Source organism: Pseudomonas sp. ZY71 (assembly GCF_036542145.1).
In the GTDB taxonomy this organism is placed as follows: domain Bacteria; phylum Pseudomonadota; class Gammaproteobacteria; order Pseudomonadales; family Pseudomonadaceae; genus Aquipseudomonas; species Aquipseudomonas koreensis_A.
The window spans coordinates 1,322,371-1,378,656 of sequence record NZ_CP144274.1 but is presented as its reverse complement, the minus strand read 5'-3'; the positions used below and the strand labels follow the sequence as shown (position 1 = coordinate 1,378,656).

General features: G+C 58.5%; 58 protein-coding genes (2 of these 58 cut by a window edge). 3 read left to right on the top strand and 55 right to left on the bottom strand.

Translation table 11 applies throughout. From position 1 onward, the window contains the following. The 31 genes from VY732_RS05955 to VY732_RS05805 all read right to left on the bottom strand — a co-directional run. Window positions 1–769: the 5' portion of a phage baseplate assembly protein gene (locus tag VY732_RS05955; protein ID WP_331694901.1), read on the bottom strand. 281 nt of this gene lie to the left of the window's left edge; 769 of the gene's 1,050 nt are visible here — the first part of the coding sequence; its start codon is at window positions 767–769; its stop codon lies beyond the left edge, outside the window. Between the two features lie 3 nt (window positions 770–772). After that, window positions 773–2,008 carry a DNA circularization protein gene (locus VY732_RS05950; RefSeq protein ID WP_331694900.1) on the bottom strand — a complete coding sequence of 412 codons (1,236 nt, stop codon included), beginning with the start codon at window positions 2,006–2,008 and terminating at the stop codon, window positions 773–775. Further along, window positions 1,995–3,764: a phage tail protein gene (locus tag VY732_RS05945; RefSeq protein WP_331694899.1), complete on the bottom strand. Its 1,770-nt coding sequence runs from the start codon at window positions 3,762–3,764 to the stop codon at window positions 1,995–1,997. Before VY732_RS05945 ends, VY732_RS05950 begins: the two co-directional genes overlap by 14 nt. A gap of 130 nt (window positions 3,765–3,894) precedes the next feature. Continuing rightward, a complete protein-coding gene (locus VY732_RS05940; protein ID WP_007908778.1) occupies window positions 3,895–4,191 on the bottom strand; it encodes a phage tail assembly protein in 297 nt (98 codons plus the stop codon). Then, window positions 4,188–4,535 (bottom strand): phage tail tube protein, encoded by a 348-nt coding sequence (locus VY732_RS05935; protein WP_007908779.1) that lies wholly within the window; start codon window positions 4,533–4,535, stop codon window positions 4,188–4,190. Before VY732_RS05935 ends, VY732_RS05940 begins: the two co-directional genes overlap by 4 nt. 67 nt (window positions 4,536–4,602) lie before the next feature. After that, window positions 4,603–6,099 (bottom strand): phage tail sheath subtilisin-like domain-containing protein, encoded by a 1,497-nt coding sequence (locus VY732_RS05930; protein WP_331694898.1) that lies wholly within the window; start codon window positions 6,097–6,099, stop codon window positions 4,603–4,605. Next, window positions 6,099–6,278 (bottom strand): DUF2635 domain-containing protein, encoded by a 180-nt coding sequence (locus VY732_RS05925; RefSeq protein ID WP_123594864.1) that lies wholly within the window; start codon window positions 6,276–6,278, stop codon window positions 6,099–6,101. The genes VY732_RS05930 and VY732_RS05925 overlap by 1 nt, the downstream gene beginning before the upstream one ends. Then, on the bottom strand, window positions 6,275–6,859 hold the full coding sequence (locus VY732_RS05920) for a phage tail terminator protein (protein WP_331694897.1): 585 nt from the start codon (window positions 6,857–6,859) through the stop codon (window positions 6,275–6,277). Before VY732_RS05920 ends, VY732_RS05925 begins: the two co-directional genes overlap by 4 nt. Before the next feature lie 150 nt (window positions 6,860–7,009). Next, entirely contained in the window at window positions 7,010–8,035 is a 1,026-nt protein-coding gene (locus VY732_RS05915) for a phage late control D family protein (RefSeq protein WP_331694896.1), read from the bottom strand. Window positions 8,036–8,044: 9 nt separating this feature from the next. Then, a complete protein-coding gene (locus VY732_RS05910) occupies window positions 8,045–8,257 on the bottom strand; it encodes a tail protein X (RefSeq protein ID WP_064393145.1) in 213 nt (70 codons plus the stop codon). Then, the gene (locus tag VY732_RS05905; RefSeq protein WP_331694895.1) at window positions 8,250–8,633 is read right to left on the bottom strand and encodes a phage tail protein; all 384 of its coding nucleotides are present in this window, start codon (window positions 8,631–8,633) and stop codon (window positions 8,250–8,252) included. Before VY732_RS05905 ends, VY732_RS05910 begins: the two co-directional genes overlap by 8 nt. Further along, window positions 8,633–10,813: a phage tail tape measure protein gene (locus VY732_RS05900; protein ID WP_331694894.1), complete on the bottom strand. Its 2,181-nt coding sequence runs from the start codon at window positions 10,811–10,813 to the stop codon at window positions 8,633–8,635. The genes VY732_RS05905 and VY732_RS05900 overlap by 1 nt, the downstream gene beginning before the upstream one ends. Window positions 10,814–10,942: 129 nt before the next feature. Beyond that, complete coding sequence (locus tag VY732_RS05895; protein ID WP_331694893.1) at window positions 10,943–11,524, bottom strand: phage tail assembly protein; 582 nt, start codon at window positions 11,522–11,524, stop codon at window positions 10,943–10,945. Between the two features lie 157 nt (window positions 11,525–11,681). Further along, complete coding sequence (locus tag VY732_RS05890) at window positions 11,682–12,188, bottom strand: phage major tail tube protein (RefSeq protein ID WP_016985055.1); 507 nt, start codon at window positions 12,186–12,188, stop codon at window positions 11,682–11,684. Continuing rightward, window positions 12,188–13,354 carry a tail protein gene (locus VY732_RS05885; protein ID WP_034154903.1) on the bottom strand — a complete coding sequence of 389 codons (1,167 nt, stop codon included), beginning with the start codon at window positions 13,352–13,354 and terminating at the stop codon, window positions 12,188–12,190. The genes VY732_RS05890 and VY732_RS05885 overlap by 1 nt, the downstream gene beginning before the upstream one ends. A gap of 2 nt (window positions 13,355–13,356) precedes the next feature. Continuing rightward, window positions 13,357–13,542, bottom strand: a complete 186-nt coding sequence (locus VY732_RS05880) for a hypothetical protein (RefSeq protein WP_007908808.1) — start codon at window positions 13,540–13,542, stop codon at window positions 13,357–13,359. An 84-nt stretch (window positions 13,543–13,626) separates the two neighbouring features. Continuing rightward, window positions 13,627–14,049, bottom strand: a complete 423-nt coding sequence (locus VY732_RS05875) for a phage tail protein (protein ID WP_077571342.1) — start codon at window positions 14,047–14,049, stop codon at window positions 13,627–13,629. A 118-nt stretch (window positions 14,050–14,167) separates the two neighbouring features. Continuing rightward, window positions 14,168–14,692, bottom strand: a complete 525-nt coding sequence (locus VY732_RS05870; RefSeq protein ID WP_240049773.1) for a DUF4376 domain-containing protein — start codon at window positions 14,690–14,692, stop codon at window positions 14,168–14,170. Window positions 14,693–14,707: 15 nt separating this feature from the next. After that, window positions 14,708–16,663, bottom strand: a complete 1,956-nt coding sequence (locus tag VY732_RS05865) for a phage tail protein (RefSeq protein WP_331694892.1) — start codon at window positions 16,661–16,663, stop codon at window positions 14,708–14,710. Then, window positions 16,664–17,299: a phage tail protein I gene (locus VY732_RS05860; protein ID WP_116028760.1), complete on the bottom strand. Its 636-nt coding sequence runs from the start codon at window positions 17,297–17,299 to the stop codon at window positions 16,664–16,666. Further along, window positions 17,296–18,291, bottom strand: coding sequence for a baseplate J/gp47 family protein (locus VY732_RS05855; protein WP_331694891.1), 996 nt, complete (start codon window positions 18,289–18,291; stop codon window positions 17,296–17,298). The genes VY732_RS05860 and VY732_RS05855 overlap by 4 nt, the downstream gene beginning before the upstream one ends. Continuing rightward, complete coding sequence (locus VY732_RS05850) at window positions 18,288–18,620, bottom strand: phage baseplate protein (RefSeq protein WP_007908814.1); 333 nt, start codon at window positions 18,618–18,620, stop codon at window positions 18,288–18,290. Before VY732_RS05850 ends, VY732_RS05855 begins: the two co-directional genes overlap by 4 nt. A gap of 14 nt (window positions 18,621–18,634) precedes the next feature. Next, entirely contained in the window at window positions 18,635–19,243 is a 609-nt protein-coding gene (locus tag VY732_RS05845; protein ID WP_077571339.1) for a phage baseplate assembly protein V, read from the bottom strand. 2 nt (window positions 19,244–19,245) lie between these two features. Beyond that, a complete protein-coding gene (locus VY732_RS05840; RefSeq protein WP_331694890.1) occupies window positions 19,246–19,767 on the bottom strand; it encodes a hypothetical protein in 522 nt (173 codons plus the stop codon). 70 nt (window positions 19,768–19,837) lie between these two features. Next, window positions 19,838–20,176 carry a phage holin family protein gene (locus VY732_RS05835; RefSeq protein ID WP_077571337.1) on the bottom strand — a complete coding sequence of 113 codons (339 nt, stop codon included), beginning with the start codon at window positions 20,174–20,176 and terminating at the stop codon, window positions 19,838–19,840. A 132-nt stretch (window positions 20,177–20,308) separates the two neighbouring features. Beyond that, window positions 20,309–20,737, bottom strand: coding sequence for a tail fiber assembly protein (locus VY732_RS05830; RefSeq protein WP_137217528.1), 429 nt, complete (start codon window positions 20,735–20,737; stop codon window positions 20,309–20,311). A 524-nt stretch (window positions 20,738–21,261) separates the two neighbouring features. Then, on the bottom strand, window positions 21,262–21,996 hold the full coding sequence (locus tag VY732_RS05825; protein ID WP_007908821.1) for an XRE family transcriptional regulator: 735 nt from the start codon (window positions 21,994–21,996) through the stop codon (window positions 21,262–21,264). A gap of 138 nt (window positions 21,997–22,134) precedes the next feature. Further along, window positions 22,135–22,317 (bottom strand): hypothetical protein, encoded by a 183-nt coding sequence (locus VY732_RS05820; RefSeq protein WP_077571335.1) that lies wholly within the window; start codon window positions 22,315–22,317, stop codon window positions 22,135–22,137. A 90-nt stretch (window positions 22,318–22,407) separates the two neighbouring features. Then, a complete protein-coding gene (locus VY732_RS05815; protein WP_137217526.1) occupies window positions 22,408–22,788 on the bottom strand; it encodes a DUF1090 family protein in 381 nt (126 codons plus the stop codon). A gap of 556 nt (window positions 22,789–23,344) precedes the next feature. Next, complete coding sequence (locus tag VY732_RS05810; RefSeq protein ID WP_331694889.1) at window positions 23,345–23,836, bottom strand: hypothetical protein; 492 nt, start codon at window positions 23,834–23,836, stop codon at window positions 23,345–23,347. Next, on the bottom strand, window positions 23,803–24,561 hold the full coding sequence (locus tag VY732_RS05805; RefSeq protein ID WP_123594880.1) for a winged helix-turn-helix domain-containing protein: 759 nt from the start codon (window positions 24,559–24,561) through the stop codon (window positions 23,803–23,805). The genes VY732_RS05810 and VY732_RS05805 overlap by 34 nt, the downstream gene beginning before the upstream one ends. Window positions 24,562–24,812: 251 nt before the next feature. Here VY732_RS05805 and mutS point away from each other — a divergent pair, with 251 nt between their 5' ends. Together mutS and fdxA are read left to right on the top strand one after the other, a co-directional pair. Continuing rightward, window positions 24,813–27,383 carry a DNA mismatch repair protein MutS gene (gene mutS / locus VY732_RS05800; protein WP_331695842.1) on the top strand — a complete coding sequence of 857 codons (2,571 nt, stop codon included), beginning with the start codon at window positions 24,813–24,815 and terminating at the stop codon, window positions 27,381–27,383. Window positions 27,384–27,546: 163 nt separating this feature from the next. Then, window positions 27,547–27,870, top strand: coding sequence for a ferredoxin FdxA (gene fdxA / locus VY732_RS05795; protein ID WP_008077096.1), 324 nt, complete (start codon window positions 27,547–27,549; stop codon window positions 27,868–27,870). A 527-nt stretch (window positions 27,871–28,397) separates the two neighbouring features. Here fdxA and rpoS read toward each other — a convergent pair. The 8 genes from rpoS to VY732_RS05755 all read right to left on the bottom strand — a co-directional run bounded on the left by rpoS (window position 28,398) and on the right by VY732_RS05755 (window position 35,650). Then, window positions 28,398–29,408 carry an RNA polymerase sigma factor RpoS gene (gene rpoS / locus VY732_RS05790; protein ID WP_038357938.1) on the bottom strand — a complete coding sequence of 337 codons (1,011 nt, stop codon included), beginning with the start codon at window positions 29,406–29,408 and terminating at the stop codon, window positions 28,398–28,400. A 106-nt stretch (window positions 29,409–29,514) separates the two neighbouring features. Continuing rightward, window positions 29,515–30,396, bottom strand: a complete 882-nt coding sequence (locus VY732_RS05785) for a peptidoglycan DD-metalloendopeptidase family protein (RefSeq protein WP_116028752.1) — start codon at window positions 30,394–30,396, stop codon at window positions 29,515–29,517. A 212-nt stretch (window positions 30,397–30,608) separates the two neighbouring features. Continuing rightward, window positions 30,609–31,244, bottom strand: a complete 636-nt coding sequence (locus VY732_RS05780; RefSeq protein WP_171057346.1) for a protein-L-isoaspartate(D-aspartate) O-methyltransferase — start codon at window positions 31,242–31,244, stop codon at window positions 30,609–30,611. A gap of 41 nt (window positions 31,245–31,285) precedes the next feature. Beyond that, window positions 31,286–32,035 carry a 5'/3'-nucleotidase SurE gene (gene surE / locus VY732_RS05775; protein ID WP_007908831.1) on the bottom strand — a complete coding sequence of 250 codons (750 nt, stop codon included), beginning with the start codon at window positions 32,033–32,035 and terminating at the stop codon, window positions 31,286–31,288. Continuing rightward, window positions 32,023–33,081 carry a tRNA pseudouridine(13) synthase TruD gene (gene truD / locus VY732_RS05770; protein ID WP_123594882.1) on the bottom strand — a complete coding sequence of 353 codons (1,059 nt, stop codon included), beginning with the start codon at window positions 33,079–33,081 and terminating at the stop codon, window positions 32,023–32,025. The genes surE and truD overlap by 13 nt, the downstream gene beginning before the upstream one ends. Continuing rightward, entirely contained in the window at window positions 33,078–33,551 is a 474-nt protein-coding gene (gene ispF, locus VY732_RS05765; protein WP_034149878.1) for a 2-C-methyl-D-erythritol 2,4-cyclodiphosphate synthase, read from the bottom strand. Before ispF ends, truD begins: the two co-directional genes overlap by 4 nt. A gap of 44 nt (window positions 33,552–33,595) precedes the next feature. Further along, a complete protein-coding gene (gene fghA, locus VY732_RS05760) occupies window positions 33,596–34,447 on the bottom strand; it encodes an S-formylglutathione hydrolase (protein WP_176091695.1) in 852 nt (283 codons plus the stop codon). Window positions 34,448–34,537: 90 nt separating this feature from the next. Next, window positions 34,538–35,650, bottom strand: coding sequence for an S-(hydroxymethyl)glutathione dehydrogenase/class III alcohol dehydrogenase (locus VY732_RS05755; protein ID WP_008081726.1), 1,113 nt, complete (start codon window positions 35,648–35,650; stop codon window positions 34,538–34,540). 116 nt (window positions 35,651–35,766) lie between these two features. Between VY732_RS05755 and VY732_RS05750 the strand changes: the two genes are divergently transcribed. Then, window positions 35,767–36,666, top strand: coding sequence for a LysR substrate-binding domain-containing protein (locus VY732_RS05750; protein WP_331694888.1), 900 nt, complete (start codon window positions 35,767–35,769; stop codon window positions 36,664–36,666). Window positions 36,667–36,805: 139 nt separating this feature from the next. On the opposite strand, the gene ispD is transcribed toward VY732_RS05750, so the two are convergent. The 16 genes from ispD to rseP all read right to left on the bottom strand — a co-directional run. Next, a complete protein-coding gene (gene ispD, locus VY732_RS05745) occupies window positions 36,806–37,513 on the bottom strand; it encodes a 2-C-methyl-D-erythritol 4-phosphate cytidylyltransferase (RefSeq protein WP_116028749.1) in 708 nt (235 codons plus the stop codon). Further along, window positions 37,510–37,788, bottom strand: coding sequence for a cell division protein FtsB (gene ftsB / locus VY732_RS05740; protein WP_007908838.1), 279 nt, complete (start codon window positions 37,786–37,788; stop codon window positions 37,510–37,512). The genes ispD and ftsB overlap by 4 nt, the downstream gene beginning before the upstream one ends. A gap of 171 nt (window positions 37,789–37,959) precedes the next feature. Continuing rightward, a complete protein-coding gene (gene eno, locus VY732_RS05735; protein ID WP_007908839.1) occupies window positions 37,960–39,249 on the bottom strand; it encodes a phosphopyruvate hydratase in 1,290 nt (429 codons plus the stop codon). A gap of 157 nt (window positions 39,250–39,406) precedes the next feature. Continuing rightward, a complete protein-coding gene (kdsA, locus tag VY732_RS05730) occupies window positions 39,407–40,252 on the bottom strand; it encodes a 3-deoxy-8-phosphooctulonate synthase (protein WP_331694887.1) in 846 nt (281 codons plus the stop codon). Window positions 40,253–40,257: 5 nt separating this feature from the next. Then, window positions 40,258–41,889: a CTP synthase gene (locus VY732_RS05725; protein WP_007908841.1), complete on the bottom strand. Its 1,632-nt coding sequence runs from the start codon at window positions 41,887–41,889 to the stop codon at window positions 40,258–40,260. A 274-nt stretch (window positions 41,890–42,163) separates the two neighbouring features. Next, window positions 42,164–43,492, bottom strand: a complete 1,329-nt coding sequence (gene tilS / locus VY732_RS05720) for a tRNA lysidine(34) synthetase TilS (RefSeq protein ID WP_331694886.1) — start codon at window positions 43,490–43,492, stop codon at window positions 42,164–42,166. A gap of 132 nt (window positions 43,493–43,624) precedes the next feature. After that, window positions 43,625–44,572: an acetyl-CoA carboxylase carboxyltransferase subunit alpha gene (locus tag VY732_RS05715; RefSeq protein ID WP_038357918.1), complete on the bottom strand. Its 948-nt coding sequence runs from the start codon at window positions 44,570–44,572 to the stop codon at window positions 43,625–43,627. Window positions 44,573–44,711: 139 nt separating this feature from the next. Beyond that, complete coding sequence (gene dnaE, locus VY732_RS05710; RefSeq protein ID WP_077571324.1) at window positions 44,712–48,233, bottom strand: DNA polymerase III subunit alpha; 3,522 nt, start codon at window positions 48,231–48,233, stop codon at window positions 44,712–44,714. A 76-nt stretch (window positions 48,234–48,309) separates the two neighbouring features. Then, window positions 48,310–48,936 carry a ribonuclease HII gene (rnhB, locus tag VY732_RS05705; RefSeq protein WP_007908845.1) on the bottom strand — a complete coding sequence of 209 codons (627 nt, stop codon included), beginning with the start codon at window positions 48,934–48,936 and terminating at the stop codon, window positions 48,310–48,312. An 11-nt stretch (window positions 48,937–48,947) separates the two neighbouring features. Continuing rightward, window positions 48,948–50,078, bottom strand: coding sequence for a lipid-A-disaccharide synthase (gene lpxB / locus VY732_RS05700; RefSeq protein ID WP_077571323.1), 1,131 nt, complete (start codon window positions 50,076–50,078; stop codon window positions 48,948–48,950). A gap of 2 nt (window positions 50,079–50,080) precedes the next feature. After that, complete coding sequence (gene lpxA, locus VY732_RS05695) at window positions 50,081–50,857, bottom strand: acyl-ACP--UDP-N-acetylglucosamine O-acyltransferase (protein WP_007908847.1); 777 nt, start codon at window positions 50,855–50,857, stop codon at window positions 50,081–50,083. Then, window positions 50,854–51,294: a 3-hydroxyacyl-ACP dehydratase FabZ gene (gene fabZ / locus VY732_RS05690; protein ID WP_003222142.1), complete on the bottom strand. Its 441-nt coding sequence runs from the start codon at window positions 51,292–51,294 to the stop codon at window positions 50,854–50,856. Before fabZ ends, lpxA begins: the two co-directional genes overlap by 4 nt. A gap of 106 nt (window positions 51,295–51,400) precedes the next feature. Beyond that, complete coding sequence (lpxD, locus tag VY732_RS05685; protein WP_331694885.1) at window positions 51,401–52,456, bottom strand: UDP-3-O-(3-hydroxymyristoyl)glucosamine N-acyltransferase; 1,056 nt, start codon at window positions 52,454–52,456, stop codon at window positions 51,401–51,403. A gap of 3 nt (window positions 52,457–52,459) precedes the next feature. Continuing rightward, the gene (locus VY732_RS05680; protein WP_007908849.1) at window positions 52,460–52,963 is read right to left on the bottom strand and encodes an OmpH family outer membrane protein; all 504 of its coding nucleotides are present in this window, start codon (window positions 52,961–52,963) and stop codon (window positions 52,460–52,462) included. 45 nt (window positions 52,964–53,008) lie between these two features. Then, window positions 53,009–55,384 (bottom strand): outer membrane protein assembly factor BamA, encoded by a 2,376-nt coding sequence (bamA, locus tag VY732_RS05675; RefSeq protein WP_077571321.1) that lies wholly within the window; start codon window positions 55,382–55,384, stop codon window positions 53,009–53,011. 74 nt (window positions 55,385–55,458) lie between these two features. Continuing rightward, a protein-coding gene (rseP, locus tag VY732_RS05670) for a sigma E protease regulator RseP (RefSeq protein ID WP_116028746.1) crosses the window boundary here: on the bottom strand, window positions 55,459–56,286 show its 3' portion. Its footprint extends 525 nt past the window's final position; 828 of the gene's 1,353 nt are visible here — the last part of the coding sequence; its start codon lies beyond the right edge, outside the window; the stop codon is at window positions 55,459–55,461.

Sequence of the window (56,286 nt, the reverse complement as noted above, 5' to 3'; positions counted from 1 at the left end):
CGAACGTCAGCGCGGTGCCCTCGTTGATGATGGTGGTGCGTCGACGTTTGAAACTCAGATCGGTCGCGCTGGATTCAACCTCGCTGACTGCCGCCCCGCTTTTCTTGTCCGAACCTTTCTGCTGGCCGATCACCCGGTATTCGGAGAACACCTGGCTCTGATCCATGGGGGCGTTGGCCGACAGGATATTCTTGCCCAGCTCGAGCGCATCACTGGCCCGCCCACCGCTGCCGGGTTTGGCCAGCACCAGCCGGCCCTGCTCGTCATCGGTGGAAAACACCCGCAGCAACGAGAGCAAACGGTCGATCGACTGGAACACGGTTTCACCCGGCACAATCGTGTGCTTGGTCAGCCGTGCAGTCTCGGGAATTTCATTGACCACCATCAGCCCGTACTCCATCGCCAGCGCCTGCACGATGCTCAGCAACGGTTGCTCCTGCCACTGGTTCGGCTGGTTTCTGGCGGCGCAATCGACCAGATCCTGAGTCTTGGAACTGCCCTCGATGCTCAGGCTGATCTGGCGTCCGTCATAGCTGATCGGGGCCTTGAACACGTAGCCGGTGAGCACCAGGTCCTGGCCGATTTTCACTTCGCAGGGGTCACCCGGCTTGATCCGCTGGTCCACCGTCTGCCCCGGCCACTGCCAGGTGATGTCGAGTTTGAAGGTGCGGAACTGGCGCTCCAGATCAGCGGTGATTTCCACGCTTTTCCAGCCGCCGTATTCCATGTTGTTGACGGTCAACGTGACGCGGTTATCCATCTCGTTCATGGCTCACTCCCTGGACACTTTCACGTCGTTGGGTGAAAAACCCGGATGGTTCATCGCATTGCTCTGAGTCACTTGGGTCACCCGTGTGGCATCGGCAAATTGCTTGTAGGCCACAACCAGCGCCGGCAAGCTTTCCTGGAACGATTTGGTGACCTGGCGCACACCGGATGACGCCACTGCCTTGAGATGCGCCAGCAGCGCTTCCTTGACATCGTTGATTGCCTGGTGGTGCTTGGGATCGGCCTTGTCCAGCATCGGATCAATGGCCACCCCGACCGCCTTCTGCAGTGCTTTCATTTCGTCGGTCACCGGTACTTCCGGACGGGTCACGGGTTGATCCGCCTGCTGCGCCACCGAAGGTGTCGACGACAGTTTCACTGCGGGGGTCGCCACTGGCATCGACGCCACCCACTGCGCCACTTTGACCAGCATCGTGTCCTGCACCAGATCGGCCATGGCTTGCGCTGCGGCGTTGGTGTCCTTGCCGGTGGTGATCTTTGGCGCATCCGCCTTGCGGATCGCTTCGAGTTGTTGCGACACGTCGGCAATCACGCCACGGTAGCCCTCCTTCGCAAACTCCTTGAGTTCCTTGATATCGCCGAGCAGGCCTTTGAACTCCGCCGCCACTTCCTTGGGCAACTCCTTGACCGCTTTGACCAGTTCGGTGATCTGCCGGTACTGCTCGATCAGCGGCTTGAGCTGTTCTTTGATCACCTCATAAACGCCGGTCAGGCTGTTACGCAGATTGGCAATGCCGATCCGCGCGGCCTTGATCAGCGTCATCGCCTGCTCGAAGCGCGCCACCGCAGACCCCAACAGCGTGTCGGCCTTGGCCAGCAGCACTTTCTGTGTGCTGACGGTAGCGGTCGGAAACGGCAACGGCTGATCGGGATAAAACTTCAGGGTAAAGGTCACCAACCCGCCGTCCTGGCGGGTGTGGGTCATGTCGCATTCACCGACCTTGACTTGCAGGCGCCCGAGCCACGGGTGCACCAGCTCACCATTGCCCGCCTCCAATGCCTTGAGCAGTTTGTCGCGCTGCTCCAGGCAATCGGCGCCGATGATGAATGCCGTGATGTCGTGAGTCTTGGCCTGCTGGCCCAGATCCTCGAAATACGGGAGGTCGCGTTGCGGGTATTCGTGCAACTGACCTTTGCGACCGACCGGGGTTTTCGCCTGATCGATCCAGAAGCCGACACCACGAAAGGATGCCGGCAACAAACGGTCACGCCAGTTCATTGGAACCTCCTGCCGACAACGAGCGATAGCCGATGCGCGAAGACAGCGCCAGGCCCGGTTGATTGCTTTGCGGTTGATCGGTGCGCAGCCCGGCCGGCGCATTTTCGAAGCGCACGGTCAGGCCGCCTTCGAGTTGCGTGCGGTTGTTGATTGCGCTTTGTTGAATCAGTGCGCCAGAACTCTGTGGCAACGAACCACTTTGCAGTGCACCGTTGGCTGCTTGCGGCGTTGCCCCAAAGAACGCGGGTGCCAGTTCGCCTTTGCCTTCGGCATTGGTCTGGCGTTGCGCTTCGGTGAACGTTTCAACCTTGCCGGTGACCTTGGCGATCAGTCCGGCAAAGCCGCCGTCGAACAGCTCCTTGATCGGCGCAATCACGGTTTGCAGTTTTTGCCACAACTCCCCGAACCACTCGGTGATCGGCCCCCAGTTTTTGATGATCTGCCCCAACGGCGTCCATTCGAACATGTTGTGCAAAAACTCCAGTACCGGTGCGGCCAACGCCTGCACCACGCCCCACAGCGTCGAAAACACTTCGCTGATCGGTTGCCAGTACATCGCGATCTGTTCCAGCGGCGACCATTCGAACAGGCTCTGGAAGAAGCTTTTGATCTGCTGCGCCGAGGTTTGCAATGCGGCCCAGATCGGTTCGAAGAAGGCCACGATACTGCCCCAGTTGTTGACGATCATGCCCAGAGGGGAATAGTCGAACAACGTGCCGAAGAAGTCCTTGATGGCTTGCGCCGCCGGTTGCAGCGCCGTCCAGATCGAGGCGAAGAACCCGGTGATCGCGCCCCAGTTGTTGATGATCATCCCCAGCGGTGTCCAGTCGAACAGTCCTTTGAGGAACGCCATCACCGGCACACTCAAGGCCTTGAGCAAGTCCCAGATCGCCGAAAACAGACCGGTCAGCGGCGCCCAGTTTTCCAGGATCATGCCGGCGGGCGTCCACGAGAACACCGATTTGAAAAAGTCGATCACTGGCGCGGTGACCGCTTTGACCTTGTCCCAGATCCCGGAGAAGAATCCCGCGATCGGTGACCACAGCGCCGCCAGTGCATCCAGCGGTCGCCAATCGAGAATCGAGCGCAACGTCGCCATCGCACTCACACCGATGTTTTTCACGCCCTCCCACATGTCCTTGAAGAAAGCGCTGATCGGCGTCCAGTTGGCATAAATCAAACCGGCCGCCACCGCGATGCCCATCGCGATCAACATGATCGGATTGGTCTTGAGCACCATGCTCATCACGTCCATGACCTGGGTCATACCGGTGACGGCGGTTTGCATGGCAGAGAAGGCAATCGCCCCCGCCGCCAGGCCTTCGACCAGTTTCGGGTTGTCGGCGAGCAGGCTGCCGACCTGAGTCAGCATCGGTTCCAGCCCGACCACCAGTGCCCCCACCGCCGGCACCAGTGCGGCGTCCACGGCTGCGGAAACCTTTTCCATCGACGCACTGAACACGTTCATGTTTTGCGCAGCGACTTTCGGCGTGGCGGGTAAATCGACGGCTTTTGCCGCGTCGCCCACTTCGGCCAATTTGCCCTGAAACGCTGCGGCCGATTTGATGCCATCCACAAACGGCGTAATCACGCTGCCGCCCTTGAACAGACCACTGATGTCCAGTTTGCCGAGGCCGGTCTGTTCGAGGTTGTTCTTGAAGCTCTCGACCTTGACTCGCAGCGCCCCGAGCTTTGGCGACAGTTCATCGATGCCGGTAAGCAATACCGACGCTTTAGCTTTGGTTTCTTCTGCCATCACTGCACCTGCTGCATCGCATTGATCCGTTGCGCGTGCTCCAGCGATTCGCGGAGCACATCCAGTGGCCTGGCCATCATCTGTTCGGGGTCAACCTTCCAGAACCAGGCCAGGTCATAGGCGACGGCGATCAGGTCGGTGATGGCGCCGACGCCGCACTCATGAAAAAACTCGCAACGGCCCAGCTCAGCGCATTGAGGTCAGCCAGATCCAGCTGGTTGACCGACGACGGCGGAATGCCGGCGCACACGGCGATATATTTGGCCGCCACGTCCATGTCGAGGCTGACTTCTTCGCTCTTGTCGATCTTGTACGGCAGCGCCTTGATCGCTCGCACCTCCTGCACCGTCGGACGGCGCAGGACGAGTTCGGTCAGGGGCTCGCCGTGAGCTTCGATCGCAACCTGAAGCTTCACGGCGCCGCTCATTGCCAGGTCCCCTTTATGCCTTCGAATTTCAGTTCGATGGTGGCGTCATCGCCTTTGGAGACTGGCTCTTCGACCAGGTAGGCACCGGCCAGCACGTAGACTTTGCCGTTGCTGAATTCGCAGGTGACGGTGATGTCGGTGCCTTCGATCAGCTTCTTCAGCGGGAAGTCGGCGGTGTGCAGCGCGGTCACTTTGAACGACGGCGCGATGTCGGTTTCCTTGTAGAAGCCAGGTACGACGGTTTCGCGTTTGACCGCCATCAGCGGGGCTTCGCAGCCGCCATTGATGGTCAGTTGTGCGCCGTCGACTTTGACGTAGCAGGTACCTGCAATCAGTTGACCCATGGTGTTACTCCCTTGCATAAAAAAGCCCACGCGAGGTGGGCTGAAAACGTGCCGTCAAACGCGCGGATCAAGCCGCGTCGTCGTACTGCAGACGGAATTGGTTGAGCAGCGCGAACACGCGCAGACCGTTGATGTAATCCGGCGGGAACAGCACGTTCACGCGGCTCGGGTCCTGCACGTCGCGCTCGACGATCAGGTGCTCGGCGAACAGCTCGGCGTTCTCGACGTGGCCTTCCAGTTCAAGCTTGGCGTACTGCGCGATCAGCTCGCCGCGAATGGTCGCCGGCGTCACGATCGGTTGGCCGGCGCCGAAACGGGTGCCGTCGGAGGCCAGTTTGTGCCGACCGTATTTGCTGGTAATCACACTCTGCAGACGACGCACGATGAACGCCGACTGGTGCATGGTTTCGCTGTCCAGGTAGGAGTTGTCGGCCTGACCAAAAGCGTTCTTCTGGTAGGTGGTGATCGAACGCTGGATGCGCACGTAACCGCCCTCGTAGTACGCGGTGGCGATGCCGTAGTTGAGCAGCGACTGACGCTCGGTCAGCGTGAAGCGCTCGCTGGCCGGCGCCGGATCGACACCCGGCAGGCTGCCGCTCTGGGTTGGACGACTGGCGTCGGCGGAAATGAACACCGCGGTGCGCGCAGCCAGTGCCGCGGCTTGTACCCAGAATGGTTGCGGAACGCCCGGCTCCAGCGCCTGAATGGTCATGTGCTGGTCATTGCGTGCCTGACCTGCAGCGACCAGCGTACCGACGGTGCCGCGTTTGGCGCTGTAGACGTGACCAAACAGCTGTTTGGCCCACGACCAGCGACCGCTGCTGTCATCCATGACCGCTTGCCAGGTGTTGAGCGTGGCCAGGTCCGACCATGGCAATGCGATGAACTCGAACGGTTCGTCACCCAGCGCAGCAACCGCTGCAATCTGATCCGGTACGCCAGCGCCGCCGATCATCGCCGTGATCGCCGTGACCAGGCCGGCCGGTGTGTCTTCGCCGTTGCTCTTGCCCAGGCGGTTGAACTGCAGACTGATGTCATTGCCGCTGTCGCCAACCCATTTGGCGCTCACGGTCACGGTGCCGTCGACGGCCGCCGCACTGACCGGCAGATCGGCAGTGGCGTTGATTTTCTGCGCCAGTGCCGTGGCCGCTTGGGCTGCGGTAGCACCGCTGACCACGGTGGCTTGCACACGCACGCCGCCAACATACAGATTGAGCACGCCCGCCTGAGTGGCGGTGCCGGTCAGGGTCAGCACGCCTTTGGCGATGGCGCCTTCAGCGTTATGCAGCGGCAGGCACCAGATTTCGCCGATCGGGTCGGCCTTGCGGAAGGTCTCGTACATCGAGGCGAGCATCGAGCCTTGACCGCCGATGCTCTTGGCCAGCGCGGTGCTGGAGACCAGTACCAGCTTGCCGACTTCGCTCGGAGCGATGTTGTCGTTGACTTGCGCAACGATCAAACGACGCATGGTCGAGCTCGCGCTATTGGCGGCCGAGTTGTCCATTTCGGCATAGAACAGCGGTACACGAATGTCCGCGGGGATGTTGCTGAATCCGATCGCCATTATTTGGCTCCCTTTTGTTTGGCTGGTGCGGTTTTGAGGGTGATATCGCCGTCGGCCAGACGTCGGCGCCACCAGGCGCTGTCCAGCACGTCACGGCCTTCGGCCGGCAGCAGATCGCCCGCCTCCGGGTCAGGTACGACGCGGCCAGCGGCCGGCAGTACGGTGATGCGATTGCTCATGGGGTTACGTCTCCAGAGAAAGTCATTTCCACGCGCCCATCGGGGCCCGGGCGTTTCAGGTTGGGGTCGGCCGGGTCGATCGCATCGACCCGCACGGTGGCCCCGGTAAAGGACGACAAACCGTCCAGTTCGCGTTCGTGCCAACTCTCCGCAGGCTGACTCGGCAGATTGCGGCCGAGCTGGAACTCGGCAAAAAAGCGCAGCCGGTAATAGGCGCGGCTGCTGTTGATCGAGACCATCTCGCCGCCGTCGTAAACGATGGCGCTGTAGGTGGAATCAGGTTTGAAACCAACCAGCGCGCGCCACAACTCGGCACGCAGGTCGTGCAACAGATCCAGTGCTTTTGTAGCGTCGGTGGCGTCAAGCACCAGGACGATTTCGAAGCGGTCACGGATCGGTTGGGTGGTTAGGTTTTGTGAGGTGCTGTTGCTGGCCAGATCGGCAATTGGCAGCACGTAGGCCGAGGGTGTTGGCAGATCCGGGTTGCCTTGTAGCAGCGCCAGATCGACACCCACCGAAATGTGATCGGCCAGGCTCGGGCATTGCCCACGCAGCTGCGTGAGGATCGGGGTGATCTTCATGGGGGTGTTCCAAATAGTGGGAGTTACCGCAGGACTCATGTAGGAGTGAGCCTGCTCGCGATAGCGGACTTACAGTCAGAATCGATGGTGACTGACACACCGCAATCGCGAGCAGGCTCACTCCTACAAGGGATTGGTGGTGTTGAGAGATCAGTCTTCAGCCTTTGGATCGAGGCCGCTGGCATCGATCAGGCAGCGATAGCTGTTCTCGCGATTACCGCTGGCGGTGACCTTGTCGATCGACCAGCGTCCGCGCATGAAGTCCGGCCAGGTGTCATCGAGCAGCACCAGGCCTTCAGCGGCCAGTCGCGGATCGCCCGGGCAGGTGATCTTCACCTTGAACTTTTGCCGGAGCATTTTGCGCACTTCGCCCTCGCCGACGGCGATGGCGTCGGCTTCGTTGGGTTGCTTCTGGCGGATGGTCTTGAACGGCGCAAGTCCCGTTTCGACCCAGTGCAAAACGCCTGTAACAGCATCGACAAAACAGGTCTTGCAGCCCTTGGCCTGTTCGCGGGCGGCCTCTTCCAGCGTGGCGCTGATGAAGGCGTGATCGCCGGGACGATTGTTGTGGGTGACCGACAACGTCACATCCTGCAGTTTCTGCCCCGAGATTGATTTGATCTGCCCGGGCCGCGCCAGCACATACGCATCGCCATAAGGTTTGGCGACCAGGTTGTACTTCTTTGCCAACCGCGTCAGAAAGCCCATGTCAGTTTCATTGGACTGGTCGACGTGGGCGATCTTGATCATCGACACGTCCGCAGCGACACGCGATGAAAATCCGTGCTGCGACACCAGTTGGCTAAACAATTGACCGAGCGTCGTCGGTCCATAACTGGCGGTGCGGCGCTGCTTGAAGCCGGTCTCGTCATCCTTGCTGAACGGCGCTGCAGTGGCCACCAGGGTCAGGCGAAACGGAAACAGCGTCGGCGTCAGGCGAGTGACTTTGAACTGGCCCTTGTCGACCATCTCTTCCATTTCCAGATAACCCACCAGCAGGCCGATTTTTCCGCCGAGGTTCGGCAGCCCCTCGAGGCCTTCCAGATCAATGGTCAGGGTCAGTTGATCCGACTCGATACCGGCGGCATCGATGTGCTCCCAACTGATCAGACGCTGGTTGAGCAGATCCGCGTTTGCGCCATAAATCTGCACGACCGGGGTAAAACCCAATGCCATACAACCTCCTTAATCCCAGGCCGTGAGCGCTTTGATCGCGGCGGGTTTGCTGTCGAGCTCAGGCAGCACGACCCAGATGCCAGCGGGCAGAACCGGGCCGTGTTCGGCCAGGGTCGGGTTGAGTTTCCACAGGGCTTCTTCAGCGGCATCGTCGCTGCGCCCGGTTTCGCGGTAGAGCAGCAGATTCACCGAATCACCGGCCACGCTTCGGACCTTACGCATTATTGAACTCCGCCAATTCGATGACCCAATCGACCACCATCGCCGTACCGTCATCGATGATGTAGGTCTGGGTTTCCTGAACGTTGTTGATCCGCCACAGACCCCAGTTGCGACCGATGCCATCGATCAGCGGCAGCGGTATACGCAGCGCCTGCAAGTCGCGCAATTCATCCAGCCGATCCATGGCCACGGCGTACATCGACTTGCCGGTGATGGTCAGGGTTTCCGGCTTCTGCCCGGTCTGGCTGGATTTCGGTTTGCTGGTGAGGATCTGTATTTCCGTCCAGCCGCCATCGGACTTGCGCAACAGCGAGTGGTACGCAAATTGGCGCGAGAGGCCGAGAATGAAACTGCCTAATGCCATTTGTTGTTTCATCAGGCGGCTCCATCGGTGAGGGCTGCGTCACGGCGGGTGGCGAGAGGGTTGTTGGTCAACAGCGGCAGGAACTGGCCGTGGAATTGTCCACTCAGTTGCTGCCCGATGATTGTGCGGATTTGTTCAGCCGTGTCCGGAGCCGGACAGGTGACCTGGATCAACGGTGAAAAGCTCACCTGCTGGTTTTGCGTCTGCGCGCTCGGCAGTTCTTTGGCGACGTCTGCCGGCGGGGCGAGTTTGTCGGAGGCCGGTGCCAGTTTTTCACCGAGCCAAGAACCGCCCATGCTGCCCATCGTACTGCCGACGATGCCGCCCACCACACCACCGATGGCCGTGCCGATGACGGGAATGAAACTGCCGATCATCGCGCCGGCAACTGCACCGGCATAACCACCGGCCAGACTGCCGCCGGCTGAACCCAGCGCACCGCCCACCAATTTATTGTCACCTTCCTGCAGGCCCTTGATCACGTCGGGAGCCGCAGTGGCCACAGTCAGCAATGCATTGGTTTTGCTGAACCCCTTGGCCAGGGTTTTGGCGTCTGTCAAACGGCTGCGCAATGTCGGGCGTGGTTGCGCAGGTGTTCGTGGCGCGACAGATGAGCGCTTGACGGGGGCTTTAGAGTTGGCGGGCTTGCGGCGTTTTCCGGACTTGCCAGACTTCCGGGATTTATCGGGCTTGTCGGTATCGTCAGCGTCAGCAGACCGATCCAGAACATCGATTAGGGGACCGGCGCCTGCCGTCGTCAGCAATTTTGTCGCCGTACCGCGAATGAGTGAGGTCGTGGCGGCTTTGATTTGCGCGCCCCGGGATAAGGCAATAACACCGCCCAGCATGAGCAACGCCGCTGTCGCCCTGGGCTGCTCCTCGGCAAAGCGGGCCATGCCACTGGCGACAGCATCCAGAGAGACCACCACACCATCGAACGCATTGGTGAGTGCGCCGCCAGCGGCCGTAGACAACCGTGTGACACTCGCGTCCAGCGCATTGACGCGTCCTTGCGAGGTGCCCCCCAATTGCTCAGCGTCTTTGGCAACTGACCCGGCGTAATCGAGCTTCGACGGGGCTTCGGGATTCGGCACAGTCAGCAGACTGAACGCCTTGGTCACGTCCTCAGGCTTTTTCAGCAACTTGAGAATGGCGTCGTTGCCACTGAAGAGGGTCTTGGTCAAAGCCTCCTTCTCTTCGGGCTTCTTGTCCTTGAGGGCTTCCATGACCTTGATGATGGTCGCCGACGCATCGGTCTTCATGCCAGTGGCGACTGCCTCCGGCCCCAGTCCATGGCCCAGCGAAGCCCAGGCAGTGCGCTGCTCATCCGTGGTCGTGTCGGCCTTGGCAAGCACCGTCATCAGACTGTTGAGCCCGGCTCCCGCTGCGGACTTGTCGACACCGCTGTTCAAAAACGCTGCGGCCAGTGCCGCGACCTGCTCCGGCGTGAGTCCGCCAGCGACGGCTTTTTCACCAACATTCTGTACGACCGAGCCGATGTCCGCCGATGTCGCGTCCAGCGTGCTGTGCCCCAGATAGTTGGTCGCATCGGCCAGGGTTTGGCTCTTGCCACGATCAAGGTTCATCGCGGATTGCCAGGCCAGCATCATCTCGCTGGCTGTTTTCACATCAACGCCGAACGCCGAAGCGTTGATCGCCGCGTCACGAGCGAAGTCGGTCAAGGCGGCAACTTTAAGCTCGGGTTGAAGGCCTTCACCCACCCCCGACTTGGCCGCAGCCAGTTGCACCTGCAGCAGATCCACGCCGGTGGCGCCACTGGGAGCAACCTGTTTCTCGCTGGCCATCCTCAGGGTTTCTTGTGAAAGCGCCTGAAGTTGATCCTTGTCCAGTTTCAGCACTCGATTGAGTTCAGACAAAGAGGTCTGCTGTGCCATCGTCGCTTGCATGGCTTTAGGGGGTGAGCGCTGCTCGACCTCTGCCTTGAGTTTGGACTTCGATTCACTATTGGCAGCCGGGGCCGCCGCCACGACCTTGAATAGCGATTGCTGGCTCACCAACAGTTCGCGCAGCTTGATCTGCTCTTGGGTCAGCAAACGAATATCCACGCTTGCCAACGCCAATGTGACGTTCAAATCCTGCAGCGGTTTTCCGAGGTTGTCGGGCAGTGTTAATCCGCCCGTTGCATTGCTGCTCTCACCGGCGTATGTGAGCGCATATCTGTTCTCTGCCATTGCCGCTCTACTCCTGTTTCACGCCAAGGCGAGTGATCGCTATGTCGTAGCGGCGCAACGCCTTTTCGGCGTCCCATTCCAGAATCTCCGCTTCACTTACCGGGTAAATGAGCGGGACGATATCGAGGATTACTTCGATGTCGCGTTCCGAAAGTAGGCCGCCGGCTGGTTTAAAAAATCGTCAATGCGCACCTGCAATTGCGTCCAGTCCGGGACGCTTATCAGGGCCAGATCGGGAATCATCAGACCGGTGCAGTGGGCAGTGATGAACTCGGCGCGTTCCTTGGCCGTTTTCAGTTTCTTCATCACTTTGGTGGCGCGCAGTACTGGCATTTCCAGCGACAGCGAGGTCACGGTGCGGCCAGTCACGGCGAGCGGTTGCAGCAGTTGCACCTGATCGGGATCGTCGGACTTTTGCGCGTCCTCGACCTGGTCGAGAAAGTATGAAGCCGGGCGTGTCGACATCTCGTGCACGTACTGGGCGATGCTCACGTAGTCCGGGCGCTTGAGCTGGTCGAGTTCCTTGACCGACAGGCCAGTGGCGAGCAGTGCCAGTTCGAAGAACTGATCGTCTTCGTCATCGCCGGCGCGTTCCAGCGCTTCTTTTTGCGCGGCGTAGAACAGCGGCTTGAGTTGGATCTGGTTGATCTGCGAACCGTCGTCGCCGGTGATCGGCGACAGCAGGTCATGCTGGGGTGGCATCCACGACATGTATGAATTCCTTGGTGATTCTTTTTTAGGGGTGTCGCTATTCCCTTGTAGGAGTGAGCCTGCTCGCGATAGCGGTCTTTCAAGCACATTGATGTTGCATGTGCTGACCTCATCGCGAGCAGGCTCACTCCTACAGGTTTTTGTGTTGTGCCGAGGGTTACGGCATCAGCACCGCACGCCGGGCATCACCGAGGATGTCGACGCCGTTGAGCACGAACTTCTGGGTGCGCACGTCGATATCGATCACCGGTACGCCGTTTTCCAGGCGGTTGTAGGTGCGGCAGGACAGCTCCAGATTGGTCTTGGGTTTTTCACCCATTTTCACGGCGGTTTCTTCGAGGGACTTCAACTTGCCGCCGACGGTGTGGTAGGTGAACCAGGTGTTGCCATCCTGATCCTGACCGGCTTCACGCACGTTCAGCAGGATGTCGTCGCCCAGCTTCACACCCAGTGCGAGCATGACTTCGGCGCCGAGACCTTGCAGGGTCAGCTTGGCGTTGAGCGCTTTGCCGCCCTTGGCCATTTCCTCGACGATGAAGCGACCGCCACGCATCTCTTCCACATCGAATTCGATCTTCGGCGGAGTGAATTCTTCAACGGTCGCCGACAGCGGCAGGCCTTGCAGGGTGGCCGCGATGGCCTGTCTTACGCGGTTGGTAAACATTAGAGAACGTCCTCCAGGAACTGCTCGATGATTTCATCGCGGGCGTTGAGTTGATAAACCATGTGTTCGTTCGGCGCGTAGCGGCCGTAGTCGATGACCACGTACCAGGTGCCGTTCTTGTACTTCTCGACGCTGTTCAGTTCCGGGTGCAGATACACGCTGCCGCCAGGAATGGTTTCGTCGGCGACCAGGGTTTGCAGCCAGTCGTTGATGCGTTTGACTTCCTGATCCATGAACGACTTGGTGAGGTTCTTGGCCATGGCTTTCTGGCCGGCCTTGACCAGCTTGCGGCTGATCGCATCTTCGAGGCCGACGTAGCTGATGAACTTGCCGGTGATCGAGCGGTTACCCAGCAGCGAGAAACCGCCGAGCACGGTGCGGGCGTAGTAGCTGACGCCGTAGCGGTTGAGCAGATCGCCTTCAGTGGAAGTGTCGAGGATGTTGTATTCAACGACCCGCGAAACGTCCTCGGCGTAGGTCACCTGGTTGCCCGGGCTCTCCCACTGCTTGACCTTGGCCAGCGCGGCAATCGCCAGACTGGAAGGCGACAGGAAGACGTTTTTCTTCGCCGCTTTCGAATAAACGGCAGGCATGTTGTGGACCACCAGGCAGCGGTCGAAACCGAGATCGGCGCCGCCGAGTTCCTGGCTGTACAGCACTTGATCGGCGACCGAGGCATCCTTGCCGTCCAGCACCACTCGGGCCTTGATGCGCTTGCCGAACGAGGCGAACTCGCTGGCCACCGCTTTGGTGCCGGTGAAGCCCGGAGCACCGATGATGGTCAGGTCTTCCGGAACGCTGCCCAGCGCAGCCAGACCGAGCTTGCGGCCGGTCAGTGGATCAACACCGCCGATCACATTGTTGACGGTGTCGGCCGGAGTCGCGCCCGCTTCGACGATCACCACGTAGACCGGCACCTTGACCACTTTGAGGATCTGGTAAACCGCGTGATACAGGGTGCCCTCTTCCGAACCGGTCGGATCGAGCAGTGCATGGGTGGTGAAGCTGTTGATGCGGAACGGGGCGTTACGCGGAATCAGCGGATCGGCTTTCGGCGCAGTGCCGACCAGACCGATGACGTTGTCACCCAGGCCACCCATGGCCTCGGGGGATTCGGTGGCATTGACGGTAATGCCGTTGTGCTCGAAGTTCAGAACCTCAGCCATAGTCAGTCAGCCTTCTTGGCAGCGGCCTTTTTGGCCTGGGTGGTTGGGGTTTTCAGTTCCAGTCGACCGGCGAAGTGCAAGGCACTGGCCTCGACGTCGAGCAGATCGAGGTCTTGACCGATGCTCGACCAGTGCCCACCGCCGGTGGGGAATGGGACGAGCACGGTGTAGGTTTGGCGGGTTGCCATTTTTCGTTTCTCCATAAACGGCCAAGCCCCTCTACGGGAGGGGCTTGGGGGGACAAGAAAACGCCCCGACGGTGCGGGGCGTTTTTATTCGGGCAGGCTAGCGAGCCACTCCGGCGCAGCCGGGCGGTGTTCGCTCAAGGGCAACTCACCGCCGACCGGCCAGATGCGCAGCACGTGGCGATAGTTCTGCAACTCGATGTATTGCGCCGGGGTCAGCTGGGTTGGCCAACGGTCCACCTCGTCACGGTGCCGGTTGACCACGGGATCAGTGAGTGCGATCTGCTGTTTGCGCCAGTAGCGCTCAATGCTCTCAAGTTCCGCAGGCGTTGGCCCCGGCGGATCAACCAGCACCGGGTAGTTGTCATCATTCATGACGATAATCTTGCCGGTAGACCGCCCGTTCACTAACTCAAGCCAGTACTCACGCGAGATTTCAACTGCATCGCCTGGAATTTCTGCATGGATGGCTGGATCGTAAAAACCGCCGGTGGAGGGTGCGTAAAACATAGGTTCTTCCTTGTGTGATAAGTAACGACTCTAAAACCAACCGCCTGGGTGGCCAGATATGGAAACGCCCCACGGTGTGGGGCGTTTATTGAAGCGCAGTGATCAGTGCGGGCAGTGCCTAGGCCGGCCAACCTACAGCGAGCATTTCATCTTTATAGGTTCCAGCCTCAAAAGCCTGGAGCAGATCAAGTTCGCGATCAAAGCAGGCCTGAACGTGTGCCCGGACAGCCTTGGCGATGGCAATGATTTGTTCGGCGCCGATCTCGACGAAGCCGTCGAGGGTCTTGAAGTTGCAGCGGTAATCAGGATCAAATATGGCTGAGAGGCCGGTGCTGGCGATCAGAGCCTGACTGTCGCGGGTTGTTTCGATATTCAAAGCTTCAACGAATATCGCTGACGTTTCGTGTCGAAAACGTTCGGCAGCAAACAGTGCTGGATAATTCGGCTCAATCTTCGGAAAAGGCGACTTGACCACTTCGCCGTCGACCAACCGCCACACACCGTCTGTCTCGTTGATCGTTCTCAGGAAGAGCTCATCGCTGATCTCAACTGCACCTCCAGGAACATTTTTTCCATGTATTGCGGAGTCGTAACGACCCGAGAGGTTTTGCTGTTCATCAAATACAACCAGTTTTACGCTCACAATAAATCCTCAGGCTTACCAGCCAATAGCGACCCAATAGAACGCTTCTGCCACTCGCGTTCCGGAAAGGAAAGCACCCGCACTAAAACCTGCCTTACCCGGCCCATCAGTCCGAAGCATGACATTTGTATCTCTAGTACCGCCGCCACCGATATAAGCGGTCCCATTGAGGGATACCAACCTCGTCGGAAATGTCATCGGGAACAGGACAGCCAGGTCTGCGGTTGCCGTGGTAGTGGTGGTGCCCCATTGAATAATCAATCCACTCGGGAGCTGCTGGTAGCCGTTCGGTGACAACGACGCCGAAAATTCATTGGAGTACTTCAGCGAAGAAACGCCTTCTTCGACGACGTAATAGTTGTCGCCGCACGTTACAACAGCGTTAGAGCCACTCTGGATCGTGATGCTATTGAGCGCCTTGCCAAGGGCAGAAATACTGTCGTTACCTTGACGATTTACAGTGACGTCACCTGTTCCGATATTGATGATGTAGAACTTGGACCCGACCGGGCTGGCGAGCCGTGAAGGCAGTGTCAGAGCTCCCGGCCCGGTGATGACAATCCTGCGCCCGGCCATTGCCGGAGTCAGTGAAGCTGGAAGAGTCTCGATGTTTGTCTGGCCGCTGAAATTCCCCAACGCGCGCTGGACGAACTCTGTGGTGGCGAACGTCTTGCCATTCTCAAATTGTGGTGCGGTTACCCAATGCGGGCCGGACATGATCGGAGAATACTTCAATGCTCCGTCGCCGCCCTCCATCGTCCAGCCCGTGCCATTACTCAAACGCCGAAACGCCGAAACAGTCGATTGCGGCTGAGTAAAGGGGCCAATAGCGCCATTGATAGCAATCAACGTCTGTCCGGCCTTGGCTTTGAACGTAGCTCCATTCAGGCCAGCCAGAACAGTAACGATCGATCCTTGAGGAACGGCACCAGCGTCGGGAAGTGTGATTGTTGAAGCGGATCCACCAGGTGAAACCAGCTTCCCGACATCGCTCACCGCCAAATCAATGCTGCCCGGATAAGTCACCAGATCCGCATAACTACCCAACGCCCGCTGCACAAACTCGGTGGTTGCCAACAATTTGCTATTGTTGAATTGCACCGGAGTGGGCGCTGTCGGACTGTCTAGGAGTGCCGGTGATTTCAGTGGGGCAAAGCCAACGGTAATGTTCTGGAACATCAGCGCCGTGGTGCCGAGCGCAATCGCTCCATCAGTGACCAATTGCCAGATCGTGTCGGACTGGGTTGTGCCCTGCTCGACGGAAACCGTCAGGCCAGAAGTCACTTTCAAGTTGCTGTCAGCATCTTTTGCACGAGTCCAGACGTCGTTAGCAACTACGTAGATACCGTTGTCTTTTGCCAAGGTCTGGTTCTTCACCAACACCCTGTCACCGGCAATCACCGCGACACCATCAATAGTTTGCGCTGCGGTCAGAATAATGTTGGTCGTCGTCGCAACACGTACCGATTGTTTGGCATCCAGCTTCGCAAGTTCATCCGCCACGTACCCCGTGACCCACGCACGCGTCGCCTTAACCACCGTGTCATCAATCAACAACGTCACCAGCGACGCATTACTCGTCTCGAAAATCGAGCGAATGTAGAACTCTTTCCCCGAACCCGACGTGGCCAGAACCGGTTTGAACGACTCCGGATATTTGACGATGGCGTAAAGAATCCCGGTATCAGTCCAAAGCCCCGCTTCACGCACATACCAGCCACCGACATCAGGCGGAATGGTCACTTCGGCGAGCAGCCAGCTCGGGTTTTTCTCGTCCTGGAACAGCGCATTGAGCGGCCCGCGCCAGACTTCGCGTTTCAGCGCGGTGGCGGTTGCGGCCGGGTTGTAGACCCCGCCCTCGCCGCCGTCACCGACGGAAATCTGCGTCAACTTGATCGGCGTGCCCGCGGCCTTGCACGCCGTTTCGTAGGCAATCCCTGCGTTGGTGAGCAGGGTGTAATAGTCAGCCATTCAGGCCCCCTGAGGATAAATAGTGGATGTTTCGACGGTGTACATGCCGGCGGCCATGAACGCCTCTCCCGAGGTTTCCAGCCCTTCGATGAACACCGGATAAACCGTGGTCAGTTCGCCGCAAAACGTCGCGGCGGCGATGACGTGATTGCCGAAAGCGCTCAAGCCAACGGAGACCGTCAGCACATCGCGCTCGCTCTTGGCATCAGCCAGGCGCCGGTCGAGACGGGCGTCGATTTCTTCGCTGTAGGGTTGGTCGCTGAAGGCGCGTACGGAAAAGCTGTACGGCGCACCGGGCGGTGTCTGTTCGTACCAGGCGCGGATCTCGGGTCTTAACTGCAAACCCTTGGCAGCGTTTTCCAACGCCTTGCGAGTGCCGGCCTGGCGCGCAGTGGGCCAGGCCAGTTCGACGGTCAGGCGCTTTTCTGCCTCCGGCGCGGCGGTGCTCCACTCGGCAACACCGCGATCCGCTGCCAGATACGGCAGAAAGGCGATCGGTGTTTCGCTCGGGTTCATCAGTTCCGGAAACGGCGGCGCGATGCGATCAAGCAGTGCGCCGAAACCCAGATCCAGTCCACGTTCGAGTGCCGAGCTGTTCGCAGGCAACAACGTCGGGCGCTGATTTTTTTCACTCATAGCGTCAGCACCTCAACCTCGACCGCCGTGCAATATGGCGCTTGAAACGCCGTCGTCACGATCGGCGCCAGCGGTTCAAGAATCTGCAGTTGCACGGCACCGGCACTGTGCAGCGTGTAGTCGATCCAGCTCGGATCGACCCGGCCTTCGAGGCGATGACAGCTGTCGGCGTAAGCCTGCAATTGTTGTTGTGCGGCGACTTTGGTCAGGCCCGAATCAGGGCCGGAATTGATCTTCGCGACCACGCGGATCTTGTAGCGCTGAATGTCGGCGGCCTTGACGGTGACGAGGTCAGTTTCCGGTCGTACATCCGGTCGTGCAAAGTGCTGACGAACGCCGTCAAGCAATGTCGTGGAGGGCGTGCCATCACCGTCACGGGACAGGACAGTGACCTGCACTTCGCCCGGTGCCGTGCGCCGAGCATTGCCATCCTTGACCTGCGCGGCGAGACCATCGGGGTTGAAGGTGTAAGTGACATTCACCACACCTGCCTCGGTGGATTCGACTTGCACCGTCGGACGCTCGCCAAGGGTGAAAACTTCGCGGCGATACTGCATGCGCGAGCCCGCCGCCGGAGCGTGTGGCGCCAGGTAATAACGCAGGCGGGCGTCGTCGTCGCTTTCGTAAATCGCCGGCACCGGCGGAAATGCTGCCGGGTCGCCCGCATCCAGTAACTGCCGCTCCAGGCCCATGTCCGCCAGCCGCGCATCGAGATTGCTGCCCGTCGCCCACCACGCCAGCATCTGTTTGATGCGAGCGTTGTATTTGCGCTCGTGGGTTTGCAGGCGCACGCAAAAAGCTTCCAGCGCCAGGGTCAGCAATTCGCTTTCGTTGTCCAGGCTGGTCTTGAGTTTTGCGGCACTGTCCGGCGAACGCGCGCCGACGTATTCGACGACGAAAGTCTTGAACTCGGCGAGCAAGTCTTCGAAGGCTTCAACGGTGATCAGCGCGGGTTCGGCCAATTGGTTCTGGCCGGGGATCAACATGCTCATGTCACGACCTCGAATGTCTGTTGACGGTTTTTCCAGGTGCCGGCGAAGCGCAGCAGCAGACCGGCGCCCTGGCGGCTGGCGACGATCACTTGCGGCTGAAAATCGCTGATCCCGTTCTGCGCGTTATAGAACGCCTGCGCCGCATGGCTCTGTGCCAGAAGCAGGACATCGTCACCGAGGTTCTGCCCCAGCAGCGAGGGGATCAACGAGCCATACAGGGGCCTTTTTTGCCGGGTGCCGAGCGGCGTAGTCAGGGCCCGGGTCGCGCGCTGCACAAATTGCAGCCAGTCGTCGACCGTGGCCCCGCTGTCTCTATCGATTCCGATCATGGGAAGCTCTTGAATCAGGGGCTGATGACGCGGCCCTGGTGATCGACCAATGGGCCGCTGAAGTGCACGCCAGAAGTGTCGATGGTCAGGCCGACGGCACCGAGTTGCAGGGTGATGATTTGTGGTGTCATCGCTAACCGGGCCGGGCCGATGCTCAGCTCCAGCGATTCGCGTGAACCGCTGAAGGCTGCCGGGCCGTTTTGCCAGTGCAGAGTGTGGCTGGCATCGTCGTAGCCGCTTTCGCTGCCGTCCTTATGCACTCGACGGGTCAGCGTCGGCACCGCGGAGGCTGGTGGAAAGCGGTCACTGTTCAAGCCGAACAACGCCACACTCTGTGCGCCGCTTTCGCCGCTGCCGTAGTTGAACAGCAGACACTGCTCACCCACCGTCGGAATCCGCGACTCGCTTTGTGCGCCGGCGCTGGGGTTGAAAAACTTGATCGCTGGCGTGAGCAATCCGCCGTGGCTGACCTGACAGGTGTTGCTCGCGGCATCGACGGTCTGGCAAATGCCGATGCGGCAAAAGCTTTCGGCGCGGCGGTGCAGGTCGTCGATTTCCGCTTCCATTTCGGCCAGACGTTCGATGATCGGCCCCAGCTGCATGCGCAGTAATGCGTCGAACATGGTCAGGCCTCCAGCGCGGTGTACTGGTCGGGATCGTCAATGTTGCTGACTTCCCAGGTGCGAGCGAATTTCGGCGTGCCCAGCGGGTCGTCAAGCAAGGTCGGGCCGAGGTAGAGGGTCTGATCGAACGTCAGTGTCCAGGTCTTGTATGGCTGGTCGGCACGGACCAGCAGCGACGGCAAACCATCAATGTTGATCGGCACATCGCATTGATCGGCGGGCAGGTCCCAGCGGTTGTCGGTGATCAGGTTTTTCAGCACAGCAATCAGATCGCATGCTGCAAATGCGCTGGCGGAAAGGGCCGGGATGACTTGCAGGGACAACGTCATGACATGCGCAATTCGTCCGTCAGCGGCACGCACTCCCGCCCCGTTTCGATCGAAGTCGATCAACCCCCAGGCCTGATCGCCCGGTGCAGCGAAATCGTCATGACTACCGACATTGAGGTTGAGTCCGGCGGTGTTGCGCAGCGTCGTCGCGATGGCGGTGAACAGTTGCGACGGCTGCTGGATCGGTGTGGGCATACATGACCTCCTTTTCATTCGTCCACGCGCAGCCCTGCCGCCAACATGGCGGCACGGAGAAATACCAGGTTCAAGGTTGGTCGCGAGGTGGTACTTCGCAGACGCCAATGCGCTTGGCGGCCCAGCGTTCATACAGACCGATAGCCACGTCGGCTCCGGCCATTGCGGTGAGGCAGCCGAAAGCGCCAGCGGCCCAGATCGACATGCCAGCGGCATACAGCAGCATGATCGCCGACACGCCGCAGATCATGCAGGCGCCGGAGCGCAGGGCCAGACGGCGCAGCAGCGGCCAGCCACGTGCGCCCTCCTTGTCGGCGCGCCACATTTCGCCGGACACCCCGCCGACAACGGCAAGGAGGATGACCAGCCAGATCGGCATGTCTGCCAACGCTTGTTGCTCGTTTGTCATGTCACGCCTCCGTAGATGATTGATGAGTGATGTGTGTTCGGTTCAAGCGATGTCTCTTCAGGTAGGCATTCCAAAAAGCCCGGCAGTCTCCGGGCTTTTCAGTAATGCGGCCCGGAAAACCGCACAGCTGATTTAAACGAAAGGGAAAGGAATCGTTGGCCAAGTGATGGTGTACGGGAAATCAGGTTGATTTTTGTATTCGCTCACGGCGACTACGTATTGCTTGAAAGCCAGTAACGCTGCTTCTTCAGCAGGCGTTGCGACGCCCAGATCCACCTTGTAATCAAATGGATTGAGCAGCAGCCATTTTTGCGTGTCTGCCAGCAACAGGGTCGCAATCTCTCGGCCTTCACGTACTAGCTGGTCATAGGTAGGCGCGGCAAACTCCCAATGATCACCGACCCTGAAAGCACTCCATCCGACCTGGACTGTCGTGTTACCCGTGACATCCACCCATTCTCCCAACACAGTATCTGGAGGGTTTACTGGCATCGTTTCATCGGTATCCAGAATTTGATAAACCTTCAGGTTGTACAGTGCGATAAAAACGTATCGATTCATGCAGTTCTCCTTTTTAGATTTACAACACCTGGCGGTTGGCGGCTCGAGCAGATCGAAGCCAGGCAGGCATTCCAAAAAGCCCGGCAGTCCGCCGGGCTTTTCAGTAATGCGCTCCTTCGCCTTCCTTCAAATCCTGTGTTCAAGAAGGAAGCTGACTGTTCGGCGCTACTGGCGCGGTACGAGTCCATTCAAATTGTTTTTCCGACCGCGGTCCCTGCCCGCCGGATAACTGCTTCTGGTGCTTTACGCTGCACACCCGGGTCAGTTGCCAACCCTCTGAACCGTTGAGGCCGGTTCATCGCTGCCTGTTCTTGTGGAACTAAAGAGCTTTCTTGCCAGCCGCTTTGTCGAGCGGCTTGGTGGCAATAATATGCATGTATGCATATCCAGTCAATGCGCAAATGCATTTATTTATGCATGATAAATGCGTAGGTGCATGGGAGCCCCGCAGTTCAAGGGTTTGGCGGTTTCATCAAGGCGAAAAAAAACCCGCCAAAGGACGGGTTTATCTGAAGAGGGTCTGGTTAGCGGGCGTACATGCCCCACCAGAAGACGTGACCGAGGATGACGATCTGCTCTTCCTGGATTTCCTGGAAGCTGTAGTCCTCGTCCGGGTGTTCATCGCGATTGAAGCTGCGCAGACGAATGCCGGTGGGCAAACGGTAGAGTTGCTTCACGCGTAACTGGCCGTTGTGATTGATCGCGTACAGGTCGCCATCGATGATGTCGCCGATGCCGCACTTGCCCGCATTGACGCCGACGGTGGCGCCATCGCGCAATACCGGCAACATGCTGTTGCCGCGCACTGTCACGCATTTGGCCTGGTCGAACTGCACACCGTTATGGCGCAGGCTGCGTTTGCCGAAGCGCAGGCTAGAGCGCTCGCTCTCTTCGATGACGAATCTTCCTGATCCAGCAGCCAATTCAACCTCGCGAAGGAACGGCACCGATACTTCGTCATCATCGACAGGCGTATCGTCGTCCCACAGCATTATGTCCTTGAGTTCCGCGTGTACATCATCACGCGCGGCACCGGCCGATGGCGCGACATCCGCGCGCCCGCGCAACTGATCGGTGCTCACGGCGAAGTACTCGGCGATCTTCGAGATGTGTTTATCCGAGGGATCGACGATCTTCCCGCTGAGAATCCGCGAGAGTGTGGATTGGGGCACGCCGGTGCGACGGTGGAGCTCCGTGGGGGAGATCCCGTGCTGGTCGAGCAGTGCTCTTAAGACGGAGGCTACGTTGCGTTTTTGCATAACGCGCATAGTGCTTGAAGTTATTCGTTAAGACAAATGCTGATTTGCATAATTAACGCATAAATATGAAACCAGATGCAAAATGATATTGCCAAGCCATCATTTTGCATCGAATAACGGCCCGGTTCCAACGTGCGGTCAGCCTTTGACGCGACGCGCGGCAGCATTGGCTTTTTTTAGTCGATCGGTTCTGGCCTTTCTGTCGTAATCGTCCTTGGCGCCCATGATTCCCCCGGCAGCGTGCACCCAGTCAGTGGCGGTGCAGCCAGAGATCAGCACAGCAGAAGTAATGACTGAAGCAAAGATAAGGATATTTTTCATATTCGGTTCCCCGGTGTCACTGATGAGCCTGTTGAATTACAGAGTTGAAAAAAGAAAACCTGCTGCGGCGTGTTCGCCGTGGTTGACCCTTTACTCATCCATGAGCTTTTGCAGTTTTGTCTGAGCTCGTTCGAGCCTGGCTTCCTGTTTCTTGATGACTTTCACATCGCCGTACTGACGCGCGGCCTCCAGATAGTTCTGTCTGCGTCGCACTTCGGCTTCGGCCTTTTGGATGGAGCTAGAACGGTCATCTTGCGCGGAGGGTTCTTGGCAATAACGCTCGACATTGGCCAGCGCCCGCTCCAGACCGGACTTGCGATATACATTGTCCGCCTTATCGGCGCGCTCAATTTGCAACACAAGTTCAGCGCGGCGCTGCGCGCAACTTTCCCGCGAGTCAGCCCTTGAACTATCGATGATCAAAACGCTGCCAATCAGCAGGGACAGATTCCACAACAGACTTGATCTCATCAGACAAGCCCCAGATAGTTGTTTTCTCCAGCGCGCCCATGAAAGTAGCTCACACGAGACCATGCCTCGCGACTAACTAACGTTTCCCGTATAGCAAAAAGTGCTGCCTTCAGCATTTCGCAACAACGAACTCTACACATTGGGAAGTGTTCGACCATCCACGCCACTGGTACGTAAACATGATCGAAGCACAGCAACACCGGAGTACGATCAGACAACGTGGAAATACTGACGTCCTTTTCTTTTCCACCCATAACCGCCGGCACAAACACGATACCTTCCCTATTTATTGCAATTGATCGCTTCCAGACGGGAGACTTGGCCCCATGAGCACTGCGCACGCAAAACCAAAGCATCTATAACGTTCCTCAACAGCTTAAACATCGCCATATTATTCAAGGCAACCAAACAGCCGCACTGCACTGACTCTCGGGTAGTCGCAAGGGCTGTTGGCTTGACTCGAATCACATTAACAACGCAGGAGCGTCAAGGCCTTACAGGCCTCTTACTCAGTCTTACTTAATCGCCCAGAGGCCTTGCACCCCGGGGATTTTCGCTAGCGAGGGACGTGGCATACGCCATTGATCAAGTTATTGATGTTGTAGTAGTACTCGGTATCGGAGAAGTAATTGAACGTCACCATACCGCCTTGAAAACCTCTTTGCATAAACGGAAGTTCATCGCCGGCGGTGTCCGCGTCAAACTTTACAATCGAACGCGTCTTGAACAGAAACCTGGAAGTATCCAGATGGGTTAAGGCAATCTCGAACTTGCGATCATAGGTATAGACTTTGCCTTCAGGGGTTTTAACGACGTAGTGCACATAGAGAGCGCCTTCCGTTGGGTCGATGGTCATTTCTCCAACGCCATGCCAACGAACTTTGTGATCCTGCGTATGGACAAAGTCTATGGATGCAAAACAGGGTGCGCGTGGAATATCGCGATTGATCAAATAAAAATGCTTTATGACCAGAGCACCGAAGATGAATACAGACAACGCGGCAATCACTACGATTATTTTTTTCCAACGAGTTGGTAGTTCACGCATATGGCCTCCCCCTTGCTTTCCGGCTTGATGCACTTGACCAGTAATTGGGAGAGCGGTTTTCGCACATAATAGTTGATATCGGACAGTATAATCGGTGGTTCGAACTCGTTGAGCGCTTTGACAATATCGTCTTTGGACATTCTTTCACTTTCTTCTACATACAACTTCGCCTCACCCTCTTGCCAAATGAGTTTCCACTCCTCCAGATCGGCAGGCTTTTTAAACACCAGATAGGCGTAAAAGACCGGAAGAGCAATTGCCGGCACCAGGATTGCCGGCAAAAGGAAGCGCCAGTAACGACTGAATGGCTTTTTCACCGTGGGAGCGTCGACGATGAAGGGTTCAGCATCATTTACCAGCGCTGGCGGCGACTCAGAGGCTTGAGTCTGCGCGCTGAGCAACCGGATTTCACACAACAGCACCACGCCACGGCGTGGCAAAGTCTTGAGACTGTCCCGCGGCAAACCAACGTCAGCGAAATGCGCGCGGAGCATGTGCAGGGTCTTGTAATAACTGCTGTCGGAAATCACCAGGCCGCGCTCCCCCCAGACTCGGGAGATAAGCTGTTCCTTGTCGGTCACGCCGGCTATCAGCGCCAGCAGCAGGTCACTTTCATTGCTGCCCAGCACCGCTGCCTGCCGCGCCCGGCTGAGGGTCATTTTTTCCGCATCGTAGTAACAATCGCTCGCTGATGCTCCTGAACCGATGCCCTCTGACTGTTCCAAGCTGCGTCCTCAACTGATCTGCAATCCTCGAATTCCGATCATTCGATAGCTTTTCGGCACTATAGGACACAATGCCAACCCGAGCGGCCGCGCGTTGCTGCATCCACCTCAAAAAAACTTCATACTCAGCCCCACTGAATCAACCCACGGGCCGCATCGCTGGCAAACACTCGCCATTTCGTAGATGCAAACGACCCCGTTTTTGCCTTGTCACTTTTTCCGGTAAAGCTAAACCCCTGATGAATAAAGCTATTTCAGACCTGTCCTCCCACACCCCAATGATGCAGCAGTACTGGCGACTGAAGAATCAGCATCCAGATCAGCTGATGTTCTACCGCATGGGCGACTTCTACGAGATCTTCTACGAAGACGCGAAGAAGGCGGCCAAGTTGCTCGACATCACCCTGACCGCGCGCGGACAGTCGGCGGGGCAGGCGATTCCGATGTGTGGCATTCCTTACCACGCAGCGGAAGGCTATCTGGCGAAACTGGTCAAGCTTGGCGAATCGGTGGTGATCTGCGAGCAAGTCGGCGACCCAGCGACCAGCAAAGGCCCGGTGGAGCGTCAGGTCGTGCGGATCCTCACGCCGGGGACGGTCAGTGACGAGGCGCTGCTCGACGAGCGCCGCGACAACCTGATCGCTGCACTGCTGGGTGACGAGCGCCTGTTCGGTCTGGCCGTGCTGGACATCACCAGCGGCAGTTTCAGCGTGTCGGAAATCAAAGGTTGGGAGAACCTGTTGGCGGAACTGGAGCGGATCAATCCGGTGGAGCTGCTGATCCCGGATGACTGGCCGAGGGACTTGCCAGCGGAAAAACGCCGTGGCGTCAGTCGTCGTGCGCCGTGGGATTTCGAGCGTGATTCAGCACTGAAAAGCCTTTGCCAGCAGTTCTCCACCCAAGACCTGAAGGGCTTTGGCTGCGAGAACCTGACCCTGGCCATCGGCGCTGCCGGTTGCCTGTTGGCCTACGCCAAGGAAACCCAGCGTACTGCCCTGCCCCACCTGCGCAGCCTGCGCCACGAACGTCTCGACGACACCGTGGTGCTGGACGGTGCGAGCCGTCGCAACCTTGAACTCGACACCAACCTGGCCGGTGGTCGCGACAACACCCTGCAATCGGTGGTCGATCGCTGCCAGACCGCCATGGGCAGCCGTTTGCTGACTCGCTGGCTGAATCGCCCGATGCGCGATCTGACGGTATTGCTGGCGCGCCAGACCTCGATCACTTGCCTGCTCGATCGCTACCGCTTCGAAAAGCTGCAGCCGCAGCTCAAGGAAATCGGCGACATCGAGCGGATTCTTGCGCGGATCGGCCTGCGCAACGCGCGTCCTCGTGACTTGGCGCGCCTGCGTGACGCCCTTGGCGCACTGCCTGAACTGCAAGTGGCAATGACCGATCTGGAAGCGCCGCACCTGCAAGGTCTGGCGACGATCACCAGCACTTATCCGGAACTGGCGGCATTGCTGGAAAAAGCCATCATCGACAACCCGCCAGCGGTGATCCGTGACGGCGGCGTGTTGAAAACCGGCTATGACAGCGAACTCGACGAGCTGCAATCGCTGAGCGAAAACGCCGGCCAATTCCTTATCGACCTGGAAGCACGCGAGAAGGCCCGTACCGGCCTGAGCCACCTGAAAGTCGGCTACAACCGCATTCACGGCTACTTCATCGAGTTGCCGAGCAAGCAGGCCGAATCCGCCCCGGCGGATTACATCCGTCGCCAGACGCTGAAAGGTGCCGAGCGTTTCATCACGCCTGAGCTGAAAGAGTTCGAAGACAAGGCGCTATCGGCCAAGAGCCGTGCTCTAGCCCGCGAGAAGATGCTCTACGAAGCGCTGCTGGAAGATCTGATCAGCCAGTTGCCGCCGTTGCAGGACACCGCCGGCGCACTGGCGGAACTGGACGTGTTGAGCAACCTCGCCGAGCGTGCGCTGAACCTCGACCTGAACTGCCCGCGCTTCGTCAGCGAGCCGTGCATGCGCATCACCCAGGGTCGTCACCCGGTGGTCGAGCAAGTGCTGACCACGCCGTTCGTGGCCAACGACCTGAGCCTGGACGACAACACGCGCATGTTGGTGATCACCGGCCCGAACATGGGCGGTAAATCCACCTACATGCGTCAAACCGCATTGATCGTGCTGCTGGCGCATATCGGCAGCTTCGTACCGGCGGCCAGTTGCGAACTGTCGCTGGTCGACCGCATTTTCACCCGCATCGGCTCCAGTGATGACTTGGCCGGTGGTCGTTCGACCTTCATGGTCGAAATGAGCGAAACCGCGAACATCCTGCACAACGCCACCGAGCGCAGCCTGGTGTTGATGGACGAAGTCGGTCGCGGCACCAGCACCTTCGACGGTCTGTCGCTGGCATGGGCGGCGGCCGAGCGTCTGGCTCATTTGCGCGCCTATACGCTGTTCGCTACGCACTACTTCGAACTGACTGTGTTGCCGGAAGCCGAGCCACTGGTGGCCAACGTCCACCTCAACGCCACCGAGCACAACGAACGCATCGTGTTCCTGCACCACGTGCTGCCCGGCCCTGCCAGCCAAAGCTATGGCCTGGCAGTGGCGCAATTGGCCGGTGTGCCGAGCGAAGTGATCGTGCGTGCCCGCGAGCACTTGAGCCGACTGGAAGAAACCGCTTTGCCGCATGAAGCGCCGAAACCGGTCGCCAAGGGCAAACCGGCGACGCCACAGCAGAGCGACATGTTCGCCAGCCTGCCGCACCCGGTGCTCGATGAGCTGGCTAAACTGGATCTGGATGACCTGACCCCGCGTCGTGCGCTCGAAATGCTCTATGCATTGAAGAACCGGATATAAGCACTGAAGAAGCGGATATAACGCAAACGGCTTCAAGCTGTTAGAATCTCGCGCGGTTTGGGATGCTGCTGGCTAATAGCCTGGCCAGCAGGTATCGCTCCCGAACCTGGCGACCCCAACCGTGAAGGGGCAACGCTGCCGCCGCCTGAGGAGAAAATTAGAAATGACCTTCGTCGTCACCGACAACTGCATCAAGTGCAAGTACACCGACTGCGTAGAAGTGTGTCCGGTGGACTGCTTTTACGAAGGCCCGAACTTCCTGGTGATTCACCCGGATGAGTGCATCGACTGCGCCCTGTGCGAACCGGAATGTCCGGCTGTAGCCATCTTCTCCGAGGACGAAGTTCCGGAAGAGATGCAGGAGTTCATTCAACTGAACGTTGATCTGGCTGAAATCTGGCCGAACATCACCGAGAAGAAAGAATCGCTGCCAGATGCTGAAGAGTGGGATGGCGTCAAAGGCAAGATCAAAGATCTCGAACGCTGATCTGTCGCGCGCTCGAATGAAAAGGCCCCTTGCGGGCCTTTTTGCTTTTCTGTCTTTTACTTTTCTACGGGCAAAAAAAAGGGGCGGTATGACCCGCCCACATTTTTTCCCTATTCCCTGTATTCCTTTTCATCGTCCTGATGAATCGCTTCCTGCGATGTCCGTTCCCCTCTTCCTTGAAGGGCGTGTCTGTCCGTCGACACAACCCAGATACTAGAGAATTCCCCGGCGAGAGCAATCGGCCCTGAGTCTGGGAAAGCGCTGTAATAAGCACTTCATACTAAAAAATAAATATACAAATCAATATGTTATGCAGCGACATGGAGAGCAATCGACGTCTGCCGTCTTGTAAAGATAGTGAACACTTACGAAAGAGTAAGCCAAGGCTTACACCGCGAGACTACAAACGATGGAAATGCCAACCGTACGTCTGACAATGAAAAAGGCTTGCGAGATGAGCGTTAAATCGAGGCCAACAAAAAACCCCGAACCAGTCGGGGCTTCTTGCGGGCGAGCGTGTGAGGCGCTTACTGGAACAGCGACTCGCTCGACAGGCCATTCTTCTCGAGGATTTCACGAAGGCGTTTGAGGCCTTCTACCTGGATCTGCCGCACCCGTTCCCGGGTCAGGCCGATCTCCAGGCCTACATCTTCCAGCGTGCTGCTCTCGTGGCCGCGCAGACCGAAGCGGCGTACAACCACCTCGCGCTGCTTGTCAGTCAGCTCCGACAGCCATTGATCAATGCTCTGCGACAGGTCGTCGTCCTGCAGCAGTTCACAGGGATCGGTTGGACGATCATCAGTGAGGGTGTCCAGCAGGGTTTTATCCGAATCCGGACCCAGCGAGACGTCGACCGAAGAAACCCGTTCGTTCAGGCCCAGCATGCGCTTGACCTCGCCCACCGGTTTTTCCAGCAGGTTGGCAATTTCTTCGGGTGAAGGTTCGTGGTCGAGCTTTTGCGTCAGCTCCCGTGCAGCCCGCAGGTACACATTGAGTTCCTTGACCACATGAATCGGCAACCGGATAGTCCGGGTCTGATTCATGATCGCGCGCTCGATGGTCTGACGAATCCACCATGTCGCGTAAGTCGAGAAGCGGAAGCCACGTTCGGGATCGAACTTTTCCACCGCGCGGATCAGCCCGAGGTTGCCCTCTTCGATCAGATCCAGCAGCGACAGCCCCCGATTGACGTAACGCCGGGCGATTTTCACCACCAGCCGCAGGTTACTTTCAATCATGCGCTTGCGTCCGGCCGGATCGCCACTTTGCGACAGTCGCGCAAAATGAACCTCTTCCTCCGGAGAGAGCAGTGGGGAAAAGCCGATTTCGTTGAGATACAGCTGCGTGGCATCAAGTGCCCGCGTGTAGTCGATGTACTTATGTTGTTTAAGTGAAGCGGAGTGTTTGGATTTGGAACGAACGGAAGGTGGAGCAGCCCCTTCATCATTCGACATCGAAGATTCCGAATCGATGCCGGTCTCCATAAGGAGAACCTCATCGTCGATGTCAAACTCCGGCACTTCTTTACTGAGAGCCATTGTTATAGTCCTTTGGTGAGTTCGACCCCAAGCTCAAGCGGCGCCTTTATCCTTGGCAGCGCTGGAGCCTGTCCCCTCTACGTGACGGAACAGGCTGGCTTACAAATCAACGTCTTGGCAGGAACTGCAGCGGATCTACAGGTTTACCTTGGCGGCGAATCTCAAAATGCAGTTTCACCCGGTCTGTACCCGTTGACCCCATTTCGGCAATTGTCTGTCCGACCTTGACCTGCTGTCCCTCCCGAACCAACAGCCTGCGGTTATGTCCGTAGGCACTGACGTAGGTTTCGCTGTGTTTGATGATGACTAATTCGCCGTAGCCCCTTAAGCCACTCCCGGCGTATACCACCGTCCCATCAGACGCAGCTAAAACAGGCTGTCCCAAATCCCCGGCGATATCAATTCCTTTATTCAAACTACCGTTTGAAGAGAATTTTCCAATCAGAATGCCATTAGATGGCCATCCCCAGCCGGTCGGGGCCGGGCCTGCCGGAGGCAGTGGAGCGGGTGCTTGCTTGTTGGCGACGGACGGTGCAACGCCAGCAGAACCACCCGTAGAACCGGTGGTTGTGGTGGTCGTCGTGCCATTTGCCTGGCGCCGGATTACCGTAGTTTTGCTCGATGAAGAAGGCGAAGAACTGCTGTTGCTCACCACCGCCGTCGGCGTTGAACCGGTGCGGCCATCGAAGCGAATCGTCTGACCCGGATGGATCGTGTACGGCGTAGGAATATTGTTCCGGGCCGCGAGGGCTTTGTAGTCCCAGCCGTAGCGAAACGCGATCGAAAACATCGTATCGCCCGGACGGACTACATACTGTCCGGTCGTCACGGTAGGACGCTGGGCCACCGCATTGTTGCGATCGACCACCCGCACATTGCTCGATTTGGTGCTGGAGCAACCGACCAGCAAGGTGCTCAAGACAAGGCCAGTCACCAGGCGCTGAAAGCTCGTGTTACCCATACGCTGCGCAATGACTGTGAGACTCACCCGCCGCTCCCTTTGTGGTGGCTGAAAAATGTGAAATGCCGGATGTCGGCATGAGGTGTCGCAAGTATAACGGGCCGGATCGGCTTTACCTTTAATGAAGCGAAATCGCTTCGCGCACACGTTTGCCAGCTGACAATCTGCTGCGTTTAAACCATCGTCGCCGAAGTAAGACACAGGCGAACGAAAGGAATTCAGCACACGCAAACAAATGCTCAGGCCAGCGGCCCATTGAGCAACGGCACGAAACGAACAGCCCCCAGAACGTGTCGGGAAAAACCGTTTTCCTCACGCACGATCAGCAACAATTGCTGCACTTCTCCCGAGCCCACGGGAATCACCATGCGTCCGCCCGGAGCCAATTGATCGAGCAAGGCTTGCGGTACATCCGTGGCCACGGCGGTGACGATGATGCCGTTATACGGCGCCAGCGCCGGCCAGCCTTCCCAGCCATCGCCCCAGCGGAACACCACGTTGCGCAGGTTCAGTTCGACCAGACGTTCCTTGGCACGGTCCTGCAGCACCTTGATGCGCTCGACCGAGAACACTCGCTCGACCAGTTGCGACAACACCGCAGTCTGGTAACCGGAGCCGGTGCCGATCTCCAGCACTTTATCCAGCGGCCCTGCCTCCAACAGCAGCTCGCTCATGCGCGCGACCATATAAGGCTGGGAAATCGTCTGGTTATTGCCGATCGGCAGCGCGGTGTCCTCGTAAGCGCGATGGGCCAGCGCTTCATCGACGAACAGATGACGCGGCGTGCGTCGAATCACTTCCAGCACCTTGGCGTTGGACACGCCTTCTTCGTACAGGCGCTGGATAAGACGCTCGCGGGTACGCTGCGAGGTCATGCCGATGCCGCTGCGCAGCCGGTCTTCGTGTTCACGGGCCATCAGCGCAATCCCTCCAGCCAGCCGTCGAGGCTTCTGAACGCATCGTTAAAGGTGCGATCGAGCTGCAACGGCGTGATGGAAACGTAGCCCTGCATCACCGCGTGAAAGTCCGTACCCGGACCGCCATCTTCGGCATCGCCGGCAGCGGCAATCCAGTAACCGGCCTTGCCACGCGGATCGACCACTTTCATCGGCGCCGCCGCGCGGGCGCGATGGCCCAGTCGGGTCAGCTGGATGCCACGGATATGGTCGATGGGCAGGTTGGGGATGTTCACGTTGAGCACCGTGCGCGGCGGCAGATCGAGCCCGGCATGGGCCTCGACCAGTTTGCGCGCAAAGTACGCCGCCGTCGGCAGATTATCCACCTGCCGCGAAACCAGCGAAAAAGCGAACGAGGGACGCTCGAGAAAACGTCCCTCGAGGGCGGCCGCCACGGTCCCGGAATACAGCACATCGTCGCCAAGGTTGGCGCCGAGGTTGATGCCGGAAACCACCATGTCCGCCTCGCGCTCCAGCAAGCCGTTCAGGCCCAGGTGCACGCAGTCGGTCGGTGTGCCATTAAGGCTGATAAAGCCGTTGGCCAGGTATTGCGGGTGCAGCGGACGGTCGAGCGTCAGCGAACTGCTGGCGCCACTTTTGTCCTGCTCCGGGGCGATAACCACGCACTCGGTGTAATCCGCCAGCGCAGCATAAAGCGCGGCAAGACCGGGTGCGGTTACCCCATCGTCGTTAGAAATCAGAATACGCATGGGCTGTCCGTCTGCCCCACCGGCACCAGATCAACGAGTTCGCGCACCAATACAGTGGCGAAGCATCCGGCCGGGAGGACGAATTCCAGTTGCAGAATGTCAGGCTGGGGATAATGCCACGTCAACCCGCCAATGGGCAGCCGCAGGATGCGACGTTCGTGACTCATACCGGCGTTGATCAACCAATCGCGCAGATCCGCTTCATCGGCGGCAATCCCCTGCTCCAGTTCATGGACAACGCCTGCAGTCGGCGAGTCACCTTCGCCCCACTGCGGGCCGGTCGGATGCAGGTCAAGAATCGCCAGACGCGGGTCGCTGCACTCAGCCTCACCGGCCGGGAAAAAACTGCGGCTGTCGGTAAAGGCCAGCAGATCGCCGACCTGGGCTTTTTGCCAGGTGCCATCGGCGACCCGGGCGGCGAGCACCTTGTTGAACAGGAAGCTGCGCGCGGTCGAGAGCAGGCGCGAACGCACATTACGTTGCTCAGGCAAGGCTTTGCGCGCGGCCCACGCACGCGCATCAACGACGTTGCCGCCGTCATGGCCGAAACGCTGGGCGCCGAAATAATTGGGGATGCCTTGCTTGGCGATCAGTTGCAGACGCTGTTCAATCGCGTCTTTGTCGCCAGTGAACTGAGTCAGGCGCAAGGTGAAACCATTGGCCGAATGCGCGCCGCGTTGCAGCTTGCGCTTGTGGCGAGTGGTCTTGAGGATTTTCAGCGTGTCGTTTTCCGCCGCCGACAGATCCGGATCGGCCTTGCCCGGCAATTGCACGCTGAACCACTGGCGGGTCAGCGCCTGACGATCCTTGAGGCCGGCATAGCTCACCGTGCGCAACGGCACGCCGGCAGCCTTGGCGATACGCCGCGCAGCTTCTTCAGTGTTGAGGCCGCGTTTCTCGACCCAGATCCACAGGTGTTCACCGTCACCGCTGAACGGGATATCGAGGACTTCATCGACCTGAAAATCTTCAGCGATGGCTTTCAGTACCGCACTGCCGAGGGGTTCGCCATAGGCGCGCGGGCCGAGCAATTGCAGTTCATTCATGCGCGCAGCAACAAGGCAACGGAGTGCACGGCAATGCCTTCTTCGCGACCGACAAAGCCAAGCTTTTCGGTGGTGGTAGCTTTCACGTTCACTTGATCCAACTCAACTTGAAGATCCGCCGCGATCAGCGCGCGCATCGATTCGATATGCGGGGCCATTTTCGGTGCCTGGGCAACGATGGTGTTGTCGACGTTGCCGACTTTCCAGCCTTTGGCATGGATCAGCGCGACCACGTGCCGCAGCAGCGCACGGCTGTCGGCACCCTTGAATTGCGGGTCGGTGTCCGGGAAGTGTTTGCCGATATCACCCAGCGCCGCAGCGCCGAGCAAGGCATCGCTCAAGGCGTGCAGCAGGACGTCACCGTCGGAATGAGCGAGCAGCCCGAAGCTGTGTGCAATGCGCACGCCGCCCAGAGTAATGAAATCGCCTTCAGCGAAACGGTGCACATCATAGCCGTGGCCAATACGCATAAAAAAAACGCCCCGATTTTTGTCAGGGCGTGATTCTACCTGCATTAACCCTTGAGGGCGCGTGCATGATGCTGCAAGTGGTCGTCTATAAAGCTTGAGATGAAGAAATAGCTGTGGTCGTAGCCCGGTTGCAGGCGCAACGTCAGCGGATGGCCCGCTTGTTTTACCGCTTGTTGCAAGGCTTCGGGTTTGAGCTGGGTAGCGAGGAAGTCATCGCGATCGCCTTGATCGACCAGCAGCGGCAGTTTTTCATGCGCTTCGGCGATCAGTGCGCAGGCATCCCACTCTTTCCACTTCGAACGGTCTTCGCCCAAGTAACGGGAGAACGCCTTTTGCCCCCATGGGCAATCCATCGGGTTGTTGATCGGCGAGAACGCCGACACCGATTGATAGCGACCTGGGTTTCGCAGTGCGCAGACCAACGCACCGTGACCGCCCATGGAGTGGCCGCTGATGCTGCGTTTATCCGAAGCAGGGAAATGCGCTTCAACCAGTGAAGGCAATTCCTGCACGACATAGTCATGCATCCGATAGTGACGCGACCAAGGCTCCTGCGTGGCATTCAGATAAAACCCGGCGCCGAGACCGAAATCCCACGCCCCATCCGGATCGCCCGGCACATCAGGACCGCGCGGACTGGTGTCCGGCGCAACGATGATCAAACCCAATTCGGCAGCCATGCGCATTGCGCCGGCCTTGTGCATGAAGTTCTCATCGGTGCAGGTCAGGCCCGACAACCAGTACAACACCGGCAGCTTGCCGCCCTGCTCCGCCTGCGGCGGCAGGTACACGGCAAACACCATGTCGCAGCCGAGCACATCAGAGCGATGGCGATAGCGCTTGTGCCAACCGCCAAAACTCTTCTGACAGGAGATGTTTTCCAGACTCATGGGGATTCTCCCAGCTGCAAGTGGCAAGCTTCGAGCGTCAAGAAAAGGCAAAAGCGCCTTTGCTTGCAGCTTGAAGCTTGTAACTTGGGGCTGCTTTTAGAAATGAATGACGGTACGGATGCTCTTGCCTTCGTGCATCAGGTCGAACGCCTTGTTGATGTCTTCCAGGCCCATGGTGTGGGTGATGAAAGTATCCAACGGAATCTCGCCGCTCTGAGCCATGTCGACATAGCTTGGCAACTCGGTACGACCGCGCACGCCGCCGAACGCCGAACCGCGCCAGACGCGACCGGTGACCAACTGGAACGGACGGGTCGAAATTTCCTGGCCAGCACCGGCCACACCGATGATCACCGACTCACCCCAACCTTTGTGGCAGCACTCAAGGGCGGCGCGCATCAGTTGCACGTTGCCGATGCATTCGAAGGAGAAGTCGACGCCGCCATCGGTCATGTCGACGATCACTTCCTGGATTGGGCGATCGAAGTCTTTCGGGTTCACGCAGTCGGTGGCGCCGAGTTGTTTGGCGATCTCGAACTTGGCCGGGTTGATGTCGATGGCGATGATGCGCGCAGCCTTGGCTTTCACCGCGCCGATCACCGCAGACAGACCAATGCCGCCCAGACCGAAGATGGCCACGGTGTCACCCGGTTTGACCTTGGCGGTGTTAAGCACTGCACCGATACCGGTGGTGACGCCACAGCCCAGCAGGCAAACCTTTTCCAGCGGTGCATCCTTGGAAATCTTGGCCACAGAGATTTCCGGCAACACGGTGTATTCCGAAAAGGTCGACGTGCCCATGTAGTGGAAAATCGTTTCGCCCTTGTAGGAAAAACGCGAAGTGCCGTCCGGCATCAAACCTTTGCCTTGGGTTGCGCGAATCGCCTGACACAGGTTGGTCTTGCCCGACTTGCAGAATTTGCACTGGCCGCATTCCGGGGTGTACAGCGGAATGACGTGATCACCCACCGCAACCGAGGTCACGCCCTCGCCGATGGCTTCAACGATGGCACCACCTTCGTGGCCGAGGATCGACGGGAAGATGCCTTCCGGATCAGCACCGGACAGGGTGTAAGCGTCAGTGTGGCAGACACCGGAAGCGACTACGCGCAGCAACACTTCACCGGCCTTGGGCATGGCGACATCGACTTCTACGATTTCCAGCGGCTTCTTGGCCTCGAAGGCAACGGCGGCGCGCGACTTGATCATGCTGACTCTCCAGTGAATCCAATGAATAAAAAACCAGACCAGGAGTGTAATACATAGCTCTACGATGAATAATCCGGACAAAAGCAAAACATTATTGCCACACAGGGATAATCCCGATGTCCGAAAACCGCTGGGAAGGCATCGACGAGTTCGTCGCCGTCGCTGAATGCAGCCAGTTCACTGCCGCCGCCGAACGTCTCGGGGTTTCGTCCTCGCACGTCAGTCGACAAATCGTACGGCTGGAAGAAAGACTTCAGACGCGCCTGCTTTATCGCAGCACCCGCCGGGTGACGCTGACCGAGGCCGGGCAGACCTTTCTGCAACATTGCCAACGCTTGCAGGACGGTCGCGAGGAAGCATTGCGCGCCGTCGGCGATCTGACCAGCGAACCGAAAGGCATGCTGCGCATGACCTGCGCCGTCGCCTACGGCGAACGTTTTATCGTGCCGCTGGTGACGCGCTTCATGGGCCTGTATCCGCAGTTGCGCATCGATATCGAACTGAGCAATCGCCAATTGGATCTGGTGCATGAAGGTCTGGATCTGGCGATTCGCTTGGGCCGCTTGCAGGACTCGCGGTTGGTCGCTACGCGCCTGGCGCCACGACGAATGTATCTCTGCGCGTCACCGTCCTACGTTGAGCGGTACGGTCGCCCACACAGTCTGTCGGAGTTGAGTCGCCATAATTGTCTGATCGGCAGCTCGGACATCTGGCAGCTTGAGCAAAACGGGCGGGAATTTTCCCAACGGGTGCAGGGCAACTGGCGCTGCAACAGTGGGCAGGCGGTGCTGGATGCGGCGCTTCAAGGCGTGGGGTTGTGTCAGCTACCGGACTATTACGTGCTGGAGCATCTGCACAGCGGTGCGTTGATTTCGTTGCTGGAGGCGCATCAGCCGCCGAATACGGCGGTGTGGGCGTTGTATCCACAGCAGCGGCATTTGTCGCCGAAGGTGCGCAAGTTAGTGGATTTCTCAAGGAAGGGTTGGCTGAGCAGCCGGAGTATCGAAGCTGAGTGATGGGTTGCCTGAACTACCGCTTTCGCGAGCAGGCTCGCTCCCACAGGGGATCGGCGGTGAATGCAAATATGGGGTCAGGCGCAAATCAAATGTGGGAGCGAGCCTGCTCGCGAAGGCAATCTGAAAGGCGCCACTGCACTCAGCGGCGGTTAGCCCAACGCTGGCGCAACCACTCCAGATCTTCCGGCCGGGTCACCTTCAGGTTATCTGCCCGCCCTTCAATCAGGCGCGGCGCCAGGCCAGCCCACTCCATCGCCGAAGCTTCGTCAGTAATCACCGCATCCGCCACCAGACTGTCCGCCAACGCCCGATGCAACGCACCGAGGCGGAACATCTGCGGCGTATACGCCTGCCAGATCACGCTGCGATCGACGGTTTCCACCACACGACCGTGCTTGTCGACCCGCTTCAACGTGTCGCGCGCCGGCACCGCGAGCAAACCGCCGACCGGATCATCCGCCAGCTCATCGAGTAACTTGTCGAGATCTTCACGACTCAGATTCGGCCGTGCCGCATCGTGCACCAGCACCCAATCCTCATCATCGGCACCCTGCGCATGCAAATGCAGCAAGGCATTGAGTACCGAGCCAGAACGCTCGGCCCCGCCATCAACCCGCTGAATACGCGGATCGTTGACGCTCGCCAGGTTCGGCCAATAAGGATCATCAACCGCAAGACTGACCACCAGCCCTTTAAGGCTTGGGTGATCGAGGAAACAGCCGAGGCTGTGTTCGAGAATTGTGCGCCCGCCAAGTTGCAGGTATTGCTTGGGACGGTCCGCGGCCATTCGGGCACCGACGCCCGCGGCAGGAATCACGGCCCAGAAGGCCGGCAGGGAATTGATCATTGGGCCAACTGGTAAAGGGTTTCGCCGTCCTTGACCATGCCCAGTTCGTGACGAGCCCGCTCTTCAACGGTCTCCATACCCTTTTTCAACTCGCTGACTTCAGCGTCCATCACCCGGTTGCGCTCCAGCAAACCTTCGTTCTCGGCATGTTGATCAGCAATCTGCTGATTCAGCTCGGCGACCTGCGCCAAACTGCCATTGCCCACCCACAGGCGGTACTGCAGACCGGCCAGTAGCAAGAGCAAAACGAGAAACAACCAGTAAGGACTGCGCATCGAATATCAGGTATCCAGTGAAAAAAGACAGCCACGCCAAAACTTTGAAGCATCTGATAGCACGAAGCCTGGAAGACCCAGGCTTGTGCTGTTAAGGCATCAGATTAGTGGCAAATCCATCGCTGTCACGACTTTTTCGACACAATCCGGTGTCCTTCCATCGATTTGTACTTAGCCGCGAAACTCGCTGCGACCGTTGTACTTGGCCTTGCCATTCAACTGCTCTTCGATACGCAGCAGTTGGTTGTACTTGGAAACGCGGTCGGAACGGCACAGCGAACCGGTCTTGATCTGGCCAGCCGAGGTGCCCACAGCCAGGTCGGCAATGGTCGAATCTTCGGTTTCGCCCGAACGGTGCGAGATCACTGCGGTGTAACCGGCAGCCTTGGCCATCTGGATGGCTTCCAGGGTTTCGGTCAGGGTGCCGATCTGGTTGAACTTGATCAGGATCGAGTTGGCGATGTTTTTATCGATGCCCTCTTTCAGGATCTTGGTGTTGGTCACGAACAGGTCGTCGCCTACCAGTTGAACCTTCTCGCCGATCTTGTCGGTGAGGATTTTCCAGCCAGCCCAGTCGGACTCGTCCAGACCGTCTTCGATCGAGATGATCGGATAACGTTCGGTCAGACCTTTCAGATAGTCAGCGAAACCTTCAGCGGTGAACACCTGGCCTTCGCCGGACAGGTTGTACTTGCCGTCTTCGTAGAATTCGCTGGCCGCGCAGTCCAGCGCCAGGGTCACGTCGGTGCCCAGCTTGTAACCGGCGTTGGCCACAGCTTCGGAGATCACTTTCAACGCGTCTTCGTTGGACGCCAGGTTCGGTGCGAAACCGCCTTCGTCGCCAACGGCAGTGCTCAGGCCACGGGCCTTCAACACAGCTTTCAAGTGATGGAAAATCTCGGTGCCCATGCGCAGACCTTCCGAGAAAGACTTGGCGCCAACCGGCTGCACCATGAATTCCTGGATGTCGACGTTGTTATCGGCGTGCTCGCCACCGTTGATGATGTTCATCATCGGTACCGGCATCGAGTAGACACCCGGAGTGCCGTTGAGGTTGGCGATGTGTGCGTACAGCGGCAGGTCCTGGTCCTGTGCTGCAGCCTTGGCCGCAGCCAGGGACACCGCGAGGATGGCGTTGGCGCCCAGAGTTGCCTTGTTTTCAGTACCGTCGAGCTTGATCATCGCGTGATCCAGGGCTTTCTGGTCGCTTGGGTCGGTGCCCAGCAGCAGATCGCGGATCGGACCGTTGATGTTGGCTACCGCTTTGAGCACGCCCTTGCCCAGATAACGGCTCTTGTCGCCATCACGCAGCTCGAGCGCTTCACGCGAGCCAGTGGATGCACCGGACGGCGCGCAAGCGCTGCCGATGATGCCGTTGTCGAGAAGCACGTCCGCTTCCACGGTGGGATTGCCACGGGAGTCGAGAACTTCACGACCTTTGATGTCGACGATTTTTGCCATTGTTGTAAACACTCCAAAGTTGACGAAAACGACGCAGCTAGAGGAAATCTTTTTACCGTCGGCAAGGGGTGTGCAGCGGGCAGACTTGCAGACGATAACGCTCATGCCCGAGGGCATGAGCGACAAATCGTGCGGTACTTTACCGGAGAATTGAGGTTTACGCGGTTTCTACCGTCGGAAAACTCTTCACCAGTTCGTCCAGAGCTTTGAGCTGGGCCAGGAATGGCTCCAGTTTGTCCAGACGCAAGGCGCAAGGGCCGTCGCATTTGGCGTTGTCCGGATCCGGATGCGCTTCGAGGAACAGACCCGCCAAGCCCTGGCTCATGCCAGCGTTGGCCAGATCCAGAACCTGTGCACGGCGACCGCCGGCGGAGTCGGCGCGACCGCCAGGCATTTGCAGCGCATGGGTCACGTCGAAAAATACCGGATACTCGAACTGCTTCATGATGCCGAAGCCGAGCATGTCGACCACGAGGTTGTTGTAGCCGAAGCTCGAACCACGCTCGCAGAGGATCAATTGATCATTACCCGCTTCCACGCACTTGTTCAGGATGTGTTTCATTTCCTGAGGCGCGAGGAACTGGGCTTTCTTGATGTTGATGACTGCGTTGGTCTTGGCCATCGCGACAACCAGATCGGTCTGGCGCGACAGGAAGGCCGGCAGTTGAATGATGTCGCAAACCTCAGCGACGACCGCGGCCTGCTCAGGCTCGTGGACGTCGGTGATGATCGGCACGCCGAAGGCTTGTTTGATGTCCTGGAAGATGCGCATGCCCTCTTCCAGGCCAGGACCACGGTAGGAGGTCACAGAAGAACGGTTGGCCTTGTCGAAACTGGCCTTGAACACGTAAGGGATACCGAGTTTTTCGGTGACTTTTACGTACTCTTCGCAAACCTGCATGGCCATGTCACGGCTTTCCAGCACGTTCATGCCGCCGAACAGCACCATGGGTTTGTCGTTGGCAATCTCGATATCGCCGACGCGGATGATCTTTTGAGCCATCGGGGTTACGCCTTCTTCTGGTGTTGAGCCAACGCTGCCTTGACGAAACCGCTGAACAGCGGATGGCCATCGCGTGGTGTCGAGGTGAACTCTGGGTGGAACTGGCAAGCAACGAACCATGGGTGATCGGCCGCTTCAACCACTTCAACCAGCGCGGCATCAGCGGAGCGACCAGAGATTTTCAGGCCGGCTTCGATCAGTTGTGGCAGCAGGTTGTTGTTCACTTCGTAACGGTGACGGTGACGCTCGACGATCACGTCCTTGCCGTAGCAGTCGTGCACCTTGGAGCCGGCTTCGAGCAGGCAGTCCTGAGCGCCGAGGCGCATGGTGCCACCCAGGTCGGACGACTCGGTACGCACTTCAACGGCACCGGTAGCGTCTTCCCACTCGGTGATCAGACCGACAACCGGATGGCCGCTGGCGCGATCGAACTCGGTGGAGTTGGCGTCTTTCCAGCCCATCACATTACGGGCGAACTCAATGACCGCCACTTGCATACCGAGGCAGATACCCAGGTACGGAACCTTGTTTTCGCGAGCGTACTGAACCGCAGTGATCTTGCCTTCCACGCCGCGCAGACCGAAGCCGCCCGGTACGAGGATCGCGTCGACACCTTCGAGCAGCGCAGTGCCCTGGTTTTCGATGTCTTCGGAATCGATGTAACGCAGGTTGACCTTGGTGCGGTTGCTGATGCCGGCGTGACTCATCGCTTCGATCAGCGACTTGTAGGCGTCCAGCAGCTCCATGTACTTGCCGACCATGGCGATGGTCACTTCGTGTTCCGGGTTCAGCTTGGCGTCAACCACCGCTTCCCACTCGGACAGATCAGCGCTGCCGCATTGCAGACCGAAACGCTCAACGACGAAATCGTCCAGACCCTGCGAATGCAGGATGCCCGGGATCTTGTAGATGGTGTCGGCGTCTTCCAGCGCGATCACTGCACGTTCTTCAACGTTGGTGAACTGAGCGATCTTGCGACGCGACGAGATATCGATCGGGTGATCGGAACGGCATACCAGCACGTCCGGCTGCAGACCGATCGAACGCAGCTCTTTTACCGAGTGCTGAGTTGGTTTGGTCTTGGTCTCGCCAGCGGTGGCGATGTACGGCACCAGCGTCAGGTGCATCAGCATCGCGCGCTTGGCGCCGACTTCGAAACGCAGTTGGCGGATGGCTTCGAGGAACGGTTGCGACTCGATGTCACCAACAGTGCCACCGATTTCAACCATCGCCACGTCAGCGTCACCGGCACCTTTGATGATGCGGCGCTTGATTTCGTCGGTGATGTGCGGGATCACCTGGATGGTCGCACCCAGGTAGTCACCACGGCGCTCTTTGCGCAGCACGTGCTCGTAGACACGGCCAGTGGTGAAGTTGTTGTTCTGGGTCATGGTCGTGCGGATGAACCGCTCGTAGTGCCCCAGGTCCAGGTCGGTTTCGGCGCCGTCGTGGGTGACGAACACTTCACCGTGCTGGAACGGGCTCATGGTGCCCGGATCGACGTTGATGTACGGATCCAGCTTCAGCATGGTGACCTTAAGTCCCCGCGCCTCCAGGATGGCTGCCAATGAAGCCGATGCAATGCCTTTCCCCAATGAAGAAACAACACCGCCCGTGACGAATATGTAGCGCGTCATGAAAAACCCTAGAAGTCTGCGTTAAAGCGGTACGAGCCGCCGGGGAAAGCGAAGGAAGGCCGAAGCCCCCGATCACCTGCATTAATCACAGTGCACCTTTCAAAAAAACCGCCGCGTTGGGACAGACCGGCAGGTGAAACACCGGTACGTTGCTCGCTACACATTTTTTGGAATCGCCCAGCAAAGACTGCTTGGTAATCGGCAACTCCTGCAATTCAGGCGAATCCACAGAAGTTGTATCAAGAAGGGAGCGTAGTCTACCGGAATGCTCCTTTCAGCTCAAACCTTGATCTTCGTCTGTTGGCTGCCAATGCAATTTCCAGCCCTCGTGCATATCGCCATCAAGTCCCGGCAGGTTCGCCACCGCGAGCAATTCATCGTCGCGAAACAGCAGCGGCAATCTGCCACGGACGAAGCCCGGCACCGCGCGCTCATTGAGCAGGCGCTTGAGATCACGGTGACCGCGATCCCCCAGATGCATGACCTCACCGCCCTGACGATAGGCAATGCACAGCGGCCCGGAAGGAGTCTGCCCGCTGAACATGACACGTCCGTTATCGGCCAAGCGTAGCGCTGACGCCGGGCTCTGCCACTCGCACGCGATCACTGGTGAACGCAGCCAGTCACCGCTGAGCCACCACACACGACCGGCGCTTCGGCGCAACTCACCGTCGGCCAGGCGCCAAACGGGTGAAGCGTCGTGGCCGGCTTCGCAGAGATCGGTCCAACCCGACCAATGGTCAGTGTCGGGCAAACGGGTCAGCGGTTCGAGCCAATGGCTGATTACATTTCGTTGACGCGCAGCAGACAGCGCAGCCAGCGGCGCCAGTTCCAGCGAAGGCAGCCCCAGCCATTCGAAATCATGCGCGGTGGCGGCGGTTGTCAGATCGATCTGCGCCAGCTCATCCAGCAACCCTTGGGCTTCACGCAGGTGCGTGGCACTGCGAGCCATGCTTGTCTGCGCTTGCGGCCAGCGCTCGGTCAGCAACGGCATGACCTGATGCCGCAGGTAATTGCGCGAAAACTGTCGATCCTGATTCGACGGGTCTTCAATCCAGCGCAATTGATGAGCCTGCGCATACGCCTCCAGCTCGGAACGAGAGACGTCCAGCAACGGGCGAATCAGCATGCCCTGCCCCACTGGCCGCTGTGCAGGTATCCCCGCCAATCCGCGCACACCGGCACCACGCATGAGTCGAAACAACAGCGTTTCCGCCTGATCATCGCGATGCTGACCTGTCAGCAACAGATCATTGGCTTGCGTCAGTGAACCGAACACAGCGTACCGCGCATCCCGCGCCGCTCGCTCCAGACTCGCACCCGGCTGCACCCTCACCCGCTCAATCAGCAACGGCACCCCCAGCGCATCACAGACAGACTGGCAGTGTTGTGGCCACGCATCAGCCGCAGCCTGAAGACCGTGATGGATATGAACAGCGCTTAACGGGGGGAGAGATTCGGTTTTTGCGAGATCGGCGAGCAGATGCAGCAGGACGGTGGAGTCGAGACCACCAGAGAAGGCAATGCGCCAATGAGCGGCATTGCGCCAAGGCTCAAGGTTGCGCAGAAGCCGGGAAGGCAAATCAATCATGGACTGACCCATATCTAACTCTTTGCCCCAAAACAAATGTAGGAGTGAGCCTGCTCGCGATAGCGGTGTGACAGCCAACACATTGGTTGAATGTTACGCCCTCATCGCGAGCAGGCTCACTCCTACAGAGGTATTGCGTTCGACTTAGAGACCGTAGCTCATCAGTCGATCATAACGACGCTTCAACAGCGCTTCGTTATCGAACTTCTTCAGCATCGCCAGTTGCGAGCTCAGCTCGGCACGGATCGACGCAGCGGCGGCAGCCGGATCACGGTGCGCGCCGCCCAGAGGCTCGCCAATCACCTTGTCGACAATGCCCAGGCCTTTCAGACGCTCAGCGGTGATGCCCATCGCTTCAGCAGCATCCGGCGCCTTTTCAGCGGTTTTCCACAGAATCGAAGCGCAACCTTCCGGCGAGATCACCGCGTAGGTCGAGTATTGCAGCATGTTCAGCTGATCGCAGACACCGATCGCCAATGCACCGCCGGAACCACCTTCACCGATAACGGTGGCAATGATCGGGGTCTTCAGACGCGACATCACACGCAGGTTCCAGGCAATCGCTTCGCTCTGGTTACGCTCTTCAGCGTCGATACCAGGATAGGCGCCCGGGGTATCGATGAAGGTCAGGATCGGCATCTTGAAACGCTCGGCCATCTCCATCAGACGGCAAGCCTTGCGGTAGCCTTCCGGGCGCGGCATGCCGAAGTTGCGGCGCACCTTCTCCCGGACTTCACGGCCTTTCTGGTGACCGATGATCATCACCGGCTGGTCTTCCAGACGGGCGATACCGCCAACGATTGCCGCGTCGTCAGAGAAGTGACGGTCGCCGTGCAGTTCGTCGAACTCGGTGAAGATGTGCTCGATGTAATCCAGGGTGTACGGGCGTTTCGGGTGACGCGCCAGGCGTGCGATCTGCCAGCTGGTCAGCTTGCCGAAGATGTCTTCGGTCAGCGTTTTGCTCTTGTCCTGCAGGCGGGAGATCTCATCGCCGATATTCAGCGAATTGTCATTACCGACCAAGCGCAACTCTTCGATCTTGGCTTGCAGGTCGGCGATCGGCTGTTCGAAATCTAGAAAATTCGGGTTCATAGGCGTCCGTCTTGGGTCGTGTCCCAAATGAGCTTGGGCCGGCCGGTTGTCTATTCGCGCCCTACCTTAAGGGAGAGGCGCGCTGAGGTCGAGATTAAAAATTCAGGTTGCGGGCAAGCGCAGTGATGGCACTTGCCGGTCAACGGTATTGGAGGAAGACGTTGTCTCGCCCGAACTGGTCACGCAGGGCTTGAATCAAGGCATCCGCCGGGTCGATCCGCCAGGTCTCGCCAAACTGCAGCAAGGTCTTCGCATCCGGGCTGGTGTACTCCATGGTGATCGGGCAAGCGCCGCGGTGACGCTTGAGCAGATCGCCCAACCAGCGTAGCTGATCGCCTTTCAAGTCCTGAGTCTGAAGCTTCAGACGCAGGCTTTCGGCCAGGTTGGTCCGGGCGTCTTCCATGCTCATCACGCGCTTGACCCGCAGCTTCAGCCCCCCGGAGAAGTCGTCATTGCTGACCTCGCCTTCGACGACCACCATCGCGTCAGTCTGCAACAACGACTGCGCCGCATGGAACGACTCGGAAAACAGCGAGGCCTCGATGCGTCCAGAGCGGTCATCCAGGGTGATGAACCCCATCTTGTCGCCCTTCTTGTTCTTCATGACCCGCAGCGCAATGATCATGCCTGCGACGGTCTGGGTATCTCGCGCCGGTTTCAGATCAATGATGCGCTGGCGGGCGAAACGACGGATTTCACCTTCGTATTCATCAATCGGGTGACCGGTCAGGTACAGGCCCAGGGTGTCTTTCTCTCCTTTGAGCCGCTCCTTGAGCGTCAACTCCTTGGCCTTGCGATGGTTGGCGTAAACGTCAGCGTCTTCTTCGACGAACAGTCCACCGAACAGGTCCGAGTGCCCGCTGTCCTGAGTGCGTGCAGTTTGTTCGGCGGCCTTGATCGCCTCTTCCATCGCCGTCAGCAGCACCGCGCGGTTGCGGTCGATGTTGGCTTGGTAGGCTTTTTGCTCATCGTGGAAGTACGGGCCAAGGCGATCCAGAGCACCGCTGCGAATCAAGCCGTCGAGCGTGCGTTTGTTGATGCGCTTGAGGTCGACCCGGGCGCAGAAATCGAACAGATCCTTGAACGGCCCTGCCAGACGCGCCTCAGTGATCGCCTCAACCGGCCCCTCGCCAACGCCTTTGATCGCGCCCAGGCCATATATGATCCGGCCCTCATCGTTCACCGTGAACTTGAATTCCGAAGTATTCACATCCGGCGCGTCGAGGCGCAGCTTCATGGTGCGAATTTCTTCGATCAAGGTCACGACCTTGTCGGTGTTGTGCATATCCGCCGACAGTACCGCAGCCATGAACGGCGCCGGGTAGTGCGTTTTCAGCCAAGCGGTCTGATAGGAAACCAGACCATAAGCGGCGGAGTGAGACTTGTTGAAACCGTAACCGGCGAATTTTTCCACCAGGTCAAAAATGTTACCCGCGAGATCAGCGTCAATATTGTTGGTCTTGCAACCTTCAATGAAGCCGCCGCGCTGCTTGGCCATTTCTTCGGGCTTTTTCTTACCCATGGCGCGACGGAGCATGTCCGCACCACCTAGTGTGTAACCGGCCATGACCTGGGCAATCTGCATCACCTGTTCCTGATACAGGATGATGCCGTAAGTCGGCGCCAACACAGGCTTGAGTCCTTCGTATTGGTAATCGGAGTGCGGATACGCCAGCTCGGCGCGACCGTGCTTACGGTTGATAAAGTCGTCAACCATGCCCGATTGCAGTGGGCCCGGACGGAACAGGGCCACCAGTGCGATCAAGTCTTCCAGGCAGTCGGGCTTGAGCTTTTTGATCAGCTCTTTCATACCTCGGGACTCAAGCTGGAACACCGCTGTGGTTTCAGCTTTTTGCAACAACGTATACGTAGGCTTGTCGTCGAGCGGGATGAACGCAATGTCCAACGGCGGCTCGTTGACCTTGGCCCGGTCGCGGTTGATGGTTTTCAGCGCCCAGTCGATCACCGTCAGCGTACGCAGACCGAGGAAGTCGAACTTCACCAGACCGGCCGCTTCAACGTCGTCCTTGTCGAACTGGGTTACCAGACCGTCACCGGCCTCGTCGCAATAGATCGGCGAAAAGTCAGTCAGCTTGGTCGGCGCGATTACCACACCACCGGCGTGTTTACCGACGTTACGCACCACGCCTTCGAGCTTGCGCGCCATCTCCCAGATTTCCGCAGCCTCTTCATCAACTTTGATGAAGTCACGGAGGATCTCTTCCTGCTCGTAGGCTTTTTCCAGGGTCATGCCGACTTCGAACGGAATCATCTTCGACAGACGATCCGCCAGGCCATAGGACTTGCCCTGCACCCGCGCCACGTCACGCACCACAGCTTTTGCCGCCATGGAACCGAAGGTGATGATCTGGCTGACCGCGTTACGGCCGTACTTCTCGGCCACGTAGTCGATCACGCGGTCACGACCGTCCATGCAGAAGTCGACGTCGAAGTCGGGCATCGAGACCCGTTCCGGGTTAAGGAAACGTTCGAACAGCAGGTCGTATTCCAGCGGGTCAAGGTCGGTGATCTTCTGTACATAAGCCACCAACGAACCGGCACCCGACCCACGCCCCGGACCTACCGGCACGCCGTTGTTCTTGGCCCACTGGATAAAGTCCATAACGATCAGGAAGTACCCGGGGAAACCCATCTGGATAATGATATCCAGCTCGAAATTCAGCCGGTCGACGTAGACCTGACGCTTGGCTTCGTAGTCTTCGGTGGTGTCTTTGGGTAGCAGCACCGACAAGCGTTCTTCGAGACCGTCGAAGGAGACTTTGCGGAAATATTCGTCGATGGTCATGCCATCGGGAATCGGGAAGTTGGGCAGGAAGTGAGTGCCCAGTTTCACTTCGATGTTGCAGCGCTTGGCGATCTCGACGGTGTTTTCGATGGCGTCGGGAATATCGCTGAACAGCTCGATCATCTCCTCGGCGCTTTTCAGGTATTGCTGATCGCTGTAATTCTTCGAACGCCGCGGATCGTCGAGGGCGCGGCCCTCACCGATGCACACGCGGGTTTCGTGGGCGGCGAAATCTTCCTGCTTGATGAAACGTACATCGTTGGTCGCCACCAGCGGCGCGCCGAGTTTGTCGGCGAGGGCGACGGCACCGTGCAGTTGCTCTTCATCGTTAGGACGGTTGGTGCGCTGGATTTCCAGATAGAAACGATCCGGGAACACCGCCATCCATTCACGCGCCAGCACTTCGGCTTCGGCCGGATTGCCGCCGATCATGGCCATGCCGATCTCGCCTTCTTTGGCGGCGGACAGCATGATCAGGCCTTCGTTGGCTTCAGCAACCCACTCACGCTCGACAATGATCATGCCGTTGCGCTGACCTTCGATGAAACCGCGCGAGATCAACTCGGTGAGGTTGCGATAGCCCTTGGCGTTCATCACCAACAGGCTGAGCCGGCTCAGCGGTGCGTCCGGGTCCTTGTTCGACAGCCACAGGTCGGCGCCGCAAATCGGCTTGATGCCCGCGCCCATGGTGTTTTTATAGAATTTGACCAGAGAACACATGTTGTTCTGGTCGGTGACCGCGACCGCCGGCATGTTCATGGCCGTCAGCGCCTTGACCAGCGGCTTGATCCGTACCAGCCCGTCGACCAGGGAGTATTCAGTGTGCAGGCGTAGATGAACGAATGAAGCCGGCATAGTGATCCTGTCCAGTTACATAGAGACAACAAGGCCCGGATTGTACCGGGCCTCGAACAAAACATCAGCCTTGCGACTAAACCTGCGTCAGACCTTCCAGCGCTTCATAAGCCTGACGCACCGGGGCGAACGAGCGCCGATGAATCGGCGTCGGGCCAAGACGCACCAAGGCTTCCAGATGAACGGGCGTCGGATAGCCTTTATGGCCACCGATGCCGTAACCCGGGTAGATCAATTCGAACGCAGCCATTTCACGGTCGCGACTGACTTTGGCCAGAATCGACGCCGCAGCGATAGCCGGGACCTTGCCGTCGCCCTGCACCACCGCTTCGGCGCGCATCGGCAGTTGCGGACAGCGGTTGCCGTCGATCATCGCCAGTTTTGGCTGAATGTGCAGGCCGGCCACCGCGCGCTGCATGGCCAACATGGTTGCGTGCAAAATGTTCAGCTCGTCGATTTCTTCAACTTCGGCGCGGGCAATGCACCAGCTCAGGGACTTCTCGATGATTTCGTCGTAGAGCTTTTCGCGCTTGGCTTCGGTGAGTTTCTTCGAGTCGTTGAGACCGAGGATCGGCCGGTTCGGATCGAGGATCACCGCCGCGGTCACCACCGCACCGCACAAAGGGCCACGACCGACTTCATCAACGCCGGCCACCAGTTCTTCAACTTCGGCGACCAAGGTGAAATCCAGGCCCATCTGCATGTTTGTCTTGCTCATCGTGTCTGACCGATCAGGTTGAGGACGGCGTCCGCCGCCTGATTGGAGGCGTCCAGCCGCAATGTGCGGTGAATCTCATCAAAGCCGCGCGTCTGTTCTTCGCCACCTTCGATCAATGGCGACAGGGTCTGCGCCAGTGCTTCGACCGTTGCATCATCCTGCAACAATTCCGGCACCAGCAGACGCTGGGCCAGCAGGTTCGGCAAGGACACGTACGGGCTCTTGACCATGCGCTTGAGAATCCAGAACGTCAGCGGTGCCAAGCGGTACGCCACCACCATCGGGCGCTTGTACAGCAACGCTTCAAGGGTGGCGGTGCCGGAGGCGATCAACACGGCGTTGCACGCAGCCAGAGCCAGATGGGATTTGCCGTCGAGCAAGGTCACCGGCAGATCACGGCCGGCAAGCAACTCTTCAAGCTGCGCACGGCGCTCCGGGTTGGCACACGGGATGACAAAGCGCAAACCCGGGCGCAACGCACGCAGGCGTTCGGCAGTATCAAGGAACAGCGCACCCAGTCGAGACACTTCGCCGCCGCGACTGCCGGGCATCAACGCCACCAGCGGGCCGTCGGGCAGGCCCAGCTCGGCACGGGCCGCAGCACGATCGGCCTCCAATGGAATGGTATCGGCCAGGGTGTGACCGACGAACCGCACTGGCACGCCCTTCTCTTCGTAAAATTTTGCTTCGAACGGCAGCAGCGTCAGCATCAGGTCACAGCCTTCGCGGATCTTCAGCACACGCTTCTGCCGCCACGCCCACACCGAAGGGCTGACGTAATGCACGGTTTTGATCCCGGCCTGACGCAGCTTCAATTCAATGTTGAGATTGAAGTCCGGCGCGTCGATACCGATGAACGCGTCGGGCTTCTCGGCGATGAGCGTGGCGATCAGGTCCTTGCGGCGCTTGAGCAATTCACGCAAACGGCCGAGGACTTCCACCAGGCCCATGACCGACAAGCGCTCCATGGGAAAGTAGGACGTCAGCCCTTCGGCCTGCATCAACGGGCCGCCGACGCCGATGAACTCGACCGCCGGATGCTGTGCCTTGAGCGCGCGCATGAGGCCGGCGCCGAGAATGTCACCGGAAGCTTCACCCGCCACCAGCGCAATACGCAGATTGGCCATGATCAGCGAGTGATGCCGCGAGTCGACGACTGAATGGAGTCACGGAATATCGCGACTTCCGGGAACTGCGCAGCAGGCTCGGCCAACTCGGCCAATGCCTGTTCAACCGTAAGGCCTTGGCGATAGACGGTTTTGTAAGCGCGACGCAGGGTGTGGATCGCGTCCTCGCTGAAACCGCGACGGCGCATGCCTTCGAAGTTCATGCTGCGTGCTTCGGCAGGGTTGCCGAACACGGTGACGAACGCCGGAACGTCCTTGCCGATGGCGGTGCCCATGCCGGAAAAGCTGTGGGCGCCGATATGGCAATACTGGTGAACCAGGGTGAACCCGGAGAGAATCGCCCAATCATCCACGTGCACATGGCCGGCCAACGCGGTGTTGTTGACCAGAATGCAGTGGTTGCCGATGACGCTGTCGTGACCGATATGGGCATAGGCCATGATCAGGTTGTGATCGCCCAGCGTGGTTTCCGAACGGTCCTGAACGGTGCCACGGTGGATCGTCACGCCTTCGCGGATGACGTTGTGGTCACCGATCACCAGACGGGTTTCTTCGCCTTTGTATTTCAGATCGGGCGTGTCTTCGCCTACCGAGGAAAACTGGTAGATGCGATTGTGCTTGCCGATGCGGGTCGGGCCTTTGAGGATTACATGCGGCCCGATCACGGTACCCTCGCCGATTTCCACACCTGCGCCGATGATCGACCACGGGCCGACCTCGACGCCATCAGCCAGGACGGCCGATGGATCGATGATTGCGCGAGGGTCAATCAAACTCATAGCTTGCGTTCCGCGCAGATGATTTCAGCCGAGCAGACCGGCTTGCCATCGACCGAAGCCTGGCATTCGAACTTCCAGATCTGACGCTTGCAGCTGATGAACTTGGCTTCAAGGATCAACTGATCGCCCGGCAACACCGGCTGGCGGAAGCGCAGCTTGTCGGAACCGACGAAGTAATACAGGGTGCCGTCCGCCGGTTTGACGTCGAGCATTTTGAAACCGAGGATCCCGGCAGCCTGAGCCATCGCTTCGATGATCAGTACGCCCGGCATGATTGGATGCGCCGGGAAGTGACCATTGAAGAACGGTTCATTGATGCTGACATTCTTGTAGGCGCGAATGCGCTTGCCTTCAGTGTCCAGTTCCACCACCCGGTCCACCAGCAGGAACGGGTAACGGTGAGGCAGGTATTCGCGAATCTCGTTGATGTCCATCATTTCGGGGGGAAGCCTATGTAAAGATTGGGAGCGCGACTGACGCGCACTCCTCTAGCAAATCAAGGAGGCAGTCTAGAGGCTGTGCACACTTGATATGGAAATGGTATCAGCCATCTGATGAAGCATTGCCGTCAGGGGTCACTTCCCCTACGCGCTTTTCCAGCTGTTTCAACCGTCGCGCGATGTCATCGAGCTGACGGATGCGGGCCGCGCTTTTGCGCCATTCGGCCGCCGGTTGCATGGCTGTGCCGGAAGAATAGGCGCCTGGCTCGGTAATCGAGTGGGTCACCATGGTCATCCCGGTCAGGAAAACGTTGTCGCAAATATCAATGTGGCCGACCAGGCCAACACCGCCAGCGAGCATGCAGTGCTTGCCGATTTTGGTGCTACCGGAAATGCCAACACACGCGGCCATGGCGGTGTGATCACCAACCTGAACGTTGTGGGCGATCTGGATCTGGTTGTCGAGCTTCACACCATTGCCGATCACGGTATCGGCCAGAGCGCCGCGGTCGATGGCGGTATTCACGCCAATCTCGACATCGTCGCCGATGGTCACGCCACCGATCTGCGCGATTTTCTGCCAGATACCTTTTTCGTTGGCAAAGCCGAAGCCTTCACCGCCGAGCACGGCACCGGACTGAATCACCACACGCTTGCCGATGCGCACGTCGTGATACAGCGTCACGCGCGGGGCAAGCCAGCCGCCTTCACCGATTTCGCTGCGGGCACCGACAACGCAATGCGCGCCCAGTGTCACTTGCGCACCAATTCGCGCACCGGCCTCGATCACCACAAATGGGCCGATGCTGGCGGTTGGATCAACCACCGCGTCCGCCGCAATGACCGCTGACGGATGAATACCCGCAGTGGCTTTTGGCTTGGGATCGAACAGATGAGAGATTCGCGCGTAAGCCAGGTAAGGATCCGGCACCACCAACGCATTACCGGAAAAACCTTCGGCATCAGCTTCTTTGAGCAGCAATGCAGCTGCCTGCGAGCCGGCCAGATATTTGCGATATTGAGGGTTTGCCAGAAAGCTCAACTGAGCTGGGCCAGCCTCTTGCAAAGTGGCTAGCCCAGTAATTTTCGTCTCAGGGTCGCCACGCAGGGTGGCGCCGAGGAACTCGGCCAACTGGCCGAGCTTGATAGTCACGGTCATGGGTTACTTCAGCTGATTCATGCGCTCGATTACCTGGCGCGTGATGTCGTACTGAGGTTTGACATCGATGACTGCGCCACGCTCGAACACCAGGTCAAAACCACCTTTCTTGATGACTTCTTCCACTGCGCTGTCCAGCTTCGGCTTCAGTTGCTTGAGCATTTCGCGGTCGGCAACAGCTTTGGCTTCGTTCAGCTCTTTGGACTGGAACTGGAAGTCGCGGGCCTTTTGCTTGAATTCCAGCTCCAGACGCTCACGCTCACCTTGCTGCATTTTGTCGCCACCGGCCATCAGACGATCCTGAATACCCTTGGCGCTGCTTTCCAGCGTTTTCAGCTTGGTCAGTTGCGGACCGAACTTCTTCTCGGCATCCACGGCGTATTTCTTCGCAGCGTCGGATTCCAGCAAAGCCATCTGATAGTTCAGAACGGCAATTTTCATGTCGGCAAATGCCGGGCCTGCCACCATCAAGGAGGCCAGGAGAACCAATTGAGTCAACTTACGCACGATGCACTCCTACAAAATCCATTGTCGTTATCTTGGGTCAGACACTTAGAACGTCTGGCCGAGGGAGAATTGGAACACTTGAGTTTCAGCCTCATCCGGCTTCTTGATCGGCATGGCCAACGCGAAGCTCAGAGGACCCAGTGCGGTGACCCAGGTCACACCCACACCAACGGAACTGGCCATGTTGCTCAGGCTGATGTCGTTGCACTTGGTGTTCGACGTCGAGCCGTTCGCATTGGTAGTGTCCTTGCACTGCGAGTCAAATACGTTACCCACATCCCAGAATACCGAAGTACGCAGGGAACGCTGATCTTTCACGAATGGCAGCGGGAACAGAACCTCGACACCACCCTGGATCAGGACGTTACCACCGAACGGCAGTGGATCCTGATCCGGGTCAGCCAGCGTACCCGGGTTGTTACCACGGCTCGGCGTACTGCGCGGGCCAAGCGTACTGTCCTTGAAGCCACGAACCGAGTTGAAACCACCAGCATAGTAGTTTTCATAGAACGGCAAGCCGTCGGTTCCACCGTAGCCATCGCCATAACCCAGCTCGGTGTGCAGACGCAGGGTGTAGTTTTCGCTGATCGGCTGGAACAACTGACCACGGTAATCGAGTTTGTAGAAAGACAGATCGCTACCTGGAATGGTCGATTCCAGCGTCAGGCTCTGCGAACGACCACGGGTCGGCAGCACGCCTTTGTTCAGGGTCGATTCGGACCAGCCGGCCGAAGCCTTGAAGTTCAGGTACTTGTCGCCTTCCTTGTTAACGAAGTCGAAAATCTCGTCAACGGTGTAAGTACCGGTCTTGATCTCGTCCTGCTGAACCGACAGACCAAAGGTCAGACGCGAAGTCTCGCTGATCGGGTAGCCAACGTTCACGCCGGCACCCAGGCTGTCTACCGCATAGCTTGCTACGTCGACGTCGAGGTCTTTGTAGTCAGTGGTGCGATAGAACGCGTTGTAACCCAGGCTCACGCCATCGGCAGTCCAGTACGGGTCAACGTAGCCGAAGTTGTAGCGGCTCTGGTATTCGCTGCGAGTCAGGCCAATGCTGACGCGGTTACCTGTACCAAGGAAGTTGTTCTGGGTGATCGAACCACCGAGGATCAGACCGGCGCTCTGGGCGAAACCGACACTGGCGGTAATCGAACCGGAAGCCTGTTCTTCAACGGCATAGTTCACGTCAACCTGGTCGTCGACACCCGGAACAGCCGGGGTTTCGACGTTGACTTCTTTAAAGAAGCCCAGACGCTCAAGACGGGTCTTGGACTGGTCGATCAGGTAAGTCGAAGCCCAGCCACCTTCCATCTGACGCATTTCACGACGCAGCACTTCGTCTTCGGACTTGGTGTTGCCACGGAAGTTGATGCGGTTGACGTAGGCACGCTTGCCCGGATCGACAGCAAACAGGATGTCCACAGTGTGGTCGTCATCGTGTGGCTGAGGAACACCGTTGACGTTGGCGAAGGTGTAGCCCTCGTTACCCAGACGACGGGTGATCAGCTCGGACGTGGTGGTCATCAGTTTGCGCGAGAACACCTGCCCCTTCTGCACCAGCAGCAGGGACTTGACCTGATCTTCAGGGACTTTCAGATCACCACTGAGCTTGACGTCACGAACGGTGTACTTCTCGCCTTCGGTGACGTTGACAGTGATGTAGACGTGTTTCTTGTCTGGGGTGATCGACACCTGCGTCGAAGCGATATCCATGTTGATATAGCCACGATCCAGGTAGTAGGAACGCAGACGCTCCAGGTCACCGGACAGTTTTTCACGGGCGTACTTGTCGTCGTTCTTGAAGAACGACAGCCAGTTGGTGGTTTTCAGTTCGAACAGGTCGGTCAGGTCTTCCTCAGGGAAAACCGTGTTGCCCACCACGTTGATGTGCTGAATGGCCGCAACGGTGCCTTCGTTGATCTTCACTTTCAGGCCAACACGGTTACGCGGTTGCGATACCACTTCGGTATCGACCGTAGCCGAGTAGCGACCTTGCGCGACGTACTGACGTTGCAGCTCGTTACGCACACCTTCGAGGGTGGCACGCTGGAAGATTTCGCCTTCGGCAAGACCGGATTGCTTGAGACCTTTCATCAGGTCTTCAGTCGAGATCGCCTTGTTGCCTTCGATTTCGATACTGGCGACCGACGGACGCTCGACGACCGTGATGACCAGAACGTTGCCTTCGCGGCCCAGCTGGATATCTTGAAAGAAACCGGTTTTGAACAACGCACGAGTGGATTCCACCAGGCGACGATCATCCGCCTGCTCACCGACGTTCAACGGCAAGGCACCAAAGACGCTACCCGCGGAGACCCGCTGGAGGCCATTGACGCGAATATCAGAGATAGTGAAGGACTCGGCGTGAACTTCGGCGATCATCAATACGGTGAGAACCGCAGTTAGCAGCAGACGTTTCATGAAGTCCTTTCTTATTCCAACTGGCAATAAACAAACTGCCGCAAAATGCGGCAGATTCGCAATTCAGCGAAGCGTTACAGTCGACCCAGATCGTTGACCAGAGCAAGCAACATCACCCCGACCACCAAACTGATACCGATCTGTATCCCCCAACCTTGCACCCGATCCGACAAGGGACGACCACGCGCCCACTCGATCAGATAAAACAACAAATGCCCCCCATCCAGTACAGGAATGGGCAGCAAATTCAGAACTCCCAGGCTAATACTCAGATAAGCAAGGAAATTCAGGAAATCAGCGACGCCCGACTGGGCAGAAGCGCCCGCCACTTTAGCAATGGTTATCGGTCCACTCAAGTTTTTTACCGAGAGCTCGCCGAACAGCATTTTCTTCAGTGAATCGAGTGTCAGAATGCTCATGGTCCAAGTGCGACGGGCACCCTCGCCAATCGCGGCCAACGGGCCATAACTGACCTCGCGGATCATCTCCGGTGGCCAGTCGACAGCTTTTACGCCCGCACCCAGATATCCGCTAGGCGATTTGCTTTCACCGCGCGCTGCCAGCGTTACAGGGACGTCGATTTGAGCACTGTCACGCTCGATACGCAGCATGATTTTGGTATCAGGACGCGTACGAACGGTATCAACCACTTGCTGCCAGTCATTCAGCGCCTGACCGTCGAGGGCCAACAGGCGATCGCCAGTCTTCAGGCCGGCCGCCTGGGCCGGGCCTTTCGGATCAAGCTCAGCCAACACCGGCGGCAACGCCGGGCGCCACGGGCGAATACCCAGAGAACGAATCGGATCCGGCTCATCTGCGCCTTTGAGCCAGTTGTCCAGCTTCAGCTCACGCGGCGTATCCGCCGACGAGCCTTGCTCACGCACCAGCAACTGCAGAGAACC

What these genes read in the sequence shown, in the direction of transcription:
- VY732_RS05950 (WP_331694900.1), bottom strand. Translation starts at nt 2,008, where the DNA reads ATGAACTGGCGTGACCGTTTGTTGCCGGCATCCTTTCGTGGTGTCGGC.
- VY732_RS05945 (WP_331694899.1), bottom strand. Translation starts at nt 3,764, where the DNA reads ATGGCAGAAGAAACCAAAGCTAAAGCGTCGGTATTGCTTACCGGCATC.
- VY732_RS05940 (WP_007908778.1), bottom strand. Translation starts at nt 4,191, where the DNA reads ATGAGCGGCGCCGTGAAGCTTCAGGTTGCGATCGAAGCTCACGGCGAG.
- VY732_RS05935 (WP_007908779.1), bottom strand. Translation starts at nt 4,535, where the DNA reads ATGGGTCAACTGATTGCAGGTACCTGCTACGTCAAAGTCGACGGCGCA.
- VY732_RS05930 (WP_331694898.1), bottom strand. Translation starts at nt 6,099, where the DNA reads ATGGCGATCGGATTCAGCAACATCCCCGCGGACATTCGTGTACCGCTG.
- VY732_RS05925 (WP_123594864.1), bottom strand. Translation starts at nt 6,278, where the DNA reads ATGAGCAATCGCATCACCGTACTGCCGGCCGCTGGCCGCGTCGTACCT.
- VY732_RS05920 (WP_331694897.1), bottom strand. Translation starts at nt 6,859, where the DNA reads ATGAAGATCACCCCGATCCTCACGCAGCTGCGTGGGCAATGCCCGAGC.
- VY732_RS05915 (WP_331694896.1), bottom strand. Translation starts at nt 8,035, where the DNA reads ATGGCATTGGGTTTTACCCCGGTCGTGCAGATTTATGGCGCAAACGCG.
- VY732_RS05910 (WP_064393145.1), bottom strand. Translation starts at nt 8,257, where the DNA reads ATGCGTAAGGTCCGAAGCGTGGCCGGTGATTCGGTGAATCTGCTGCTC.
- VY732_RS05905 (WP_331694895.1), bottom strand. Translation starts at nt 8,633, where the DNA reads ATGAAACAACAAATGGCATTAGGCAGTTTCATTCTCGGCCTCTCGCGC.
- VY732_RS05900 (WP_331694894.1), bottom strand. Translation starts at nt 10,813, where the DNA reads ATGGCAGAGAACAGATATGCGCTCACATACGCCGGTGAGAGCAGCAAT.
- VY732_RS05895 (WP_331694893.1), bottom strand. Translation starts at nt 11,524, where the DNA reads ATGTCGTGGATGCCACCCCAGCATGACCTGCTGTCGCCGATCACCGGC.
- VY732_RS05890 (WP_016985055.1), bottom strand. Translation starts at nt 12,188, where the DNA reads ATGTTTACCAACCGCGTAAGACAGGCCATCGCGGCCACCCTGCAAGGC.
- VY732_RS05885 (WP_034154903.1), bottom strand. Translation starts at nt 13,354, where the DNA reads ATGGCTGAGGTTCTGAACTTCGAGCACAACGGCATTACCGTCAATGCC.
- VY732_RS05880 (WP_007908808.1), bottom strand. Translation starts at nt 13,542, where the DNA reads ATGGCAACCCGCCAAACCTACACCGTGCTCGTCCCATTCCCCACCGGC.
- VY732_RS05875 (WP_077571342.1), bottom strand. Translation starts at nt 14,049, where the DNA reads ATGTTTTACGCACCCTCCACCGGCGGTTTTTACGATCCAGCCATCCAT.
- VY732_RS05865 (WP_331694892.1), bottom strand. Translation starts at nt 16,663, where the DNA reads ATGGCTGACTATTACACCCTGCTCACCAACGCAGGGATTGCCTACGAA.
- VY732_RS05860 (WP_116028760.1), bottom strand. Translation starts at nt 17,299, where the DNA reads ATGAGTGAAAAAAATCAGCGCCCGACGTTGTTGCCTGCGAACAGCTCG.
- VY732_RS05855 (WP_331694891.1), bottom strand. Translation starts at nt 18,291, where the DNA reads ATGAGCATGTTGATCCCCGGCCAGAACCAATTGGCCGAACCCGCGCTG.
- VY732_RS05850 (WP_007908814.1), bottom strand. Translation starts at nt 18,620, where the DNA reads ATGATCGGAATCGATAGAGACAGCGGGGCCACGGTCGACGACTGGCTG.
- VY732_RS05845 (WP_077571339.1), bottom strand. Translation starts at nt 19,243, where the DNA reads ATGTTCGACGCATTACTGCGCATGCAGCTGGGGCCGATCATCGAACGT.
- VY732_RS05840 (WP_331694890.1), bottom strand. Translation starts at nt 19,767, where the DNA reads ATGCCCACACCGATCCAGCAGCCGTCGCAACTGTTCACCGCCATCGCG.
- VY732_RS05835 (WP_077571337.1), bottom strand. Translation starts at nt 20,176, where the DNA reads ATGACAAACGAGCAACAAGCGTTGGCAGACATGCCGATCTGGCTGGTC.
- VY732_RS05830 (WP_137217528.1), bottom strand. Translation starts at nt 20,737, where the DNA reads ATGAATCGATACGTTTTTATCGCACTGTACAACCTGAAGGTTTATCAA.
- VY732_RS05825 (WP_007908821.1), bottom strand. Translation starts at nt 21,996, where the DNA reads ATGCAAAAACGCAACGTAGCCTCCGTCTTAAGAGCACTGCTCGACCAG.
- VY732_RS05820 (WP_077571335.1), bottom strand. Translation starts at nt 22,317, where the DNA reads ATGAAAAATATCCTTATCTTTGCTTCAGTCATTACTTCTGCTGTGCTG.
- VY732_RS05815 (WP_137217526.1), bottom strand. Translation starts at nt 22,788, where the DNA reads ATGAGATCAAGTCTGTTGTGGAATCTGTCCCTGCTGATTGGCAGCGTT.
- VY732_RS05810 (WP_331694889.1), bottom strand. Translation starts at nt 23,836, where the DNA reads ATGCGTGAACTACCAACTCGTTGGAAAAAAATAATCGTAGTGATTGCC.
- fdxA (WP_008077096.1), top strand. Translation starts at nt 27,547, where the DNA reads ATGACCTTCGTCGTCACCGACAACTGCATCAAGTGCAAGTACACCGAC.
- rpoS (WP_038357938.1), bottom strand. Translation starts at nt 29,408, where the DNA reads ATGGCTCTCAGTAAAGAAGTGCCGGAGTTTGACATCGACGATGAGGTT.
- VY732_RS05780 (WP_171057346.1), bottom strand. Translation starts at nt 31,244, where the DNA reads ATGACCTCGCAGCGTACCCGCGAGCGTCTTATCCAGCGCCTGTACGAA.
- surE (WP_007908831.1), bottom strand. Translation starts at nt 32,035, where the DNA reads ATGCGTATTCTGATTTCTAACGACGATGGGGTAACCGCACCCGGTCTT.
- truD (WP_123594882.1), bottom strand. Translation starts at nt 33,081, where the DNA reads ATGAATGAACTGCAATTGCTCGGCCCGCGCGCCTATGGCGAACCCCTC.
- ispF (WP_034149878.1), bottom strand. Translation starts at nt 33,551, where the DNA reads ATGCGTATTGGCCACGGCTATGATGTGCACCGTTTCGCTGAAGGCGAT.
- VY732_RS05755 (WP_008081726.1), bottom strand. Translation starts at nt 35,650, where the DNA reads ATGATCAAGTCGCGCGCCGCCGTTGCCTTCGAGGCCAAGAAGCCGCTG.
- VY732_RS05750 (WP_331694888.1), top strand. Translation starts at nt 35,767, where the DNA reads ATGTCCGAAAACCGCTGGGAAGGCATCGACGAGTTCGTCGCCGTCGCT.
- ispD (WP_116028749.1), bottom strand. Translation starts at nt 37,513, where the DNA reads ATGATCAATTCCCTGCCGGCCTTCTGGGCCGTGATTCCTGCCGCGGGC.
- ftsB (WP_007908838.1), bottom strand. Translation starts at nt 37,788, where the DNA reads ATGCGCAGTCCTTACTGGTTGTTTCTCGTTTTGCTCTTGCTACTGGCC.
- eno (WP_007908839.1), bottom strand. Translation starts at nt 39,249, where the DNA reads ATGGCAAAAATCGTCGACATCAAAGGTCGTGAAGTTCTCGACTCCCGT.
- kdsA (WP_331694887.1), bottom strand. Translation starts at nt 40,252, where the DNA reads ATGGCTCAAAAGATCATCCGCGTCGGCGATATCGAGATTGCCAACGAC.
- VY732_RS05725 (WP_007908841.1), bottom strand. Translation starts at nt 41,889, where the DNA reads ATGACGCGCTACATATTCGTCACGGGCGGTGTTGTTTCTTCATTGGGG.
- tilS (WP_331694886.1), bottom strand. Translation starts at nt 43,492, where the DNA reads ATGGGTCAGTCCATGATTGATTTGCCTTCCCGGCTTCTGCGCAACCTT.
- VY732_RS05715 (WP_038357918.1), bottom strand. Translation starts at nt 44,572, where the DNA reads ATGAACCCGAATTTTCTAGATTTCGAACAGCCGATCGCCGACCTGCAA.
- dnaE (WP_077571324.1), bottom strand. Translation starts at nt 48,233, where the DNA reads ATGCCGGCTTCATTCGTTCATCTACGCCTGCACACTGAATACTCCCTG.
- rnhB (WP_007908845.1), bottom strand. Translation starts at nt 48,936, where the DNA reads ATGCAGATGGGCCTGGATTTCACCTTGGTCGCCGAAGTTGAAGAACTG.
- lpxB (WP_077571323.1), bottom strand. Translation starts at nt 50,078, where the DNA reads ATGGCCAATCTGCGTATTGCGCTGGTGGCGGGTGAAGCTTCCGGTGAC.
- lpxA (WP_007908847.1), bottom strand. Translation starts at nt 50,857, where the DNA reads ATGAGTTTGATTGACCCTCGCGCAATCATCGATCCATCGGCCGTCCTG.
- fabZ (WP_003222142.1), bottom strand. Translation starts at nt 51,294, where the DNA reads ATGATGGACATCAACGAGATTCGCGAATACCTGCCTCACCGTTACCCG.
- lpxD (WP_331694885.1), bottom strand. Translation starts at nt 52,456, where the DNA reads ATGACCGTGACTATCAAGCTCGGCCAGTTGGCCGAGTTCCTCGGCGCC.
- bamA (WP_077571321.1), bottom strand. Translation starts at nt 55,384, where the DNA reads ATGAAACGTCTGCTGCTAACTGCGGTTCTCACCGTATTGATGATCGCC.